Origin of the sequence: Bacillus cereus group sp. MYBK245-2 (assembly GCF_051916145.1) — a bacterium.
GTDB classification, from domain to species: Bacteria; Bacillota; Bacilli; order Bacillales; family Bacillaceae_G; genus Bacillus_A; species Bacillus_A pacificus.
This window is the reverse complement of the sequence record NZ_JBQAGB010000006.1, coordinates 115,344-171,935: the sequence shown is the minus strand read 5'-3', so window position 1 is coordinate 171,935 and position 56,592 is coordinate 115,344. Positions and strand designations below refer to the sequence as shown.

Genomic DNA, 56,592 nt, shown 5'->3' with positions numbered 1-56,592 from the left:
TTAAAGACGGTGTACCAAGATTCAATTCTGGGCTCATTTTAGAAATCACTTCTTTATTATGTAATATAATGCTCGTTTCTGCACCGCCCATTGGAGCGATTTCAATCCATCTCATTCCTTGCTTATTATCTTCTTCTGCAACTACATGAAACCCTACCTTTTCCGTCCAAAAATTGACTGCCTCATCTTGATTATTTACATATAACATAATTTGTCCAACTTTATGAATCATTGCATTTCCCCCTAATGATTTTTATATTCTATGTAGGTTTCTACAAATACTATCGTTATTCCTTTTGAGTTGGTATGTACTTCTTTGCAAAATTTATCGACTGACTCATCCCATCTAGTTCGTCAAAATAATCATTTCTTTCAATCATGTTATATCCGTCGAATCCAATTTCATCTAATACTTTGAAGAATATATCGAAATCCACTTCACCATTTCCTACTGCTACTTCTATATACTTACTTAAACTATCACTTTTCACTTCTTTACAATCTTTAATATGAGTTTGTACTATATAATCTTTTAATAGTAATAAACCTTCTTCCGGATTTTCATTTACATCACTTATTAAATTTGCTGGGTCAAAGTTAACAGCTAGTCCTTTCGAGTTTGCAGTTTCTAAAAATCGTTTTAATACTATTGCTTTTTCAGATCCCGTCTCAATAGCAAAGAATCCTCCAAATCTGAATGCTAATTCCCCTATTTCATTACAAACACGTATCATTTTATCATAGTACTCACTGTTTTCATCATCAGGGATTTTCCCAATATGGGCTGTTACTATGTTAGCTCCTAACCTTAACCCTTTATCAGTAATATATTTAAAACTCTCTATTGCACATTCAGCTTCAGTTCCTATCATTCCATTTTCTCCGAAGCTAATTGCTAATGAGGGGACTTGAATCTCATTAAAAGATAAGTTTTCTTTTAAAGTGTTCCATTGTACCTCTGAAATGTTAGCTAAGTTGAAAGTCGAATTCATAGCATATAATTGAATATATTCTCCCCCCCATTCTCTCGCCTTCTTTATTCCTTCGTTTACTTCAATATGTTTCGTATTTAAAAACATCCCTAATTTCCTATCCATATGTGTACCTTCTTTTTATTATTTCGTGTCAGTTTAATATTCGACTTTTTTTATATTATTTCCTTGTATAAACGAAATGAATAAACTAGCCTTTTATCAATACTCCCAGTAGAAGCATATATGATAGGTACATAAAAACACCACTACAATTCCCATTATCACTTGATTACAAACAAAAAAGACGTAACTACAAATAGTTACGCCTTCCACATTATTTATCTAGGCTTTTTCTTCCCAGTAAACGCTGGTTTCTTTTTCTTTGGTGCTTTCGGTTTCGTTTCTACAAATGATCCTTTGAACATTTCTTGCTTCGTAAATACGATACCTAGTTTTTTCGCAAATTGTAGTAATTTACGCTCTTCTTGCGGTGTTACAAGAGATACAACAGTTCCTTCTTTACCCATACGTCCAGTACGTCCTGAGCGGTGAATGTATTGGTCTACTGTGTCTGGTAATTCTAAGTGAATTACATGTGTTAAGTCGTCAATATCGATTCCACGTGCTGCAATATCAGTAGCAAGTAGAATTTCTAATTTCCCGCCGCGGAATGCACGCATCGTTGCTTCACGTTCTTGCTTACTTGCTTCTGCATGAAGAGCCGCTGCTTTCATTTTACGGAATTTCAATTTCTCAGTAATTTCATCTAAACGGAATGGATCGTTTAAGAAAGCAACTGCTTTTACATCGCCCATATGCATAATTCTTCTTACGTAATCATTTTTTTCGCGTCGCTCACAAATAATATACGTATGCTCAACTAAGCTTTTTGATTCTGCACGTGTTACACGTACTAATTGTGGTTCAACTGCTAAATCACGTGCCGCATCTTCTGCAGCTTTTGTCATTGTAGCCGAGAAAAATACTAATTGACGATCACGCATCGTAGATTTAATTACATCTTGCACTGCGCCCATCATTTTTTGCTTTACAATTTGATCAAACTCATCAAATACAATTGTTTTTACTTCATGCATTTTTAGCTTTTTCATACGAATTAATTCTAAAATACGTCCTGGTGAACCGACAATTACTCTTGGGTGTTTCTTTAATTTTTCAACTTGGCGCTTAATATCTGCACCACCAATTAAAGATGCACCTGAAATTTCAGTTCCTGCTGTAAACTTTTGAACCTCTTCATGAATTTGCATGACAAGTTCACGTGTTGGCGCTAAAACAACAACTTGTGGCTGTTTTACTTCAGGATTAATTTTATGTAAAAGGGGTAATAAGTACGCTAATGTTTTTCCTGTTCCAGTTGGAGATTCAGCTATAACGTCTTGTCCTTCTAAAATAGTTGGAATCGCTTGTTTTTGAATTTCAGTTAACTCTTTAAAACCAGCCTTCTCCCAAGCTTGTTGTAAAAATGGTTGCATATCTTTTATCATTTGTTTTTCTCCTTTATCTCTATTTTTGAAGAAAATGCTGTATTGTTCGCACCGTTTCTATCATGTGTGAAATAACAGCTATTAAATCATCAACATGGTCTTCTGTAATCGCTTTTTGAAATAGAACCTCTACCTTATTATGATATGAAATCGCTTGCTTATTATATTCGTATGAAACTTTCTGCATAATCATTCTTTCTTTTCCCCATATAGAACGCATTAATGTTTCAATTTCTTCGCATTTTACTTCTGGTTGTTCTAACGGGAATGAAAATGCTAGCTTCATCTCACAACCAGGTGTAAACTGAGGCACTTCTAGTATTTCACCAGACAAGTTCTTTGCATCCACAGATAATGAAAATGTTGCTTCTACTAACGGTTCAAACGGTTCTGTTAATTGAAATGAGATATGATATATACGACTTAATGAAGCAAGATCCATCATATCTTTTCGATCTGTTACAAGAATATCTCCATGTAGATCAAAATCATACACAGCACCTTCTACGATTACTTTTAAATTGTCAAAAGCAGTTGGATCAAACATAATTTCCTCCAAAAAACAGGCGCCTTTCGATGGAAAGGCGCCACTTGATGTATATATAGTTTACAGATAAACGAGATGAATTACAACCTTTTAGAATAAACCTACTGCTTTTCCATCTTCATTTACATCCATTTGAAGTGCTGCTGGTTGTTTTGGAAGACCTGGCATTGTTAACATTGTACCTGTTAACGCAACGATAAAGCCTGCACCGATAGATGGTTTTAACTCACGAATTGTAACGATAAAGTCAGATGGACGACCTAATTTTGTTGCATCGTCAGAAAGAGAGTATTGTGTTTTCGCCATACAAACTGGTAGGTTACTCCAACCTTCTCCTTCATATTGAGCTAATTGCTTACGTGCTTTCGGAGCAAATTCAATATCTTTTGCACCGTACACTTTTTGAGCAATTGTACGGATTTTTTCTTCTAATGGTAATTCTAACTCATAAAGTGGTGCGTAGTTGTTTTCGCCTTTTTCGATTTCTTTTAACACTTTTTCAGCAAGGTCAACTCCGCCTTGGCCACCTTTCTCCCAAACTTCTGTTAAGGATACTGCATAGCCACGCTCATTACACCATTCTTGTAAGTATGCAACTTCTGCATCTGTATCTGTAATGAATTTATTAATTGCAATTACGAAAGGCACACCGAAGCTTTGAATTGTTTCAACGTGCTTCTGCAAGTTTTCCATACCTTTTGCTAATGCATCTACATTTTCTTCTTTTAATTGATCTTTTGCTACGCCGCCATGCATTTTAAGCGCACGAATCGTCGCAACAATAACAACTGCTTCTGGTTTAATACCAGCTGCACGAGCTTTAATATCTAAAAACTTCTCTGCACCTAAATCAGCACCGAATCCAGCTTCTGTAATAACATAATCACCTAATTTTGCTGCCATTGTTGTAGCAATAACACTGTTACAACCGTGAGCGATATTCGCAAATGGTCCGCCGTGAATGATAGCTGGTGTATTTTCTAACGTTTGCACTAAGTTTGGCTTTAATGCATCTTTTAATAATAATGTTAACGCACCTTCTACACCCAAATCTTTAACCGTTACAGGTTGATTTGCAAAGTTATAAGCAACTACGATGCGCGATAGACGTGCTTTTAAATCTTGAATATCTGTCGCAAGGCAGAATACGGCCATAATTTCAGATGCTACTGTAATATCAAAACCGTCTTCACGTGGTACACCTTGAACCGGTCCACCAAGACCAATTACTACGTTACGAAGGGCACGATCATTTAAGTCAACACAGCGTTTCCAAACGATTTTACGCGTATCAATTCCAAGTGTATTTCCTTGTTGGATATGATTATCAATAAACGCTGCTAACGCATTATTGGCAGTTGTGATCGCATGGATATCCCCAGTAAAGTGAAGGTTAATGTCTTCCATTGGTACAACCTGTGAAAAACCACCACCTGCTGCTCCGCCTTTTAGTCCCATCGTTGGCCCGAGAGATGGTTCGCGAAGTGCAATTACTGTTTTCTTACCAATTTTATTAAAAGCTTGACCTAAACCAACTGTTACTGTTGATTTACCTTCTCCAGCTGGAGTTGGGTTAATCGCTGTTACTAAAACAACTTTACCGTCTTCCTCATTCTGTAAGCGCTTAAAAATATCAAGAGATAGCTTACCTTTATAATGCCCGTATGGCTCTAATTCATCTTCTAAAATATTTAAATCAGCTGCAATTTCTTGAATCTTCTTCATACTCGCTTCTTGTGCGATTTCAATGTCGGATTTAACTGTTGTAGTAGTTGTCATATACCCTAGTCCCCCTTTAATTGGTTCTGATGATATTGTATCAGTTTTTTGTATTTTCTGCACTTATTTACCTCCTAAAAATTCTTTCATTTCTTTATACGTTTTTTAACATAAATACCCATAAGAATGTTAACGATTGTTGTAACTCTGTAGGGAGTTGACCTAACATCTTCTCATTTACTCCGCGCTTATATACACCGATTCCATCTACAACTTCAAAACCTTGTTCTTTCGCTAACTGTTCAAATTCCCAAGGCATCATCGTATTACAAACAACGTCTTTGCCGTATAAACGAGGATAACTGTTCTCTCGCGGCTTTGCTGTCGGTCCTAAAATTGCAATACATGCATACCCATCGCTTTTTAAAACGCGCTTTATCTCATTTAATGCTTGTAATGGCTCCTCGGTCCATTCTAAAGAATTAATTGCCATAATTGATTCAAATTGTTCATTTTCGAACGGTAAGGAAGAAAGATCCCCTTTTATAAAGGATAAATCCGGTCCCTCTCCGCGTTCCTTCCCTTTTTGAATCATCACTTCTGATAAATCTACTCCAACTGCTTTATAGCCTGCGCGACTTAATTTATATGTACCGTATCCATCTCCACAACCAACGTCAAGCACCTTGGCTTCTTTCTTCACGTATTGTTCAAAAAATGGAATAATCGTACTCCTACTCCCGCTGTCCCACATCTCCTGACTATTTTGGTTCCAAAATTCTGCACTACTATCCCATTTTTTCTCTGCTGACTCATGCCAATTAAATCTTGTCATGCAATCCCCTACCTTTACGCTTTGTCACTCATTTCATTCTACATCATTTTCCAAAATTCCTGTTTTATCTTCCTTAGGAGATGTACATGCTAACGATGGAATCTTTATTCTCCAATTTTTGCTTTACTTGGGTTTAACTCATACTCATGTTCTTCTCTTTATGAAAGATACTATAGGTACACCCAATTGAAAGAGAGGGATGTACATGCGAAGAAAGAGAAATCATCATTTTAAAAGTGGTGAAAAAAACGAAGAGTATGCAGCTGAAATATCACCAGCTGGCATACCAATTAGACATAAGCGTAAAGAAATTGCAAATGAAATAGAAGGTACAAATACCGGTGCAATGATAGGTTATGTCGCTTTATTTCTTTCGCTTTTCTCAATTGCATTTTATCCAGTTACACTCGGTTCCCTTGCAATTTTAATTGGCTTATTAGCTGTCAATTTTGGAGCAAGAACACTTGGATATACAGCAATTGGTTTTGGTAGTTTTTCTGTTTTATTTACTTTACTTTATCCGCTTGCTTTGTCAGCGTTTTAAAAAAACACACCAAGTTATACTTGGTGTGTTCATTCGTGATACAACATAATATGACCGCATCCACAGCAATGTTTCGCTGTAATTTCTTGAAACACTGGATAATTTTCTTCATCCCTATGCTCAATAAACACCTTTTCAAAACGGTACATATTTGGCGCATATGCCCAGTCTTGTTTCGTACGTGCATATAATGTAGAAGAGAAAAACTCCTCACCGCCGCAAACAATACATGTGTTCTTCATCAATACCCCTCCTATGCTTGTCTTACTTCATCTATATGAACATAAGCATAAGAAAAAGACCTTCTATTACTAGAAAGTCTTCTCTGAAACAAAAAGAAATGTACCAAACATTCCTACTCCGCTATATTCTTTCGTAACACCAGCTTCAGTTTTAAATGTTTGCTTTACAGTCATAAAGAATACACCATTTCGTGCATCTGTACTTTCAAATTTTAGTTTTTCTTTTTTACCATCTACATTTTGTGTGCATTCAAAACTACTCTCATCACATTTCAATGCATACTTATCTTCCAGATACAATTTAAAATCTGATTCTTTCGGACAAGTTATAAGTAATATTGCCACGAGAATAATACTTACAATACCCACAATTGTATAATATTTCTTCATTTGTACTCCTTTCAAAAGACAAGAAAACTTGACTGCATGCGCCAAGTTTTCTTAGTCTACAACCCATTGCCACTCTTGTTCTTTCTTATCAAAAATAAGCCAACCAGTCTCTGTCGCTTCTTCTTTCAATTCATCGATATTATCTAGTACCTCATCCGTACTTTCATACGAACCCACTACATATACCGGAATTTCAAGACCCCTTCTTGACTCAATTTTCCCTGCCAGATCAATATAAAGACCATCTTCCATTAATGGAATAAGCCCCATAATCACTTCTTTTGAAATTGCTGGGAAAATTTTTGATTTTTGGAAGAAAGAAAAACGTTTCTTACCGAAAGCACCGAGTTTATAAGGAATGACTTTACTTAACATTCCTACAAAATCAGCAATTCTACGATAATACACTTTGTTGTACCATCCGTCATCATGTGAAAAATAAACAAATCTATTTTTCAATAACGGAAAGAACGTTCTTGCAAGTGGTTCTTTTTTGTGAGCCAAATATAAAAGTTCTGCAATTTCTTTTGGCTCTAGTTCATCTAAATCGCTTGCATCATCAAAATCTACCCAACAAAATTCATCAAATTCATCAATCTCTGCTTGAATTAACTTATGTATATTTTCTTCCTCAACATATTCAAATAAAGTATGATAATGAAAATCTGTCCATTCAAAATTATGCTTTAAAAGCAACACTTGATGAAGCGGTGAAGGGATGTTACTTGCAAACTCTTTAAACGTAATTCCTGATGTAATAAAACAATGACCTCGACGATTACCATTAATATATATCATATTCTTTACTTGGTCAGATCCTCCAGACAAAGCACCTAGCCACCTTCGTTTTATATGTTTCAATTCTATAGCATATTTTAACATGAAAAATTTTAGAAACATAGAAAAAACTTCAAAAACTATTTACAATTTCATGTGTTTTATTACATAGTGATTACAAGAAAAAACACCTGCTCGTAAGCAGGCGTTTTTAAAGGATTTCATCTGGGTTTTGAGGATGATGATTTCCCTCTTTCTTTTCATTTTTTTGGAACATCGATTGAATCTTATCAATTGTTTGTGGAGCTAATTCAATCATTTTCTCTGCTAAATGTGTCGCATTTTGTAAATGAAGAATATTTACTCCCTCTTTATTCACTACAAGAAATGCCACTGGTGTAATAGAAACACCACCCGCGCTACCGCCACCAAATGCAGGGTTACCGTTCGCTCTTTGTCCATCATTCGTTTGGAAATCAGAACCTCCTGCTCCAAACCCGAACGCTACTTTAGAAACCGTTAACACCACACCACCGTCAGCCGTTTGAACAGGCTCTCCAACAATCGTATTTACATCGACCATTTCTTTTAAATTTTCCATTGCTGCTTTCATTAACCCTTGAATTGGATGATCCACCGTTCATAACCTCCTTTGTCATATCTTTCCTAGTTTTTCCGAAAGTTTGTGAACTAAACATAAAATTTTATATTGCTTTCAAAAAAATTAAGTTGTAATATTTAGAAAAATAAAAAAGAGGTCGATTCGTTATGATGCGAAAATTAACAAAGAAAGATCATGAACAAGTATTCGCTTACCTAAAAGAAGAAGCAGCCCTTAACTTATTTATTATTGGAGATATTGAAGCTTTCGGTTATGATACAGATTTCCAAGAACTATGGGGAGTATTTAAAGAGAATGGGACATTAAAATCAATTTTGCTCCGCTTTCACGATTCATTTATACCATATAGTAAAGAAGAGTTTGTAGTAACTGACTATGAGGCACTTCTTTCCGCATATAAGCCGCTGAAACTCTCTGGTAAGTCAACTATTGTTGAACGATTTGAAACCGTTTCAAGTATACAACTAGGTACTAAAAATGAAATGTATTTTTGTGAATGTCTAGATGCCGACAACTTACCTAGTACGCCTGCCCAAGAAACCATTAAACTTGCCACACTAGATGATGTAGAGCGAATTATGCAATTACGAAGTAACATCGCTGAATTCCCAACTGCTAATGAATCAGAGAAAATATTAAGACAAGCTCTCGAAACAAATACAGGACGTACGTATTATATTGAAAAAGACGGTGCTATTATTGCATCCGCCTCTACATCTGCTGAAAATTCATTATCTGCTATGGTAATTGGCGTATGCACACATCCGAATTATCGCGGGAGCGGATATGCTTCGCTTATATTACAAAAAATGATTCGGGACTTTACGAATGAAGGCCGAACACTTTGTTTATTTTATAACAATCCAGCTGCTGGACGAATTTATAAACGATTAGGTTTTAAAGACATTGGAATGTGGACGATGTATCGATAATTAAAAGCCGATTTAAAATCGGCTTTTATACATATGGTGCTATTCCAGCTTCAAAAGCTTTCTTATCATTATTTAGTACGCCAAATAATGCTTCTTGAAGCGCAAATGTACTCTTATAAAAATCCATTCGCTCCTTTACTGCTTCTAAATTAGGATAATAGGCTTCAAATAGTTGTAAAAACTCTTCTCCATAACTAGCTAATATCCCAGCAAAATCATAAGCCGGATCTCCAATGCTCGCTCCACCAAAATCTATGACCCCTGAAATATTCTTTTTTGTTGCACTATATAAAATGTTTGTCATGCCAAAGTCCCCATGAACAAGACTAGGAGTAAAGTTAAAATGACTACTTTCATTTAAATATAACTCAAAGGATGTTGAGACCTCTTTTCTCGCTACATTTCTCATGAATGGATAAACATGTTCTTTTAATTGGCTATATAAACTATTTATTTCTGAATACATATCAGTACTATCACATTGCATAATACCTTCGAATGTAGATAATGGAATTTCATGCAACTCTTTTAAAAATCTCGCCAATGTGCACGCAAGTTTTTGTAATTGCTTTTCATCATTTATTTCCGTAAAAACATTTTTCCAAAACGGGTCTCCTTCAATCATCTCATAACCTGCAAATACTTTCCCTGGTACTTCATTTTGAAACCCTTGATAACTTGGCTTGGGAATTTGAAGCGTAATGAAGGGTCTTATTTTCTCTAGTAACTGTGTTTCTATTCGAAGTTTCTGAATACCTTTTTCATATTTCGGAAACCGGAATACTATATTATCATTTACAATTAACACATCATTATTTTGACCTATTTCATTTATATAAACAGAATTTATTTGTAATTCAGGATACAACCTTTGTAAATACACAACATACTCATTTTCTTTTCTCACTCTTTCTCTTCTCCCGTTTAAACTATTATTCTCACTTCAAAGTCATAATGACCTGTCTTTCAACAAAACCAAACTCTTCGTACATCTCTTTTGCAAAATTTCCAGCAAATACATTCAAACGAATTTCTGAATAATTCTTTTGTAATTCCTTAATACCAGCCTCCATTAACTTTCTTGACAATCCTTTCCCGCGGTACTCTGGAAAAACATATAATTCGTATATAAACCCTAGTTTTTCATGAGAAAAATAGTCCGTATTTTCCCCTATTAATATCCAACCCATTACAACGTTTTCTTCTTTAACGACTAAATAATACGCTCCCTTTTCTACAATCGGCCTTGTAATTTCAATCGCTTTCTCTGTATTTAAACGACAATTTCCCCTCGTACCTTCAAAAAGCGATTGAGCTGCATATTGTATTATTTCGTCCGTTTCTTCCCGATTTGCCTTTTCTATCATTTTTCACAACTCTCCTCTTTAATAGGCATTAATATCGCTCGTTCAAGATCCTCCGCTTCCATAACAATTGCCATTAATCCATGCTCTGTACTTGTCTCATGAAACTCACCCTTCTCCCAAAACACAGCTTGTCCCGCTTCCACCTTCACTTTTTCTTTATCTGTCCCGCATACATATCCTTCTCCGTCCACAATAAGAAGCAGTTGCGATACAACTGCTTCATGATATCCAATTATTCCATTCTCTTTTACATGCATAGCACCGATATGTATATTCCCTCGATGATTTACTATTTTCGACATTATGAAATTAGATTGAAATGCTGTGATTTGCTTTCCTACTTTTTCATTAAAATCAAAAATTTTCACTTCTAGTCCTCCTTATATGTATAAAACCATCCTTACTGTCTGCATCATATGCCCTTCAAAATCTTCTTCAAATTCCTCTAATTGTGCAAAACCTTTCGCTTCATAAAACCGCTTTCCTTTTTCATTCGCTGCTTCTACATGAATGTATAGTTTCCGAATTCCTTTTAATACCGTTAACCCTTTTTGTAATAAAGCACTTCCTATCCCTTTCCCCTGTTGATCTGGTAACAAATAAATTGCTCCTAATTCTGCTTCGTTTTGCAGTCTAACAGGTGAGAAATTTGCAAAGCCAATTACTTCTCCCTCTTCTTCTGCAACGAATAAATGTGTATTCTCAAGACGATATTTCATTTTTTCATCAGAATAAGCCTCGTCTAAAAAACTGTCTTGAGTCTCTCTCGGAATAATGCCTTCGTATGTATCATGCCAAGCTATTTTCGCTACTGATTGTACAGCATGAATATCTTCTTGCTTCATTTCTCTAATTACATATGTCATCTCGATGTCTCCATTCTCTTTAAATTATATTCTGCTAATATACTAGAAGAAATGGCAGAACCATTTTCATAATTCACCTTTATTAATTTTAATTTCTCAATTGAAGCTGTTGCAAAATCAAATTTTTCATAAATATATTCCATTACGCTTAAAAACTGATTTGTATGTAATCTATTTGCAATCGTACAATGCGGAACCCACTTTCCCGGTACGTAATATGAATTTGGGTTGTCATGAAAATTGTTAAAATAATCATGATAAGAATGATGTAATTTTAACAATGCATCAGTAACAGTCGGTGCTAGAAAGACTGTTCCGTTAGTAGGAAAAACTCCAACAGAAGGAAAAGTTACTGGGTCCGTATTTTCTTGCATAACTACAAACTCCCCTAATTTCTCCTTATACAAATGAACATTTAACTCATTATAATCAGCTAACGTAATATGAGGTTCTGCTCCGGCTAATTGATTTGTGCCAATGATATTTGTTAATTCATTTTGCAATTCTGTAATTTTATTAGTAAATACACGATCAAATGTAGCAATAATAGCGTACATATCCCTTCACCCCTTTGTTACACATAGCGCTTCCCATTCTTCACGAATCATTCCCATTCGAATAGAATCATAGTACGTTCCGTTATAATAACGGCATTTGCGCATTCTACCTTCTAAAGTCATTCCTATTTTCTCAGCTACTTTCATCATTCGTTCATTGCCAGACCAAGTCGTGAGCCCTACTCTACCAATCTCCATCTTCTCAAATAATAAATCTCGATATAACGTTAACGCTTCTGTACCGTAGCCACCATTCCAGTAAGCCGGATTATAAATAACAATTCCCATCTCCAACCAACGCGTCGGTTTATACTCCCAATAAAATCCGACCGTCCCTATAACTTGACCGTTATTTTCTATAATTAAATTGGATAGAGGTTCTTCTTTTAAACGAGTTTGCATCTTTTCCTTATAGGCTGAGTATTCTTGCATCGAAAACGGAAAATACGGTGCATCCCATTTTTTCCACTCTGGATTTTCTTCTTTAAACACGAGATTCCATAATGTTTTTATATCTGATTCTTCAATTGTACGAATTGTTACTCTATCCCCTTTTACGATTACGCTTTTCATAATTTCCTCCTACACTCCTCTTTATTTCATATATAATTATAATATTTTTTCTGAAAAATCAAAACAAATATCGTTTATTATATTGTATAATTTTGTTATAAGATACCAATTATTCATGTAGAAAGCTGGTGATTCAATGAATAATCGATTTAGTATCACTTTGTTTCTCACTATTATTACGACAAATATTATTCTCTATTTCTTCTTACCATCAAGTATTGTTACGAAATGGGACTTCAATGGAACGCCTACGTCAATGATGGATAAAAGCACTTTTGTTATCGTAAATATAATTATATGTTCCTTCTTATTCTTTTTATTTTTAGCTTTATCTAAAGCAGCGAGTAACGAGAAATTTCTCCATTGGATCGGCAACACAATGTTACTATTCTTATTTTTTGTTGATATTGTCATTGCCCTTATCGCCCTTGGCTTTTCACTTTCTCTTGATTATTTCATATTTTTAGCATTAGGGCTTTTATTTATATTAATAGGTTATTTCAGTTCCAAAATTGATACGACTAAATCAACCGTTTCATTGGAATGGAATGATAAGCACCTTGAAAAAAGAGCTTCAAATATTTGTAGTATTTCAATGATGATAGCAGGTATTTTCCTAGCGGGGCTTCCATTTATCGTTTCTGCTCCATATAGAGGTTATGCCATACTAGCGATTATTTTAGGAATGACGCTTTTCATTTTACCGAGTACGATTTATTTACTTATTAAAGATAGCAAGCAATCTACTTCTTAAAAAAAATAGGAGGTTACATCCCTCCTATTTCAGCTAAATATTTTCTTTTTCGTCTTTTCTATCTCAACTAAAATCCCTTTCTCTATCCAGCCTTCTACTCCATCTTTTTTAATTAAATCATAGCCTGAACAGCTACTATCAATAAGAGAAACAATGTCACCTTTTCTTACACTTATTTGCGCACAAGATATATCCGTTTTCACTGTGTATTCACCTGAATCAAGTTGCCTAATGTATTCATCTTTCACAGAAAGTAATGTATTCGTTTCCTTTTGCCTGCATATTGTGTAATCTTGCTTCTTCTCAATAGGCTCTATGTAATAATGTGGATAGGTAACCCCGCCCTGCATTGTTGCATCGGCATGAAAATCTGCTATTACTTCATACTCTGGAAAACAGTCTACATATGTATAAGAAAACTTATCACCTGTTGGTTTCCTCTGAATGATAAATGCATTTAATTGTCCTGCCTCTTTAATCGTATTTCCGCCGTCAATTGCAATAATCTTTTTTTCCTTATCAATAACAGGATTGTTAGATGGTGCCTTCTCTGAATAGTTTACAACAGGCCAATGTCCAACAACTACATACTTATTTACTTTATGTGATTGATTGAAAAACTCCGGCATTGCTATCGCATTTTTTCGTTCTGTTTCTTTCCAATCCTCTCTATCTTCAAGGCCAGCATGTACAAAAATATAATCTTCCGTTTCAATCGCTGTTGGTAATTCTGTTAGCCACTTTATTTCTTTTGAGAAATGGCTCATTAATTTTGTTTTCAATTCACGGATATCACTCTCTTCATGAACGTTAATATTCAATTGTGCTAGCCATTCATTAAAAATTGTATTTTTCCGCGTACACAAATAATTTATTAAAGCAGGATTTTCATTTACAAGCGCTTCAACTATAACTTCACAATTCCCTTCAACAACATGAACATTTGAATTGTTCTTTACAAGATTCATGACATAGTTTACGACGCCAATACTATTTCTTCCTTTCTCACAAAGATCACCATTAATAATTAAATAATCCTCATCGTTAAAATTAACTTTATATAATAGTTCCTTAAAAAGATCTAATTCTCCATGAATATCAGAAATAATGATGACTCTTACATCATTTGGTATAGATAATTCCTTTATTTTTTCCAAGTTTAAACGCTCCTAACATTCTCTAAATTCAAGATTCTATTTTTAATTTCTAATATTCGACAAATCATATTGCTAGACCTGTTCCTAGCTCAAATCTGAAAAAGAAAATAGGTTCCATATATTTGTACATATGGAACCTACTTAATATTATAACGCTTTATAAAAAGAATAGCTTACCTTATTAAAGCCCTCTCTTTCATAAAAACGATGTGCATCAATTCTTGGAAACGCAGATGTAAGAACGATAGAACTGCATCCTTTTTCTTCCCCCCATTTTTCTACATATGACAGCAGAACCTTACCATACCCTTTTGATCTGTGAGCTTCCGCAGTTACAAGGTCATACACAAAAACATGTTTCTCATTATAAAAATTCGTACAAATCGCTACACCAGCTAGACTAACAACTTCATTCTCTTCGTTACGTAGCGAAAATAGTTTGTAATTTTCTTCTTTCATTTTTTGAAATAAAGAACTTGCCTCTTCTCTTGAAATTTTCGTTCTTAATTGTTGTAATACGGGAAATACATCGTGTAAATCTGCTTCTGTTACTACTGCTTTAACATTCATTATGATTCGCCCCTTGCTATTTATAAAATTTTCTAAATGTTATATCATCATTATAGAAAGCGACTGCCCTTAGTTTAAGTGACAGTTCTATTCTTTTTTATAAGGCCAGTATAAAAAGGAGCGTCTACAAATGGATCTGAATATTCCTTTAGTGTTACAAAGTAAAATACCTATTTACTTACAAATTTACAAATATATGAAACGCGAAATCTCTCATGGATCACTATGTGCTGGTACACGCCTTCCTTCTCACAGAAATTTAGCTATGCAGCTTAATGTGAGCCGTATTACAGTTGAATCCGCTTATCAACAATTACTAGCTGAAGGTTATGTAGAAAGCAAACCGAAACGCGGGATTTTTGTTGCGGAAGTAGATATTGATATCATTCAAAAGAAACAACAAATTGCGTCAAACAGTGCTAACAATAAAGAAAAAGAACAATATGATTATGATTGTAGTCAAGGACTTATTGATCAAAAAGCTTTTCCCATAACAAACTGGAAAAGAGCATTACACGAAACTTTATTTCAGTATGAAAATGAATTATTTGCCAAAGAGGATCCACAAGGTGAGCTCGTTCTACGAGAACATATTTCAAAATATTTATATCATGCTCGCGGGGTACATTCTTCACCCGATCAAATTATTATTGGAGCAGGTACGCAGCCTCTTCTTTGGCTACTCCTTCAACTACTTGGTTCAAAAAAAGAATACGGAATTGAAAACCCTGGATTTCACCGTATACCTGCTATGATTCAAAGTTCTGGACTTCCTGTTCACCCTATCCCTTTAGATGATAAAGGAATTCATATTTCTGCTTTACGTGAATCGGGTTCCAATGTGGCATATGTCACTCCATCTCACCAATTTCCACTCGGAATCATTATGCCGTTATCTAGAAGACTCGAGTTATTAAAATGGGCGAATGATTGTAAAGGGTATATTATTGAAGATGATTATGATGGAGAATTTCGCTATATTGGAAAACCTATTCCTTCTTTACAAGGACTAGATTCAAATGAACGTGTTATTTATATGGGAACTTTTTCGAAATCTTTTTTACCTTCTTTACGAATGGGATATATCGTTTTACCACCTCATCTGCTAAAAACCTATAAAGAACTTGGTGGCATGTATAAACAAACGGTTTCTACAATGCAACAACTTACCTTTGCTACCTTTATTCAAAGTGGGGATTGGGAACGTCATATTAACCGAAGTCGTACGTTATATAAAAGAAAGCATATTTCTTTAATTAAATCTATTACAAACGAGATGGGGAATAACGTGCATATACTCGGTGAACAATCTGGACTTCATATTGTACTTCACGTTCATAATGGTATGAACGAACAAGAACTTATTCATGCAGCTGCAAAACAACGTATTAAGTTATACCCTCTCTCGACATACGATTCTGTTCATAATTTGAGGGAGGAGTCATATGTATTACTCGGTTTTGGTAGTATTCCAGAGAATCGTATCGAAACCGTTGTCCAATTATTGAAAAAGGCCTGGTTCCCCAAATAAGAATAGCTCCACGTAAGTATAACTTACGTGGAGCTATTTCATTCACTATTTTTCTGATCTCGCTGCCCTTCCCGGACGTTTGACACCAGTTGTTTCTGTTGAATAAGACGCTTCAATTATAGCAGTTGGATCTACAGAGAGAACGAGATCTTTCATTTTCGGATAAATGAAACGGTTTGTAATACAATAAATGATTCTCTTATGTTCTCCTAAAAAACCACCTTCTCCATGTAGATATGTAACGGATAATTGCAATTCTTTCATAAGTAGATCGCCTATTTCTTTATTTTTGCCAGAAATAATCATAACGCTCTTTCCTTGATTAATGCCATCTAATATGAAATCAATCATCTTCGTAACAATATAGAAAATTGCTAATGAGAACATCGCTTGTTCAATTGAAAACAAAATGGCAACAAAGATGAAAATAACTGCATTTACAGCAAGTAAAAATGTACTAATTGGCACTTTAAAATGCTTATTCATCCAAACAGCTAACATTTCTGATCCATCAATTGCTCCGCCCATTTTTACTACAATCCCTACACCAACACCAAATAGAACTCCTCCATAAAGAACAATTAACAATTCAGAAGTTGTAATTGCTGGAAATGGTTTTAAATAAATCAATCCGAGTGTTGTCACAACGTTTGCATAAGACGTACGGATAAAGAACTTCTTTCCCATTACTTTTGCAGTAAATAATAAAATCGGGATATTAATTCCTAAGAACACCCCATAAAGCGGTAACCCAGCAACTTTATTCGCCATAATAGCAATAGCCGTTACCCCGCCATCTACTAATCCGTTAGGTGCTAAAATAAGCTCCAATGAACCCGCTACAATAATCGAGCCAATTGTTAATAATATGTATTCAAATACTTTCTTCATTCATTACCCCCAAAACTTATATATTTTCTTAGTATTATTTTAACGTAATTTCAATGCTAATTCAAAGATATCAGTTTATATACACAAAAGTTTCACCTTTACAATGATTTTTTATGTAATTTATTTATAGAAACACACTTACATATTACAGTAAGTGTGCTCCAAACATTTATTTAAGTTTTGAGTATGAATTCATTTTCATTTTTAATATTTCATCAACTGCCCTATTATACCCACCAGCATTTCGAAGTGACTCTCCAACTTTACGACTATTTTCCTTAAACGTTCCATCATTCATCACTTTCTTTACAGACTCACGTAACAATTCAGAAGTTAATTCTTTACGATTAAGCCTTATTCCTGCCCCTACTTCATTCACTCGTTTCGCAACTAAAGGCTGATCTCCTGTTACCGGAATTACAACTAACGGGACACCGTAATATAGTGCTTCACTCGAACTATTCATGCCACCGTGTGTCACGAATACATCAGCATACTGTAATAGTTCTAATTGCGGCACATAATTATACAACTTAAAGTTATTCGGAATGTTTTCAAATTGACTTATATTTATCTTCTTACCAACAACTAATACGACTGTCGCTTCTACATCTTTAAACGCTTCAAAACATTTTTCATATAACTCAGGTTGTTCATTAAAAACTGTTCCCATAGAAATGAAAATCAATTTTTCATCTTTTAAATCTTCCATAGGAAAGCTACCTACTTCTTTTCGAGTAGCAATTGATGGGCCAACAAACTTATACGATTCATCGAATACATCTGAACGCGGCTGATATTCCTTTGAAGTATACACAATTGTAATATCACCAGGATGGTTCATAATATCATACATACTATTACATTTCATTCCATACTGTTTGTTCCATTTTTCCATTCCCGCTAAACAAGATTGATACAATGGATTCGTTTCATCTACTTCTCTTGATTCATGTTCATCGTTAAAAGTAATGTACTGATTAAAAGCAAACGTTGTACAAGAAGAAACACTAGGTAACTTTAAAACATTGGCTATAATACGTCCTACTGGAAAGTGATTATCATATATCAAATAATCGTACTTTTCCCCTTTTGTTTCTTCTACAATTTGAGTAACAATACGTTCTGATGCTTCCATCATATGAGACAGCATCGTCAAAGGACTCCCACCTTCATTTACTCGTTCCATAATATTAATTTGAGAGAGGAAATTCTCAAACACTCGGAATTGTGCACCCGTTGCTTCAATCTTCTTTCTATAATCTTCAATACAATACGAAACAACTGTCTCCCCTCGCCGAATTAACTCACTTACAATAGCTAAAGTCGGATTTATATGACCTTCTCCAGGGAAATTTATTACGAGTACGTTTGCCATCATATTCTCTCCTATCTAATATTATTAATAATTAATTATATTAATCAATTTAAAACTATTATAAAGGAATCTATTCTATTTCTTCACATTTTTCTCTTCATTTTATTATTGAGAAATATTTTTCATACCCTACTTTATACCCCTATTGAAAGTGTGCTTAGCTCTTCATTTACTGAAAAATATGAGATTTATATTTTGTATTTTTACAGATTTATCATCAAAAATTATTTTGACAATTCATACAAAAGTAGAAAAATATGATTTTCACACTGATTTCTCACCGTAAATTTATTTAAGTTCTATGTTGTCCCTATCATTATCCACTTCGTACACATTCTGTTATATAATGAATTTATCGAATTCACAGAAAAAGGAGTGTCTTCATGCTACAACAACTCTTCGCTTCACCTATTTTATCTGTTCAAGTTTTACACCCAGGTTATGAAGACCATGCAAGCGATGTGTTTCTCGTCCGAACAGAAGATACTGAAGTCATCGTTCGTTCTTCTAAAATGAATGAAGAACCAAATAATGATTTTTGGTGGGGATGCAAAAAACTATTTGGAATTGATCCAAGGAATGTCCATCATTTAGAAGCTTTACATACGTTGCTGCAAAAACATACGAATCTTCCCATCCCAACAATATTAGAAAAACATATTTTAAATGGCCGTGAATTCGTTGTGGTCGAAAAGTTAACAGGTAATACAGTTCAATCTTTTATCGGACAACCAGATTCTGTTTTAATCAGTCTCGGAAAAGGACTTGCAGAAATACATAAATGTAATGCTGATTATATAGGAAACCCATCATGTACTTTCCAAGTTCCACTAGAAGAATTTAAGTCTCACATATTAAAAGTCAGTAAAGAACTTGTAAATAGGTTTTATTCTGATAATGCGAGCATCCGTAATTCATTTCCTGCTTTTGAATCACAGCTTTCTTCCTTGCCAACACCAAAGGAATCTACGCTCGTTTTAATTGATATGGACCCTACTCAGTTTTTATCAGATGGTACAACTATTACAGGTTTAGTAGATACAGAAGCTTACGCAGTTGCTCCTCGAGAGTTTGATTTTATCGGACTAGAATATGTACTTACCGAAAAAGAAGCTCATGCCTTTAAAAGTGGTTACGAAACAATTATGCCAATTCCTCAACTTGAAAAGTGTAGACAGCCTTACCGTTATTTATACCGACTGTTATCTGTTCAAGGAAGTGTGGAATTAGAAAAATGGTTAAGTCATCCATCCTATTTTTAAATACGAATGTGGGGGATTATGAAATGAATATTGAACGAAAGAAATCTTTAACAACGGACGAAATTCAGCAAATGAAAGCTTTAGCTCATATTTGCTGGCAACACGATCGAATTGATTATTCGTCAGATTTACATGTAAACTTTTTAACTGCTCGTAATAAAGAAGAGATAAATGATTTTCTATTTTATGACGATACAAAATTAGTCGGTGTATTAAGTATGTATGACTTTGAAAGACCGACAAAACTGGAGTTAATAGGTTTTGTTCATCCAAACTATAGGAAACAACATATAGGTACTACTCTTTTACAAACCGCAATGAAAGAAATACGATTAAGGGAGGCAGACGAAGCTCTTCTTATTATGAATGGGGATTCTGCTTCTGGGAAAGCATTTGCAATACATATGAAGCTGCCTTATTTATATAGTGAATATGGTATGGAGTTCAAAGCAAATGAAGCGCAAAAAAGAACGAAGAATGCTATACAACTTACTCTAGCATCTTCAAAATCACTCCTTGACCTTATTGAAATTTCTAGTAAAGCTTTTGGAGATTCAGTAGAAAATACCTCTATATGGCTACAAAAAATGATGAATTCACCTTCTCATCAAGTTTACAGTGCTCTTATCGATGAAAAAGTGATAGGAACGATTACAGTTTCGAAGCAAGAGCAATCTACTATACTATCAGGATTTGCCGTTCATCCTTCCTATCAAGGTAAAGGATACGGAAAAGATATTCTTAGTTATATGGTACATACCCTTATTACAGAAGGAGCTTCAACAATTGAATTAGACGTGGAAACAAAAAACATCAATGCTTTACAACTATATACACAAAGTGGTTTTGAAATGAAAACGAAGCATGACTATTATAGTGTAATGAATTTTGAGGTGAATGCATGTGTCTAAAAAACTAATGTATTCTGATTATGATATTTTCGCATCCATTTATAATAAGCATTGGGGGCATTATGCTGAACACTCCTATCTACTTTTGGAAAAACTTGTTTTACAATATGCACCACCACATTCTCATATTTTAGATCTTTGCTGCGGGACTGGTCACCTTACTAAGAAATTAATTGATAATACTTTTGTAGTAACTGGTATAGATGGTTCTGCCCAAATGATTGAATACGCACGTCAAAACGCGCCAAACGCAACCTTTATCGTCGATGATGCTCGCTATTTCAACATAAATGAGCAATTTCAATATGTTATCTCTACTGGCGATAGTTTAAACCATATTTTAAAATTAGATGAATTAAAACGTGTTTTTCGTAATGTTTATTCCGTATTACATAACGAAGGTACATTCGTATTTGATATGAATATGGAGAAAGGGTTTCTTGAAAATTGGATTGCTTCGTTTCATATTTCAGCGGATGAATATGTTTGTACGATTGATTCTACATATGATGATGAAAATAAAAAAGCAGAAATGAACTTTATACTATTTCAGCATGACATAGATCATAATTGGACAAGAAGTGACTTTTCTTTTGAGGAAGCTTGTTATTCAAATGAAGAAATAATTTCTTCACTAGAATCCGTAGGTTTTAAAAACATTCAAACACACGGTACAAATAGAGCGTTTTTCATTTGTCAAAAATAAAAAAACTGAATCATATCGATTCAGTTTTTTCTTAGTATATTTACAATAGCAGTCGTTTCATTATTTTCTTTATATACACGTGGAATTCTTCTGTCTAACATACATGTAACTTCATAGTTAATTGTACCTAACATATCCGCTATTTCTTCTACTGCGATGTTTTCTTCGCCTTGTTTACCGTAGAATACTACTTCGTCTCCCACTTGTACTGGCATTGCTTTTGAAACGTCTAACATAAGCTGATCCATACAAACACGACCAATAACAGGTACTCGAACTCCATTTATTAATGCATACCCTTTATTAGATAACTGACGGTTATAGCCATCAGCATAACCAATCGGTACAGTGGCAATCCATTCTTCACCAGTCGTTACATACGTATTCCCATAACTTACACCGCGATTTTTCTTCGCATGCTTAATATGGGCTACTTTTGATTTTAACGACAACGCAGGCTGCAGAGAAACAACTGAATGATCTACCTCTTTTGAAGGATACATTCCATAAATCCCAATACCTACACGAACCATATTTTGAAATGTATTGCTAAGTTCCATTGAACCTGCACTATTTGAACTATGAATATATGGAATATGAATCCCTAATTCTTTTGCTGCATTGACAGCTTTCTCAAATAAACTTGTTTGCATATTCGTATATGATTTATCGATTTCATCTGCCGTAGAGTAATGTGTAAACATTCCTACTACCTCCACATACTCCATACGTTTTAATTCTTCTAAAAATGGTTTAACCTCTTCTTCTTGTAAACCGATACGACTCATCCCTGTATCAATTTTCACTTGAATTTGCGCTTTCTTTTGAAGACGGTTTGCGATTTCATTTATACCTTGTAAATCTTCACTTCTATAAACAGTCATCATAACGTCATATTGAATTGCTTCTTCCGCAGCTGCTACTGACGTATAGCCTAAAATTAAAATCGGCACGTTAATTCCTGCTTCTCTTAACTCTATCGCTTCATCTACAAACGCAACTGCAAGCTGATTTATTCCAGCTTCAATAGCAGCTTTCGCAACTTCAACTGCCCCATGACCATACCCATTCGCTTTTACAGCAGCCATCATTGCAATATTTTCATCATTCACTCGTTTTTTAAATTCTTTTACATTATGTTTTACTGCATTTAAGTCAACTTCAACAATTGTATCTCTTCCATATTTCAAACTCATTGGTCTAACTCCTAACTCAATAATTGCATTCCATTCTATTTCACGTTTCATATGACCTTTTACAATATAATACTTTTCAATATGCTAGTCAAACTACTAGAATTTTCGGAATTTTGAGTATGATATAATACCCTCAAGAAACTATTATATACGGAGAAGAGGAGAATTACAATGTTTGTACAATCTGCATTACACCAACTACAAGTTGCTGTTGATACTTCTATTCAAATGCTTAACCGATATAAAGAAGACGAATTAAAAATACAACCAATTCACTCGAAGCGATCATTATTTGAAATGTGTGCACATTTTTCTCTTATTTGCCATGCTGATTTACTCATTTTAAATGGTATTACAGAAAAAGAGCTACATACTTTCTATAAAGAACAAACACCCGAAACAATTGCGCAAATGCAAAAAACGATGATACAGGGCTACGATTTACTTTCTAAAACTTTTTTATCTTATTCCAATGAACAATTAGCAGAAATTAAGACTGCTTATTGGGGTATTTCTTATTCACGCTTTGAATGGTTGCTGGAAATTGTTACACACTTTTATCATCATCGTGGACAAGTTCATATTTTACTATGTGAGCATATAAAAGATCCTAACATACCTTTATTTCAATAAAGGTATGTTAGACGATATGAAACTTCTCTAAGGCAAATAAAATACCACCTTCACTCGCCTTCTTTGTAACGAAATCAGCTCTTGTTTTTAACTCTTCTCCAGCATTCCCCATCGCAATACCTAATTCTACATACTGCAACATCTCAATATCATTTCTACCGTCGCCGAAAGCAATGGCTTCTGATTTGCAAATGTTTAGGTGTTCTAATACCTTTTGAATTGCAGTTACCTTTGATACTTTATTATCTTCCAACACATTCATAACGTAACCGTGAAAACGTTCAAACGTAAGTACTGGATATCTTTCAAGAAATTTTTGAGCTTCTATTTCATCTGCATACAGACATAAACAATAGATTTCTTCTGACAAATCTCTGCTTTTTTCTGGATACTTCTCTAAATTCAACGTCTCGCTAAGCGCTTGCATTACACGCTCATTATCCGAGGCTATTCCGTTCATTGCAAAATCCTCGGTAAAATAAGAAATACCGTGACCATGTAATTTTGCAAACTCTGAGATATCATGTACGATTTCACTTGAAAGTACTGACTTATGTATAACTGATTCCCCACACTTGATATGTGCACCATTTGCAGAAATAAACGTATTTATGCCTAGTTTCTTAAATTGCGAACATAAGCTATATGGTCTCCCTGTTGTAACAACTACGTGAATCCCTTTTTCTATTAATCTTTGTATTGCTTCTTTTGTGCTCTCATGCATACTTCTATCAATTTCGCTTAAAAGCGTACCGTCAACATCAAAAAATACTACTTTGTACATAGATCTTTACATCCCGTCCAAATGATTCGTATCATTAATGAAATGTACTGTTTTTTGTTCGCCATCCATTTCAATTAAGCTTATTCCCGTATCTCCCATTTTAAAATAATAGTCCATTGAAATGGGCATTTTGAAAAAAGCACGTAATAGACTATTTATTACACCACCATGTGCAACAATTGCAATTCGGTCATATGTATTCTCTGTCACGATTTTAGAAAAGATTCCTTCTATTCTCATTCTAAATTCAATAAATGATTCCCCGTTTTCAAAACGATCATGAAGGAACTTTGGCTCTGGGTATTTCTTTGCTTCTTCAAACGAAAGACCTGCTTGCACTCCATTATTAAACTCCATTAATTCCTCTTCTAATTGAATTGGGCATCCAATTCCTTCTGCTAACATTTCACCTGTTTCGCGAGCCCGTTTTAATGTACTTGCCCAAATGAAATCTGGCGGGAAATCTGCTTTCACTTTCTGTACAAGCCTTTGCACTTGCTGTCTTCCCTTTTCTGTCAATTCAAAATCAGCTCGTCCTTCATGTACGTTTAAGATATCAGCTTCTGATTCTCCGTGGCGTATTAGTAGTATTTGCATGTTTCTTCACTCCCCTTTTCTCCTTAAAACCAAGAATAAATTTTAACATATTATTAAAAATTTTCAAAACAATAAAAGCAACCCCCATTCATAAGAGAATGAAAATTGCTTTTATTACTAACTAAATTTCTTTTAAACACTCTTTAGACTTTCCTCCTACTCCCCAATGCGAACTTGGGATTTCATTCACTAAAACACGGACTCGTCCAACATCTACATCCAAATTTTTCGCGACTACTTCTGTAACATCAAATATTAGATTTTGAATTTGCTCTTGCTTTCTACCTTCTATTATTTGAATTTGTATAATGGGCATTTTTATCTCTCGCTTTACTATTTATTCACAAAACATCGCTACACTTCCCAAATCATCAAATTGTGCAATGATAGAATCTCCAGATTTAAATGCAATCGCTTCAGACAATGCTCCACTTAATACAATATCACCTTTTTTTAATCCTTCATTTTGTAAACCAAGTTTATTTACCGCCCAAGCGATTGCCTCTGCTGGATGTCCCAGCACAGCTGCTCCTGTCCCAGTCGTAGCAATCTTACCGTTCTTTGACATAACCATTCCTACATTTGCTAAATCTATATTCTTAACATCAATCCATTTGCTTCCTAACAAAAATTTTGAAGAGGAACAATTATCTGCTATTACATCAGGTAATGTAAATTTAAAATTCAAATATCTACTATCAATCACCTCTAAAGCTGGCGCAACATATTTTGTTGCCTTTAATACATCATCAGCTGTCACATTCGTTCCCTGTAAATCCTCACCTATTAAAAAAGCAATCTCTGGCTCTACTTTCGGATGAATCAACGTTTCATATTGCAATGGCTCCCATTCGAATACAAGCATATCGTGCAACAAATATCCGTAAATCGCTTCATCAATCCCCATCATTTGTTGTTTTGCCTTACTCGTTAATCCAAGTTTCACACCAACTCTTTTAGAACCTTCGCTCATTTTTTGTTCAATTAAACGTTTTTGCAGTTTATAAGCATCCTCTACTGTTAAATCAGGATGCTTATCCGTTACTTTTACTACTTCTTTTCTTTCCTTTTCAGCTTGAAGTAAATAGTCAATAATTTCTAAATCTGCCCCTTTCACTAAAGCCATATGTTACACCTCCATTTTTATCTTTGCTAATTCTGCAGCTACATCTAAAATCATATCCTCTTGTCCTCCAACTACTTTTCTTTTCCCCAGTTCTATTAAAATATCACGTGTGTCTACCTTAAAGCGTTGTGCCGCCCTTTCAGCATGTAATAAAAAGCTAGAGTATACCCCTGCATATCCCATTACTAGACTACTTTTTTGAATTTCTTGTGGTACTGGTAATAAAGGGGCAACTATCTCCTCTGCGATATCCATCATCTTATATAAATCTATATCTAGCTTATATCCCATACGATCCAAAACAGCGAGCAATACTTCTGTTTGGGCATTTCCAGCTCCTGCGCCAAGACATCGTACACTTCCATCAATACGTGTCGCTCCTTCTTCAATTGCAGTAATTGTATTTGCTACTGCAACCGAAAGATTATTATGACCATGGAAACCAATTTCAATATTTAAAGATTGACGCAAAGCACGGATACGTTCACGTACTTCATGAGGCAATAAAGCTCCTGCAGAATCTGTTACATAAACTGCTTCTGCACCATAACTTTCCATAAGCTTTGCTTGTTCTACTAACTTTTCAACCGATGCAGAATGTGCCATCATTAAAAAACCGCACACTTCCATACCTAACTCACGCGCAAATTGAATATGCTGAGCGGAAACATCCGCTTCTGTTACATGTGTTGCTACACGAACTAGTTTCGCACCAATATTTGCAGCTTGCTTTAATTCATGAATCGTTCCAATACCAGGAATTAACAAGACAACTATTTGAGCTTGCTTACACTCATCTACCGCAGCTTCAATGAGCTTCATTTCATTAACTAATGACTTCCCATATTGTAAAGTAGAGCCACCTAAACCATCTCCATGGCTCACTTCGATATAATGCATACCTGCCTCATCTAATGCCCTTGTTACAGATCGAACTTGCTCTTCTGTAAATTGATGTTTCATTACATGACTTCCATCACGTAAACAAACTTCCGTTATTCTCACTGGTCTTTCACTATTTCGCCTCATTCATTACACCTCTTTTCTTCTCTGAAATGATTTGCGTTGCAAATTCTTCACCTACTTTTAATGCTGCAGCTGTCATAATATCTAAATTACCGGCATAAGGAGGAAAATAATCTCCAGCTCCTTCAACTTCTAAAAATACAGTTACACGATTCCCATCAAACATTGGTTCTTGTTTCAAAGAGTAAGCAGGAACATACGTCCTAACCCGTTCTACCATTTTATGAATTGCTTCATAGATAGAAACCTCATCCATATCCTTAACTTCACAATAAATCGTATCTCTCATTAATATAGGTGGCTCTGCAGGGTTTAATATAATTATCGCCTTCCCCTTATCAGCCCCACCAACTTCTTCAATTCCACGCTTTGTCGTAATTGTAAATTCATCAATATTTGCTCTTGTACCTGGACCTGCACTTAAACTGGAAATTGTAGCAACGATTTCTGCATATGTAACATTCGCCACCTCATTAATAGCATGAACAATCGGGATTGTTGCTTGTCCCCCGCACGTAATCATATTAACGTTTTTCTTATCTAAAAAATTATTATTTCGAATAGCAGGACAAACAAATGGCCCATATGCAGCCGGTGTTAAGTCAATTACTATTTTTTCAAGCTCTTCTAACGTTTTCGCATGATAACTATGTGCTTTAGCTGAAGTTGCATCAAATACAATATCAGCTAAACTCGGATTATCAATAATTGCTTGTATTCCATTATCAAAAACCTCATATCCAGCTTCTTTCGCTCTCTTTAAACCATCCGATTCGGAATCTATTCCAATCATGGCATTTAGCTCTATAACTTTACTATTTTTTAATTTATACATTAAATCCGTACCAATATTACCTGATCCAATTATAGCCGCCTTTACTTTCTTCACATCTATCCCCCCTTTTCTCAACATTTTAACCTATATGAATGTAACTGAAACCGAGCCTAGTGAACCGAAGTCAGCTTGAATGCTATCTTTACTATTCACTGAGACTGCGCCAGATAACGCCCCTGGTAAAATTAACTCTCCTGCTTTTAATTCAATATTAAATTCATGTAGTTTATTAACTAGCCAAGCAATAGCTTGTGCAGGATGCCCTAATGCAGCAGCACCAGCCCCCGTGGCAATTAAACTATTATTTTTATAAAGTGTCATTCCAGTTGTACGTAAATCTACTTTATCGATGCTAGAAAATCTGTTCCCAATTACAACTTTTGCTGACGAGCCATTATCCGCTACTGTATCGACCAATTTTATTTTCCAATCGGAAATACGACTATCAATTATTTCAAGTGTAGGTACAACATACTTCGTTGCCATCAGTACATCAATATATGTAATATTAGGCCCTTTTAAATCTTTCTCTAAAACAAATCCTATTTCTGCTTCTATTTTCGGAGATACAAAAGAACTTATTGCGATTGTACTTCCATTTTCTATTTTCATGTCATCTAACAAATGTCCATAATCTGGTTCATTTACCCCAAGCATCTGCTGCATCGCAACACTCGTAAGTCCAACTTTCTTTCCGATTACATAACGCCCTTTCTCCAACTTTCTTTCTACTACTTCAAGTTGAATATTATATGCATCCTCAATAGATAAATTAGCATATCTCTCAGTAAAAGGAGGTATTCCTACACGTGAATCTTCAGCCTTTAATAGTTCATTAGCTAATTCTTTAATTAACAATTGCTCTCACCTCATTTTTAAAAATTTATATATATGTCCAATCCACTACATTGTAACTAGCCCCCACCCATCGACTTATTTTCATAAACATTAAATGAGGGCTCTTTGTAATTAAGTTAAAATATTATCCTTATAATTTCATCGTTACCGTTTTAGCTTCCGTATAAAATTCGAAACTATGACGCCCACCTTCTCTACCAATTCCACTTGCCTTCGAACCTCCAAATGGCGTACGTAAATCTCGGACATACCAGCAATTAATCCATAGTAAGCCTGAATCAATTTGTGAAACCACTCGTTGTGCTCGTCTAAGATTATTTGTCCAAACAACTCCAGCTAGTCCATAAATGGAATCATTCGCAATGCGAATTGCATCCTCCTCCGTTTTAAATGGAATAACAACTAGAACTGGACCAAATATCTCTTCCTGCGCTACACGCATACTGTTATCAACATCATATAGAATAGTAGGTTCATAAAAGTTTCCTTCTACTAGACTCTCTACTCTTTTTCCACCATAGGCTAATTTTGCCCCTTCTGAAGTTCCTATTTCTACATAACGATTAACTGTTTCTAAATGAGATTTTGATACAAGCGCTCCCATATCTGTCTCTTCAGAAAGAGGATCTCCAACTTTTATTCTTTTTACAGCCTCTACAAATTTCTCTAAAAACTGTTCATATACACTTTCTTGCACTAGTAATCTTGAACCAGCTAAACAAATTTCTCCTTGATTCCGATAAATAGCTTCAATTGAGCCTTGTACTGCTTCATCTAAATCCGCATCTTCAAATACGATATTCGCTGATTTACCTCCTAGTTCTAATGAAACAGGTATTAAGTTCTCTGATGCATTACGCATAATTGTCTTGCCTGTATTACTTTCTCCAACAAATGAAATTCTTCTAACAGCTGGATGTGTTGTCATTTTTGTCCCAACAGTATTTCCCGGACCTGTAATAATATTAAGTACACCTGGTGGTAGTCCTGCATCATTTGCAATTTCACCAAGCATAATTGCACTTAATGGAGTATAAGAGGCCGGTTTGACAACAACAGTATTACCAGAAGCAAGTGCCGCTGATGCTTTCCATGTCATTTGCATAAATGGCAAATTCCAAGGAATGATTAAACTTGTCACTCCCGCAGGAGCATACTTTGCATATGACATAAAATTATGTTTGTCATAGTGCTCGTGCACCATATATTTAGCCATTTCAGCAAAGAAGCGAAAATTATGAGCCGAACGTGGTATATCGAATCCTTTACTTTCTTTAATTGGCTTTCCCACATCCAGAGTTTCTATATAAGCTAGCTCATCCACTCTTTCCATAATCAAATCCGACATTTTGCATAAAATATTTGATCGCTCTTCCACAGGCATTTTACTCCAAATGCCGCTTTTAAATGTGCGTTCTGCCACATCAATTGCTCTTTTGGTGTCCTCTTCATTTGCCTTTGCAATAGATGCAAGCTTTCTATTCGTTGCTGGATTGAACGTATCAAACGTTTCACCACATACAGAATCCACATACTGTCCATCAATAAACAATTTCGCATCTTTCACTTTCAGTTTGTCCGCTAATAATTCTTTGTTCACCTTCTTTACCTCCTACTCCTCAATTTCTAAAACCATCTCAATTTCAATTGTTGTATTATTAGGTAACTGAGCCATACCGACTGCTGAACGAGCATGTTTCCCCTTTTCTCCAAATATATCTACTAATACATCCGATGCACCGTTCATTACTTTTGGCTGATTAATAAAGTCTTCCGTACTATTTACAAAACCAAGTATTTTTACAATTCGTTTTACCTTATTTAAATCACCTAGTTCATTTCTCACAACACTTAACAAATTCAACATCGATTGCCTTGCCGCTTTATACCCTTCATCAATTGAAATATCTTTTCCTAATTTCCCGTGATACTCATCTACACCTTGTCCAGCAGTAAATAATAAGTTACCTACTCTTACACAACTAACATAATTTCCAACTGCCGGGCGAATAGCTGGTAGTGTAATTCCCAACTCACTTAGTTTATCCTCAGGTGTTTGTACTCTCTGCATATGCTACACCTCGTTTTTTTATATCAATATTTAAAAATTCCGCAGCATTTCCCCCAAGCATTGCTGCTTTTTGTTCCTCTGATAAACTGGCTGTTTCATCAATCACTTTACCCGGATCAACTTCTCGCAATAAAAACGGATAATCTGAACCCATGAAAATTTTTTCATGTCCAAATCTTTCAATCATATATTTCAAATTAATAGGATCATAATTTAAAGAATCAAAATAAAATTTCTTTGCATAATAACTAGGAGGATGCGTAGTCAATCGTAAATGCGGCCATACTTTCCAGCCTTGATCTAACCTTGGCAAAATATATGGGAAAGAGCCGCCGCCATGCGCAAAACAAACCTTTAGCAGTGGAAACTTCTCCATTATTCCACTCCATACTAATGTAGCTGCCGCAAGTGCCGTTTCACTCGGCATCCCAACTGTATACATAAAATTATGATGTGGCATTCTATCACGCCCTAATGTTTCCCATGGATGAATAAAAATCGGAACTTGCCATTTTTCAGCCATTCGAAAAAATTCAATAAACGATGGGTCATCTAAATTTTTACCATTTACGTTTGTGCCAATTTCAATACCGTGTAAATGTAATTCCGTTATACAACGCTCCATTTCACGAATCGCAGTTTCTCCATCTTGCATCGGAACCGTTCCTAACCCTACAAAACGATCTGGATATGCTAAAACTGTTTCTGCAATAAAATCATTTTGAATACGTGCCATACTTTCGGCTTCCTCTGGTTTTGCCCAATACGAAAATGTAACAGGGATTGGTGATAGAACTTGAATATCAACACCTTCACGATCCATATCTTCAATTCTTTTCTTAGGACACCATACTTGGTCTGTCACGTCTCGAAAATTTTTACCTCCAACCATAATACTTGCACCACATGTACAAGTCCGATTTAATATCGGCCAACGACCGCCACCAAACTTCTCTTCAAAATCTGGAAAAGTTTCAGGAATAATATGTGTATGAAAATCTATTCGCACTTCCATTCCTCCACTTCCTCTGGCATAATATGACCGCAGTTTTTACACGCTCGAATTTCTTTATTTGAATTAAAACTATGAATTGCTTCTTTTACTTGTTTTTCAATATCACTTAATTGGACGCGTACACGATGCATTTCATGATTACACTCATCACAGAACCAAACGAAATCCTCAAGTTCTCCTTGGCTACGTTTTCTTTCAATTACGAGCCCATATGTGTTAGCAACGCGATGTGGTGAATGCGGTACCATAGCTGGGAGCATAAATACATCCCCTTCTTTTACTGTGACGACTTCCCGCTTCCCTTCTTCTGTAATACATTCCACATAACATTCACCTTTAATTTGATAGAAAAATTCATCTGAAGGATCTACGTGGAAATCACGTCTTCTATTTGGACCACCTAATATCATGGCGATAAACTCTGAATCTTGCCAAATAACTTTGTTATTTACTGGTGGTTTCAATAACTCCTTATTCTCATCAATCCATTTTAGTAAATTAAAAGATTGCAATGTTTTAGACATACTATTTCCTCCTTATAATTCCTTTTTATTTATATCGTTTTAAAAGACCAACCGAGTAAAGAACTAGACTTTTGCAAATCCCCATGATAGACATAATCTCTAATTCTCGTTGAAGATATTCGCTCACCTTCATCACAGCAAATATCTTTCACTATAGAAATATTGAAGTGCTCTCTTAGCAAATCTATATTGCCCTCCCGATTTTTTCCAAACTTAAAATCTTGGCCAACAAAAATTTCTACAGGGCTTAGTCTTTTTATATCTTGAATAAAACAACTCGCACTTTTTGTTATATAAGACCGATCAAACCGAATTACAATCACATGTTCAACACCAAGACTTTGAATACGTTTCACCTTCTCATCAATGGGTGTTAATACTTTCGCCCCTTGAAAGTATGAGCGTGGTGGTGGATCAAATGTATACACAACATTTGTTATCCTTAATACCTTTGCCTTCTCAACTGCATTTTTAATTACAGCTTGATGACCTTTATGCACACCATCAAATGCTCCAATTGAAACAATAGATTTCGTTAATTCAGGTATACACTGCTCATGTATATAAATGATACTCATCTCTTTTCTTCTAAAATTAAATTTCCAAATAACCAAATTCCTTGGAAATCAAATTTGCTGTATTCATCACACTTTGAATTATGATTTCACGATTACTTCCCTGCATATACGATATAGGTCCAACAATATTAAGCGCCGCAATAGTTCTCCCAGTATAAGATCGAATAGGAGCTGCAATTCCATATAGTCCATGCTCATTTTCGTTATCACTAATTGAATAACCTTGCTTACGAATTTTCTGTAACTCTGTTTGGAATTGTTTGACACATGTAATGGTATTGGGTGCTCGTCGTAAAAGCCCTTTTTCTGAAGTATATTCTAAAGGTGATGAATGAAATGAAAGCAGCACTTTCCCTGTGCTCGTACAATATGCAGGTTCTCTTGATCCAACATGTGTTGAAATTTGAACGGACTCCTTCGATGAAACTTTCAATATAAATACAACATCACCACGATCAAACATACCGATATGCACAGTACCGCTAAAATTTCTTACTAGCTCTTCAACAAGCGGAATTGCTCCACTATAAATCTCTTGCTGAAACATGACTTGATTTCCCCACTCTAACAACTTCCAACCTAATCTATATTTTCTTTGCTCATCTTGTATGAGCATTCCTTCTGCACACAACGTACGAACAAGATGGTGAACCGTACTTGCATTCATCTTTAGCTTTTCCGCTATTTCCGAATTACCTAGCACAGGCTCATCACTCGTGAAACAATTTAGAATTTTGCAAATTTTACTGATAGAAGCGATCAAATCATATACCTCCCCTATTCCAGTTACAGTTCTCAAGTTCTAGATATTGTTAAAATTATAAGAAGAATTACATCCTAACAGTAAAATTCTTTTTATCATCTATTGCTCCTTCCTCTTCCAAATAAAAATGTAAGCGCAAACATTTTTATTTAACTTAAGGCCCCTTCAGATGAACTCGATTGCAACGCATTGTTCACAAGTGAAAAAGTTTGTTGTTTTTTGTACGCATTATAAAACATTCCCATTTTACGCACCGGATCTCCAGAATAATAACGCTCATATTGTAATAATCGTTGCCCAAAAGCTTCACCGCATAAATCCCACGCTAATTTAAACAAGCGAACTCGTTCCTCAGAGGATACGCCTTCACGCCCGATATAATACTTTTGCATATCATCATGAATCTCGGGATTCATAAAATCAGCACCTGTCGGTGACATTAATAATCCACCAGCACCTATAGTTTGAATAATCTCAATAGCCCGCGGATACATTTTAGGTAATAAACTGCGGATCGTATCAAGCGGCAACCTCGCAGGAATAACTTCTCCATATGAATTCGTTTCATACTCATATTCAGCTACTTGCAGGAGAGCGCGTATCGTTTCGACATCTTGCATAAGCTCTGCTAACTGGTTTTGTACATTTAAAAACCCATCTACGCCAATCGAATCTGCTACTTTCATAGCTACTTCAGCTGCAAAAGATAGTTTTACTAACCCTCTTACTCCAGATTGATGGGCTGGTTGATGACCAATTCCGGTTTTAGGATACAATTGATTCCCAGCTTCCACACTTTGATAAATAAATACTTTATCCCACGGGATAAACACATTATGAAATACTAGTAATGCGTCCATTTCCTCAAACCTTGATGCAAGTGGATGATCAAATAAAGAACGTTTCCCATCTTGCATTGGCTCACGACATAAAATTCTTAGACCTGGTGCATCAATTGGAACTGCAAAAGAAATTGCATGACGTTCATCACCTGTTTTAAAGCTTGGATAGGAATATATTATTACCTCATCCGTAATCGGCGCCAGTGTCGCTAACATTTTAGCACCACTCACATACATCCCTTCCGCTGTTTCACTTACTACCCCTAAATGCATTGTTTCATCTTCTTGTTGATGGGAGGCCTTACTCCGATCATTTTGCGGATTAATAATTGCGTGTGTTAAAAACAAATCATTATCCCTTATATGTTTATAATAATTTTTTATATTCGCTCCCCATTCTGGATTAAACTTCTCAAAAAACCACGAATTACTTGCCATTGAAGTAACCGTTACATTTAAAAAATCAGGCGTTCTACCCATTAAACCATAAGTAGCTTTTGCCCATACTTCAAATAATTCACGGCGTGCCTTTAAGTCCTCATAATTTTTAGGAACTAAAAATGCATTTGATACTCTTTCCCCTGTCTCTTCGCATATATGAGTAATTTTATCTTGATATTCTGGATGGTGCTGCATATCATATAAATTCGCAATTTGTAAAATCGGTTCACGAAAAACATCTTCATTTACTACATCCGTTACTTTTCTCCCGCCAATCCAAATTTCAGGATTTCTTTTTCTCAATCCTTCAATATACTGTTCCCCTGTTCTAATGCCCATTCTTTTCCCTCCAATTTCCCATAATAATATACTAAAAAGTTTAGAAACACCATTAGATGACTGAATTTTCAATCATTATACCAATTTTATTTCTTACACATTCTCCTTGATTTCATATTATGAAATCTTAAAAATTTTTTAGCGAATATAAGTAAGGAACGGTTTCCCGTCCCTTACTCATTTAATTTATAAATTAAAACAATGATAAAAAATAAAAAGAGAAATGCCATCCCATTTCTCTTTTCACTCCTATTATTCTTTTGGTGTATCTGAAGAAGGTAATCTCTTCGCCTGTTTTTCTTTAAAAATTTCACCAATTGCCCCAAGAGTACCAAGTGTTTCAATTGCATTAGATGGAATAAAGACTTTATTTGCTGGCCCTTTCGCAACTTCAGCTAATGATTCAAATGATTTGTAAGCAAGTATACGCTCATCTAAATTTGCTTCACGAAGTAATTCAATTCGATTTTGTTCTGCTTTCGCAATTTCCTCAATCGCTCTTGCTTCCCCTTGCGCTTCTAATTCTTTTGCTTCTTTAATACCTTCCGCTTCTCGAATACGTGCTTCTTTATCCCCTTCAGCCATTAAGATTTTACTTTGCTTCTCCCCTTCAGCACGAAGGACTTTATCTTGTTTTGCAGCTTCAGCTTCTAAAATGATCGCACGTTTATTACGCTCTGCTTTCATTTGTTTTTCCATTGATGCTTGCACATCTTTCGGCGGATTAATATCGACAACTTCAACACGTTCAATGCGAACGCCCCATTTTTCTGTAGCTTCATCAAGTGCTAAGCGAATTTCTGTTGAAATTTTTTCACGACCAGATAACGTTTCATCCAGTTCCATTTTACCAATGATTTGACGCATCGTTGCTGAAGTAATGTTACGTACACCGTATTCATAGTTCGAAATACCATATGTCGCAAGTTCCGGTTCAACGACTTGATAGAAAATAATTGTATCAATTTCCACTTGTACATTATCTTTCGTAATTACCTTCTGCGGTGGTACATTCGTTTGTTGAATACGCAAGTCGTGATATACGCGAACGCGATCCACAATCGGAATTAATAAATTTAATCCCGGCTGCATAACACGCTGAAACTTACCAAATCTTTCAACGACTCCAACTTTTTGCTGTGGAATAATTTTGATTGTTAATGCGATAAATGTAACAACAATTAGTGCGAAAATAATCGTTAACGTTAATGCTACCATATTTATTCACTCTCCTTTTTTACTTGTAATATAGTACTATGCCTCTTTATAACAATAACTTTTTCTCCGGCATCAATTGGATCATCTGCAATAGCTGTCCAAGTATCTCCATCCACTTTCACAATGCCGTTCGCCTCGTTTGTAATCGCTTGCATAACAATCCCTTTTTTACCTGCAAGCATATCTACTGTATCAGTAAAACCTTTTGCTTCCCGAAAGTTTTTTGATATTCTTTTCGTAAAGAAAGTCAATGTTAAACTTACAATCGCACCAGCAACAACTTGTAACAGTAGTGCTTCAGGAACAAACAAAGCAATAAGACCTCCGACAACAGCTCCAATTCCAAGCCAAAGCATGTAAAATGTAATCGACAGCATTTCCGCAATAAATAAAATACCAGCTATTATAAACCAAATTACCCAAGCAGCCATATGCAACCCTCACTTTCTTTCTCATTTTCTATATGTATATGAAGAAAAGAATGGTTTATCCGCCCTTTCTCATACGTGGGCGCTTACTACGAGCTATTGTACATATTCACTGTTATAATGAGTATTATTAAAATACTATATTAATATATTCTTTATTATACATGAATTTCCCTTTCAAAAAGTGACAAAAAATTTAATTCTTTCAAAATTTATTTTTTAAATTATAATTATTATAACTACTTTCATATTTTCCCAGAAAGGTTGTGTGCTTATTGCAAAAACGTTCATTGACTTACTATTTAGGATCGAAAATATGCATTACTCTCGCTGACATCGTATACGTAATGATTATTACAACTCATATGTATATCACAACGAAATCAGCTACATTAACTGCTCTTTTTCCATTATTACAAGTTATAACTAATCTTATAGCAAATACATCTGCACCACTTATAATGAATCGTTTTCCATCTTATTCATTACTTTTTACACTGCAGTGGATAAAAACTGCTCTATTATTTTTATTAATGATATTATTCCCGATCCTTTCCACAAACATTGTAGTACTATTCATTTTCATTTTTTTCATTTCATTATGTAGTGGCTGGAGCGCTCCATTACTATACGGTATTCTTCCGCGCCTTACACCGAAAGAAAAATTAGTAAAAGTAAATAGCATTTTTTCCTTTTCCACACAAATTGCGCAAGCCGCTGCTTATTCATTTACAAGTGTTATTGTGCTTCTTATCGGTGCTTCTTCTACACTCATGATGAATAATATTTTGATGATTTTCGGATGTGTTGCACTACACTTTTCATTACGTTCCATACATACTGAACGAGTAATAGAGCCTTCTTCTTCAAAAGGTGATACTTTATTGGAAGGTTGGAAGCTCTTATTTCAAAACCCTTCTCTCCGTACTGTTACATGTATGGACTTAATTGAAACTTTTGCAGGGACGATATGGATCGGTGCTATTACGATGGCTTATGTAACAACTGTCCTTCATAAAGGAGAAGAATGGTGGGGATTTATTAATACAAGTTATTATGTTGGGACGTTAATTGGCGGTCTATTAGCGTGGAAAATGAGTACATACATTCAAAACAATTTAATACGCTCTATGGCGATAGGCTCACTTCTGTTTAGTATTCTTACATTTTTATATGGTATAACAAGTAGCGGATTTATTGCGCTGTTCCTATGCATTCTAATGGGCCCATGTTACCAAATTAGAGATATTTCTCAAACAACTGTTTTACAATCCAGCGTCGCTCCATCTTTATTATCAAAGATGTATACAGCTCACGGCGCTCTTCTCTCAACAGCTTCTGGCCTTTCTATGCTGAGTGTTGGTATTATTACCGATTTGTTCGGTGTTCGTACGATTTATATTCTCGCTTCAATCCTTATATTGTGCTCTGCTTGTTTATCATTTAACCTATTAAAATATGATAAGACAAAGCAAAAAAACATGTCACTTTAATGAACAAAATAAATAGGACAGGATTTCCTGCCCTATTTATTTATGATAAGTTAGGAGATTTCCGATGCTTTGTCGCTTGTTCAAAAGCGTATGCGAGTTTAATTAAAGTCCCCTCAGAAAAAGCAGTGCTTGCAAGCGTAATTCCAAATGGTCTCCCGTTATCCATATACCCCGCAGGTATTGCTATAGACGGATAACCTGCTTTCGCACATATAGTGGAGCCTATATAAGAAGGGAACAGAATTGCATCAAGATTATATTTTTCCATTGCAAAATCAATGCCTTGTTCTTGTGAAAAATATATATCTTCTAATCTTGCATTTAAATATTGTGGATTTCTTAACGTATTAGGAAAATCTTTTCTTCTTTCTAACTTAGTTTGTCCATATCTCAGAGCTCTTTCTGCTATGTTTTCATTAAACTCCATTAACTCTGAAATAGAATGTACTGGTATAGTAGAAGGCAATTTCGAAAGATAGTTATCTAAACTATGCTTTAATTCATAGAGCGATACACCCCAGCTCCATTCTCTATGAAAAGACGGAATATTAATATCCTCTACTACTGTCGCACCCTTACTACGTAATACTTCAATTGTTTCCTTAAACAATTTCTCATCATACTCACCAGATTCATAATAATCTTTTTGTGCGTTGTTATATACACCAATCTTTGTTCCATTTAAACCGTTAACATCCAGATACTTTGTATAATCATGTTCTGCTATCCCTTCACTTTTACGAGTAGCTACATCTCTCTCATCTATCCCAGTTAACCCCCCTAGTAAAATAGCGGCATCTGTTACTGTTCTAGCAAATGGGCCGGCTGTATCTTGCGAATATGTGAACGGAATAATACCTCTACGACTAATTAAACCGACAGTCGGTTTAATACCGACTACAGAGTTTTGAACAGCTGGACTCAAAATAGAACCATCTGTTTCTGTTCCAACTGATACTACTGTAAAGTTAGCAGCAACTGCTATGGCAGATCCTGTACTTGAGCCACCAACAAACATATCATCCTCACCCGTACCGTAAGGGTTTATTGTTTGCCCACCTCTCGCACTATATCCAGCCCACATTTCAAATGACATTGCATTTGCTAATTCTGTCATATTTGTTTTCCCTATTATCACTGCTCCTGCTTCTCGCAGCTTCGTAACGAGAAATGCATCTTCACTACTTATATTTTCTTCTAACGCAATCGTACCTGCACTTGTATGCATAGAGTCATTCGTTTCAATATTATCCTTAAGTAAAACCGGTATACCATGTAATGGACCTCTTATACCTTTAATCTTTCTTTCATAATCTAACGCTTCAGCAATAAAGATGGCATCTGGATTGATTTCTAAAATAGAATTAATTTCCGGTCCATCTTGATCATACTTTGCGATTCTATGAAGGTAATACATAACTAGTTCTTTTGAAGTTAACTTTCCATCTTCCATCGCTCTTTGTATATCATGAATTGTTAATTCTTTTTGTAGTAGTGTATTGAACTGAATCTCCATTTTCATTCTCCTTCTATAAACCTTTATTGATAGCATGTCTCTATTACTTTTTCATTTTCTCCGCTCCTCACATATACAACTACAATCCCTCTATAAGAATTCAACTTACCGATGTAAAAACCTTTTATTTCCTGAAAAATAAAAAAAGTCTGAAACGAATTAACTTCCGCTTCAGACTCTTTTATTATTTTACATATACCTCATCTAACAAATGTAAAAACTCACCTTGTTTCCCCGCTAATTCAGGGCATTTTGCAATATCAATCCATTCGTAGCAAAATACTAAGCCTTCATCTTCCTCACCGGCACTGACAATATGTTCCCAACTATCTTTTACATCTGTTAGTAATGTTACGTGGAAGAAATGACGTTTTTGATATTCCTTTTTTTCTTTCACATGTATGATGTAATCAGCTAGGAATCGTTCTATGCATAAATGACGTAACCCAGACTCTTCTTGTACTTCACGTAAAATCGCTGCTTCTAGCGTTTCCCCTTCGTCAACTGTTCCCCCTGGCACTTGTATACCAGCTTCAGGTATATCACGATGTTTAAAAACAAGCAGTTGCATAACTCCTTCTTTTTCTCTTGTCACATATGCGTGTACTTTTTTCTTATATAACACCGTCATAATCCTTCTCTCCCCTCAATTGTTCACTGCGCTACTTCTTCAAGTGTCAGTTGATTTTCATATAAATATGTAGCTTGTGGATTTCCCACATACCTCACGTGCCATGGTTCAAATCGATAGCCCGTAATCGATTCTTTCTCTTTTGTATATCGAATGACAAAACCAAATTTATGGGCATTTTCAGAAAGCCACTGCCCTTCTTTCGTTTCACCAAAAATTGTCTCTAACTGAAACCTAGCAGATTGTGATGTGATATCCATAGCTAGTCCAGTTTGATGTTCACTCGTTCCAGGAACTGCACTCGACATCGCTGTTTTTGCTTCTCCATCTTGTTTTTTATACATTGTATTTAACGCTTTTTGCCGATCAAAAGATCTAAATCCAGAGACTGCAAATAAGAAAACACGCTCCTTATCCGCTTGCTGAAACATTTCCTCAAGCGCACCGGCCGCCTCTTTTCTCATTTTTTTCTTTTCTTGATCACCTTCACTAGAGTAGCGCACTTTCGGAATAACTAAATCTGGCGGTCTATACCCATCTGGTAAACGCCTACTTTTATTCACAAGCACAAGCATTGAATTCGGATTACTAATTACCGCAATATCTCCATCCATATTCGCAATCGTTTCTTTCGCTTTCGGAAATATGTTATTTACATTCACCTCGCGCGCTTGCTTATCCTTATACATTTTATAATTGATTCCCGCTACTCCAACAATGAGTATCGCCGCTACGATACCAAGTAGTATCCATCTTTTTTTCATATAACGACCTCTTATTTTAATAATTTGGCCATTTCATACTCATCGATGTTCTCTCCATCGATAATAAGAGCAGCTCTTTTGACACCTTCCTTCTCAAATCCAGCTTTTTTATATAGTGCCTGAGCTCTTGTATTGTGGGCCATTACCGTTAATTCTAAACGCCATACATCATGTAATCTTGCCCACTTCTCGACCTCTTTAAACAATCTAGTCCCAATACCTTGCCCACTATACTCTTGCAAAATCCCAATTACAATACTTGCTACATGTCTCTTTCTTTGAATATGATTTCCATTCACTAAAATAAACCCTACTATTCTCTCTTCTTCAACTGCTACCAATATTGTTGCATATTTATTTTCTACAAAGCGCTGAATCATTTGCTCTTGTTGCTCGGCTGTGAATTTCCTTTCTCCTGGTTCATACAACATAAATTTTGTTTCTTCATCTAATTGCTTACTTAATTGCAAAAATGATGCTGCATCTTCTACTTTGATTTCCCTAATCACTTCAATCACCCTACCAATTTCATAATAAAAAGCTTTCCTTGTAAAAAGATTTTCTCTACTTTCCCGAAAATCCCTTTGTAAATCTCCCAGTATAATTTGACAAATTTCGATATTACTATAACATCGACAAATTATGTCTATTCTGTGACGCATCATTAATTACAAAAAAACGCAAGCATTACACTCACGTTTTTTCAGACTCTCGCATTCATTTCTGTTTCACTTTATCCATTCACTTTTTCTGCTTGCCAGAAATATTCACCAAACGCTTTAGCTAGCGCATCAATCGATCGATTTAGTTCTTCCTCTGTATTATCTACGCCACCAACTTCAATTAATATCGCTTGTCCTGACAAATCTTGATTGTAGACACCATTTCCTGTTTGAAATCCTTTTTGAATGACACCACGACTAACGCCTGGATATTTTTTACTAATCGTCTCATGTAAAGCCGTTGCTAATTGCAAGTTTTTTTCATAGTTTTTGTTACCTTTCCCTACTACAAACGCAAGCTTCGCATATGATTTATCACCGATTATTTTTGTCGTGACATTTTTCCGAGCACTATCACGATGTAAATCAAAGAAGTATTGTAATTCTTTATTGCCGGCCATTGCTTCTTGTACAATTTCCCGTGAGATTTTATAAGAACTATTACTATTTAACCCTTTACTAATCAACTTTTGACCAACATCAGTCTTGTCGTTAGTTGCTCCGATTCCTTCATTTGCTAATTGTTCACGAAATCGGTCGCCGACTATTGAAATATTCGTTACGGAACTTGTGGCTTTATTCGGATTTGGATCATTTGTTAAATTCAATAATGGCAAATAAGATTCCCAGCTATGCGAATGATAAATAAATGCAACTTGTCGTTTTCCTGTCGTTTGAGCTGGTTGCTTTTTCTCTTTATTCGTATCCGGCTTTTGAGCCTGTCCACCTTCTCCAGTCCGTTCTTTTACTACTTCTTCAAGTGGAACGCTCGACTCTATAGGCAAGTTAGAATAATTTGTTCCTTCCCCCGCAATAACAATTTCTGTATCGTACTTACCGAAACCAGGTAGCTCTTTGCCGACAAAACTGCGTACATCGTTAAAACGAATATTCGTAGCCATAGAAAAGAGAAACGAAGATATTGAAAAATCTTGATTTAAATTTCGATATTCCTGTGTAAAATAATGATTCTCTTTCCCAAGAACGTACATGTAACCATTCATTGATAACTCATTTAACCAATTATATAAATACGTTGACTTCGTCTCTTTCATAGAGGTTACCATCATACTAATAAGAAAAAAAGTCGCTAGTACTGTAGCAATAATAAATAATACTAACTTACGTACACTCGTGAATTTCACATAAAAAAAGCCTCGATTCATACTATCACCTCTCTATTTCAAGTTATGTACAAGCTCTAGAGAATAGACCGTCTAAATTCAGGCTATATTGTTAATGAGGTGAAATGAATTGAAACTACTAATAGGAACACTACCCGTTGTACTATCATTTATTTTTTATTGGCTTGCTAAGCATCCTACCATCCGTGTTGCGTTACATATTTCAGCATATCTAGCACTTTATGTACTCGGTACAATCATTTCTATTCATATATATGATGTTTTAATACAAGACTTAGTTTTTATGACAAGTATTCATGGGATTTTACTAAATCCATTTTTTCTTATATCAGGAGCGTATATAGGGATATACACTTTGTACCTACTTTTGTCCTACATTATTACAAATATAGAAAATGGAGCGTAATGAAATGCAACCACCGTTCATCTGTCATACATGCAAAAAAAGAATTACGCGAAAGAAAGATCTTATTACTACCACATGGTACTTCCGCTTTTATGTATTTCATAGTGATTGTTTTAAACGACAGCAAGTTTTTATCTCACGATTTATCCCTGTGAATACACTTATTAATTTCTTTCTTATTATATATGGGCTGATTGTTGGTAGCATTCTTATGACTGCAGAGCCATCTATCATTTGGCTTGTTTTCTTACTTCCAATTTTATATCGGTTTCTTTCCTATTATTATGTTGAACGCTTTTTCTCTAAATGAAAGTTAGACTTTCCTCTAGGAATACTTAAACATTCCCACTCATTTTCTTTTAACATTTTACCGATGTAAATCATTTGTCCAATATGCAAAGCATAATGAGAAATTTGTCTTTCAATTGCTTGCATGACAGTATGTGCTTCACCGCGAATATATACCGTCTGCAATAAATGTTCTGGCGTTAGCGCATTCATCGTTTTAAAAACATATTCCCAACCTTCATTCCATGCTGCGAGTACCTCTTTCTTAGAAGAATAACCACCTTCAAATTCAGCATCTCGGTTACGATCTATTTTTTCACCGTCAGATGTTAAAAAATCCGTCCATCTAGAACGCATATTACCGTGCAGATGCTTAATTATAATTGCTATGCTATTTGTTGCTTCATGAGAAGACCATTCAATCTGTTCATATGATAATTGTGAAAGCACCCGTTCCCCTTGTTTCTTTGTTGCTTCAAAATTCGAAATGGCACACTGTACGTATTCGCATCCAATATCCATGTTCCCCCGCCTTTACATTAACTAATTTTTGTTCCATTTGGTAATTCCATATTAGGCTGCAGTAATACAACATCACCCGCTTCAGGTACTCCTCCTAAAACAAGCACTTCTGATTTAAATCCAGCTACACGTTTTGGCGGGAAATTTACAACAGCAACGATTTGCTGACCGATTAAATCTTCTGGGTTATATCTCTTCGTAATTTGAGCACTTGACTGCTTCATTCCAAGCTCTCCAAAATCAATTTCTAGTTTAATCGCTGGAACTCTCGCTTCTTTAAATTCCTCTGCATGTGTTACAGTCCCAATCCGTAAATCCAAAGTTAAAAAATCTTCAAAATTAGCCATTTTATCACTCCTTTCATTTATTACTTAGACAAAACAAAAAAATCCCCTTTAAAAAAAGAAAGGCGCCTAAGCACCTTTCTTTTGTAGTTCACTTGATTCATTTGATTTATAGAAGAAGAAACCGAGGATCCCGCCAATACATGATGGGATTAACCATCCTATTCCTTCTTTATATAATGGTAACATTTGTAGTACGTTAGAAATCGCGTCAATTTTAATCTTCGCACTTTCTAAACCGTTAAAGAAACTAATTAACAACGCACCTAAAATAGCTCCAATATAAATGGTATTACGCTTCCCAATCCATTTATGGAAGTAAGAAAGTACAATTAATACGATTGCAACTGGATAAATGATCATTAATACTGGTAAAGTAACTGCGATTAATTGCGTTAAACCTAGGTTAGATACAATTAAACTAAATACACATACCATTGTTACAATCGTTTTATGCGAAAGTTTTGGGAATAAGTTTGTAAAGAAGCCAGCACAAGCTGATGTTAATCCAACAGAAGTTGTTAAACAAGCAAGTACAATAACAAGTCCTAATAAAATTTTACCACTTGTTCCATATAACTCATTTACAACATTCGTTAAAATAAGTCCACCATTCTCTGATACCCCAAGTGATGTACTTGTTGAACCAAGATAAGCAAGTGATAAATAGATTAACGTTAAACCAAGTACAGCGATAATACCTGATACTACTGTTATTTTTGCAATTTGATTACTCTCTTTTATTCCTTTAGAGCGGATAACTTGTACAACTACAATTCCAAATACAAGCGCACTAATTGCATCCATCGTTAAATATCCTTGAATAAATCCACCAAAGAAAGCATTTTCCTTGTATGCCTCTAGCGGTGCAGCTGGTTCTCCAATCGGATCAACAATTGCCTTTCCGACAATTACAGCAACAATTAATACTAACAATGGTGTAAGAAATTTCCCGAACCAATCCACTAATTTTGATGGATTTAAAGATAAATACCAAGTTATTCCGAAGAAAATTATAGTGAAAAGAAATAGCATGTACCATTCGGAAACTAATGCCTCTGATAAAAATGGCTTCATACCCATTTCAAATGAAACGGCTCCCGTACGCGGAATCGCGAAAAAAGGTCCAATCGCTAAATAACTAATCAATGGGAAAACAAACGCAAATATAGGGTGAACTCTAGAAGATAGCGCTTTCAAGTCCCCCTCTACAAACGCGACAGCTGTTACAGCTAATAGGGGTAATCCGACTCCCGTTACGAGGAATCCAATTGTAGCAACCCAAACATTCTCTCCAGCTTGTTGCCCTAAAACTGGTGGGAAAATTAAATTTCCTGCTCCTAAAAATAGTGCAAATAACATTAATCCAATTGCTACCGTATCACCTGGCCTTAAACGTCCCTTCATGCTTTTCATTTGCATAGCACTTTTTCATTGTTTATCTCTATTTTCACAATATGCTATGCATCCTCCTCTCTGTTCAAGCTGATAAAATATGCCCCTTACAAAGCAGTGTCTTTCTCCATAATTTCTCCAGTCCCCTTATTTTTACTCTAATTATTAATTTTTGATTTTTTTGAATTTTTAAATCATTAGAGTGGTATTGCGTGGAGTATAGTTGTCAGACCTCTTTGTTTTTATCACACATATAGTAACATATTTAGTTGAAAAATAAAAACATATTTTCAAATTGACTTTTTTGAAAATCAAAATTATCTACATTTTTTATTCTTTTGCACAAATATTGTTTCAGACTCACTTATTATCCTATCGTTATTTTCAAATAATTTTATACACGTAACATAACAAAAGCCATCCAACATAATTAGACGGCTTTTGCATATTATTCTATCGTTTCAACTTCACGTGGATTTTTCATCTCTTCCACATACACCACTCTAAATCCGTGATCTTCTAAATCTTTCAATAACGTCTCTAATTCACCATCGTTAAACTCTTCTCCTAATGTAAACATAATTCTACGAACTAATAAGGCATCGTTATCAAAAGTCATTAAACTTTGGATACCTGTATATTTTTTTAATACTGTCGATAATTTTTGAATAGCCCCATTATAATCTTGTGTCCCAATCATGACAGAATATTTACTAGAATGAACGCCCCAGGCATCTTCTAATAGCTCAAAAACCTTTTTATGCGTTAAAATCCCAAGAAAGACTCCTTTTTCATCAACTACTGATAAATAAGGTAATTTTTTTATTGTAAAAAATACTTTAAAGAACGAAGAATCTTCTCTGACATATCCTTCTTTATCGTTTAATAATCGTAATACATTTTCTTCCAGAGAACCTTTATATTCTAAAATATCTACTTTATATATATTCCCTAAATATTTCTCTTTTTTTTCATCTAAAACTGGTACACAACGATAACCAGTTTTATTTAAATGTTCTAGTGCTTCCCCTATCGTAATTGAACTTGAGCAAAATAAAACTTCCCTTTTCGGCACATAATTCCCTTTAATCCTCATAAACAGCCTCCTTATGTTAAAATACTTTCTGTGCCATAACTATATTATATTTTCAGAAAAAAATAAATGATTTATTTTATTTTTCTGAAAATTATTCATTTTCTTGTCATAATTTATTCACCTTTCATTCAATTCTATCCACTACAATACTAAACTTCTTTAAGAAAAATATATTGTAACTTACTCCGAAAAAAGCTAAAATAAGAATAAGAATTTTCTGAATATTCAAAGAGTAGGTGGTTACATGTCTTTATTGCGCTCACATATATATAAATTTATCGTTGGTGTTCTCATTATATTTATCATTAGTCCTATTCCAGCTTTATTCATTACACATAAATACTCATACATCACCGGCTTTATAAGCATTTTCCATAACTTCGCACAACTTTCTTCGATGACAATTCCAAAGATTGATTGGATGCACGAATCTATCTTTTTCTCAGCAAATCAGATGGTACATACTGCTAATCAATCAACACCGTTATTCCCTTACATGTGGGAAATATATTTTTTATCGATTGTTCGTTTTACCTTTACTCTTGCAATCGGATTCTTCATCAGCTTAGGGATTGGCCATTTATTTTTTAAAGCACCTCAATCGGTTAAAAAGTTCACTTCTTTATTAAGATGGATTCCTTATTCTTTATGTACTGTATTATTACAATGCGCAGTCTTATTACTACTCCTATACATCACAAAATTTATAAAGATTCCTTACTACTCATCTTTTATCATCGTTTGTAGTACTTCCATGATTATCGTTATGCAAGCAATAAAAAAATGGATTCCTTTCTTAAGTAATACAAATGAATATGAAATAAAACAAGCTTCTTTCCTTGTAGATACATTGTTTTTAGCGCTTACTTCGAATCATAAATCTATTTTAGGTTCCATTATTCTTTCATTCGTTTTTATGGAATGCGTTTTTCACGCAAGTGGACTATTGCAATTTATCGTTCAATTCGGCGGAAATGCACCTATTATTGTTACAATTAGCTTATTACTTTTGTATATCCCGTATTGTATACTCTCATTCCTTCAAACGCTATGGACGACAAACCACTTTAAACAACAATCATACGCTTTAACGAGAAGTATTCCAAAACCTTAATTTGAAATAACCCTCTAGAATCTGAAAGTAGAGGGTTATTCCTTTTGTATAGCGGACAAAATAACAGCAAATTCAAAAACCATTGCAGAAACATACCAATATTTACCCTTTTTCTTTGACTATTCTTTTCATTTGGATTTATTATAAAAGTATAACATAATTGCAGGAGGTGACATCTTTATTCCAAACGACGGAATAGAGAATACACTTGGACATATTAAATATTTTTCTCATCTTTATACTTATCCTTATTTCCGGCTTTTTCGTTGCATCAGAATTCGCTGTTGTAAAAGTACGAAAAAGTCGAATTGATCAGCTTGCAAATGAAGGAAATAAACAAGCCTTAGCTGCAAGAAGTGTCATATCCAATTTAGACGTTTATTTATCAGCTTGTCAGCTCGGGATTACAATTACTTCTTTAGGGCTTGGTTGGCTTGGTGAACCGACTGTGGAACATTTACTACGACCACTCTTTGAAAAAATTAATATTACTGGAACAATGGCAAATACTTTATCCTTTATTATTGCTTTTAGTGTGATTACATTTTTCCATGTTGTATTAGGTGAATTAGTTCCAAAGTCTTTTGCAATTCAAAAAGCAGAAGCAATCACACTTAAGTTTGCACGACCACTTATTTTATTTGATAAAATTATGTACCCGTTCATTTGGTTACTTAATAGTACTGCTATCTTTTTCACAAAACTACTCGGTTTAGAACCTGCGAAAGAAAATGAACTTGCCCATTCTGAAGAGGAACTACGACTCATTTTAGGTGAAAGTTTCAAAAGCGGCGAAATAAATCAAACCGAATATAAATATGTAAATAATATTTTTGAATTTGACGACCGAGTTGCGAAAGAAATTATGGTCCCTCGTACAGAAATGATTTGCTTATCTACTGAAAATACGTTAGAAGAAAATATGGATATCGTCGCAACTGAAAAGTATACACGCTACCCTATCATCGAAAAAGATAAAGATGATATTATCGGTATGATCAATACGAAAGAAGTATTTCATGATCAAACAAAAGGCATTCATAAGCCACTTGAATCTTACATACATCCAGTACTAACTGTATTTGAAACTGTTCCAATTCGCAAAACGTTAGTTCATCTACAAAAAAATCGCGTTCAGATGGCAATCGTTATGGATGAATATGGTGGTACTGCTGGACTTTTAACAATGGAAGATATTCTTGAAGAAATCATTGGGGAAATTCAAGATGAGTTTGATGCGGATGAATCACCTATGATTGAAAAGCGTACGCCTAAACTTACTGTTTTAGATGGAAAAGTACTTATTTCTGAAGTAAATGATATGTTTGGCTTACATATTGATGAGAGCGACTTAGATACAATCGGAGGCTGGCTATTATCGCAAGCCGTTGACGTAAATATTGAAGCTGGCTACTCCATCGAATATGCCGGTTTTCAATTTAAGGCATTAGAACTTGATGGACATCAAGTCAAAAAAATTGCTGTACATAAATTAGATATAAAAAAGGAGCTATAAAGTGACAGTATTATTAACAATCTGTATCATTGCCTGTTTCATTGTTTCATTTCTCGCCTTTATTTATCCTATCATTCCAGGCATCCTCGCTGTCTGGGCTGGATATTTCATTTACCATTTCGGTATAAATGGCGGAGAACTAACAACTTCCTTTTGGATTATTCAAGTCATTTTCACACTATTCATTTTCGTTGCTGATTTTATTGCAAATGGATATTTCTTAAAAAAATACGGAAGTTCTAAATGGGGAGAACGTGTCGGTATGATTTCTATCATCGTCGGATCTTTCTTTTTCCCACCATTCGGTTTAATTATCATACCGTTCTTATCCGTATTTATTACAGAACTCATGCATAAAAAAGCGCCAAAAGACGCCTTTCTAGTAGGAGTTGCTACTGTAGTTGGTTTTTTAAGCAGTACAGTAGCGAAAGCCATTCTCCAAATCATTATGATTATTATATTTGTATGTTATATCGTCTTTTAACCATCCCAATTTCGGGATGGTTTTTTAATAGGAAATACCTACTCGGCTATTCTCATATTTGTTTTCACTACACAGATTCCACGTAAATTGCGCTGTATCACCAACTGTTATTTTTGCTCCTCCTTCTGGTAATACATCTTTTTCAGTTCGATATATACCTGTCACATCACCGTCAATTAAATGCGTCGGACAAACGACCGTCCAGCATAAATTACTACTACTAAGTATCTTATATGCAGCTAAATGATCTTCTGCTGCTGTTGTCGACTTTCTCTTTGATTCCGTTGATTGAAAACGATATAAATTTAGATTTGTTCTTGCTTGTAAAATACCGGCTGTTCCTATTGTAATGATTTTACGAACTCCTTCTTCTTCCATTTTCTTTATAATTTGTGGCATACTCTTCGCTAACGTCCCATTTTGATCCGTTCCAAGTGCACTAATTACTATATCGCTTCCTTCTATCGCTTTCTTTATATCATTTTCATTTAATACATTACCTTCTATAACTCGTAATCTTTCATGATTTATTTCTACTCTACTTGAATCACGCGCTAATGCATTCACTTCTGCTGAATCTTTTAATGCTAATTTAATTATGTTTGAACCTACTCGCCCTGTTCCTCCCAATATACATACTTTCATTTGTTTTCCCCCTCTTTCATTCTTTCTCTATTTTTCAATAATCTCAATCAATTTACAACAAAAAAGCTTCCTCACATAAAAGAGAAAGCTCTATTATTACATTATTTCTTTTCTTTAGAATCCGTAGACTTCTCAGTTCCACTTGTTTCTTTATCCTTTTTATCCTCTTGTTGTGTTGTTGTATCGTCTTCTTTCTTCTTGTCCTCACCTTTACTACAACCTACCATTAATAAAGAACTTGCAAGCGCCATAGCAGTTAATGATTTAACCCATTTGTTCATTTGCGTTTCCTCCTTTTGATAGAATATGTACAATCCCATATTACTCTCTATTTTTAAAGGAAAGATTGAAAAATAGTAAATAAACGGTAAATATTTGTAAATTTTCTGATAATAGATATGTACATATAGTCATTTTTTCTCCACAAAAAGTAAAAAACTAAGGCGCCTATCTTTCCGCCTTAGTTTCTTATGCAAACTTCTCCTTTTCATATACATGTTTAATCTTATACTCTTTCTTCACGACATATTGCCATACACTATAGGCATAACGATTCATTTTCAGGAAGCAGTTTTCTAAAAACGAGCGAAATTCTGGATTTGCAACTTCAACTGCCACTTGAGCAAACTTTAACGCTAACCGTTTCAAATGCGAAATATAACAAGTTGCAATATAAATATCACCTGTATATTTACTATCAGTTTCCTTTTCCATTTCATGAAAATGAAATGAAATTGGTTCACAAGTTATATGCTGTACGTTCTCTCCTTCTTGAAAATTCACTTGTTCATTATATGCTTGCAACATATATGGTAAATGATGCTGTAATAGCTCCTTTAATTCTTCGTCTCTTACCTGTCCTGTATACTCCCCAACCTTATATATAAGCATATAACTATACCTCATCAATTCTTTCATACAATCCATGAAAGTGCCTCCCTACTTTTTGTCTATATGCTATAAATATGATGCTATAACATTTGCTATTCTTGCTAAAAACCAATCCCATTTACTAATTTTCTCAAAATCTTCTTCCGAAAATCTTTTTGATTTATGGAAGTCTTCTTTTAGTCGATCCCATACGTCAGCAACAACTGTTTTATCATATACGACACAATTAGATTCACAATTTAAATAAAAACTTCTATTATCAAAATTCGCTGTACCTATATCAACAATTTCTCCATCAATGATTGTTACTTTCCCATGAAAAAAACCATTCCGATATTGATAAATCTCCGCTCCAGCATGGTTCATCTCTCTCAAATACGGGTAGGCAGCTTGTTTTAACAATACTGCATCACTTTTAAATGGTACGAGAATTTTCACATTGACACCGCGGTTTAATGCACCTTTTAACTCTTTCATCATTTCTTTACTTGGTACAAAATATGGTGTAGCAATAATTAAAGACTTTTTAGCCTGCTTTAAAAGCGCTCCATATTTTTCCCATAACCCTTTTCCGTCTGAAAATAAATATTGATATTTTACATTCCCTATTGCAGGTAAACTTTCATGTACAGACATTTTTTCTCCCGTATCTTCTTTCCAGTCATCAGCGAATTTTCTTTCCATATCCGTGGCACCATTCCCCTTGACTCGTACATGATAATCACGCCATGGACCAAATTTCGGATCTTGTCCAAGGTATTCCTTTCCGATGTTAAAGCCGCCGATATATGATAATTTTCCGTCTATCGTAACAATTCGTCTATGATTTCGTTGATGCAACGAATAGAATATGTGTTTTAGTTTAGGCTTTTTACTAAACGTAAACTGGACACCATTGCTTTTTAGTTGACGAATTATCTTTTTCTTCAGCTTATATCCACCTATTCGATCGACTGACAATTTCACTTCTACTCCACTCGCTGCCTTTTTCTCAAGCAACTGCAAAAACTCTTTGCTTATTCCATCTTTACCTACAATATAAAAATGGATATATATGTATTTTTCCGCATTGCGTATATCCTCAAATAATTTTGTATATAATTCTTCACCGTTCGTATACAGTTGAAATTCACCCAATCGAACTTGTCCTAATTCATATTCACTAGCCATTTTTTTCCCCATTTCCACATCGATGTTCATCCAAATGAATACACCTATTACACAAAGGATTACAACGGAAAAGTGTTTCATGGATATTTTCCTTTCTCCACTTACTGTTATTTCTATATCTTCCCTTTTTTAATACAATATCATTCAAGAAAATATGTCATTGCATGATATATGTCCATATCAAACGATAGCTCATTTGCATATTGTATGTTGTATCTTAAAATAAAAGGAGGAAATAACAATGGGCTTCGCACATGGTAATGGATTCGCGCTATTAGTCGTATTATTTATCCTCTTAATCATCGTCGGTGCTGCTTGCTTCTGCTAAGTAGTTACAGTCATATGATATGTGGATGAAAAAACTATAAAAGCGGACACCTATTGTTAGGTGTCCGCTTTTCATATGAAAAACATTTCAGTCCGTTATAATACCTTTAACGACTTAATATTCAACTTAAAAAGTTAGTAATGTGGCTACTTTCTTACTCTCCGCCTTACGTATATGACGTTGTTCTGCACGCAATACCGCAATGCGATGTAATTCTTTCTCTTCTTCTGTTTCAGGAATTACTCGAGGAACTGGAACTGGATTGTTCTCCTTACTAAGTGCAACAAAAGTAACAAATGACGTTGCTGCGATGCGCTTCTCACCTGAAATTAAATCTTCTGCTACTACCTTCACAAATACTTCCATAGACGTTCTACCCGTCCAAATTACAAAGGATTCATAACTCACACAATCGGTAGAACGAACAGGATGTAAAAAATCTACCCAATCCATAGATGCTGTGACGCATTCTTTTCTTGCATGCCTCGTCGCTGAAATAGAAGCAACCATATCCATCTCGGCTAATATCTTTCCACCAAATAACGTATTATGATCATTTAAATCTGTTGGAAATACTCGGCTCGTTTTGAACACCCTTGATTCATTGGCTGTTTTCCCCTTTACTTCTGTCATTGTTATCACCCCTTTAATGATGTATCCCTAATATCTCAATAATCACTATACTAAATGAACTACACGTTTAATATTAACAACATTCAGAACTCTTAGTCCATAAAAAAGAACCGATGTTATCAATCGGCTCCTCTAAATACATATTGCTCTTTCGGTTGTTCAACTTTATTCCATTTCGTTACTTCTAAAACAGGAATGTTCGCATGGAATGGCTGATAAAATTCCGTTGATATTTCTCCTTCAACTTGAATCCAATCATCATTGGTCCATTCTACCCCTTCTGGCTTTTTCACTAACATACCATATACACCAGAATCCGCTACACAATGTATAATACCGAAACGGAATAAGAAATATTGTTCTTTTTTAGAAGAATCATCTTTGAAAACAAACCCTTTAAAAGATAATTTCTTCCCAGTAAACTCGCCAGGATAATTATAAATTGTTTCCATCCCTTTTAAGAAATCTTCATCTTTTAAAGCAATACTATCTTTCGTAACAAACTCTTTTTTCCCTTTTTCCATTACACCACGATATCCTTCTTTCCCGTAATAAATGCTCGTATCAGGTCTTAGAAATTGCCTTGTCATAAATGGATCTTTACTTTCCGCTTGTGCTACTGGAAAATGAAACCCTTTTGCCTTAACAATATCTGAATCTAACGTTGCAATCGGGAAAAATAAACCTGAGACTATCGGAAAACAAAACAATGTGTACGAAAATGCTTTTTTCCACCAAGTATTTTCATCTTTCGAATGATCATGCCCACAATGGCTATGATCACAACCACAATTATGCTGTTCTCTTTCTTTTTGATGTTCTTTTTGGAAAACGATTATAATTTGAACAACAGTTAAAAAACCTAATATAATAGCTGCTGTTTTTGATAAGTAGGCATACTTCATATTAATATACTTCGTAATATTACCTGAAATATGAAGCTGCGCGATTAAGATTGTAAAACCTAATAATATATATGCTCGAAACATAACCTACCACCCCATCGCATAAATGAGTAGTGAGCTTGCATAAACAACAAGTGTAACTGTAACTGTAACGACAATTACAAATTTTGTTTTAAATGTCGCAAGCATCATAAACATATTTTTAATATCCACCATCGGTCCATATACGAGGAACGCGACAAGTGATGCTGTTGAAAATGTACTTTGGAATGACGAAGCAATAAATGCATCTGCTTCTGAACAAAGTGATAAAATGTAAGCAAGTCCCATCATAACAGCTGGTGAAGAAAACGGACCTTGTCCTATAGCAAGAAGTGTTGAAGTTTGTACGAACGTTTGAACTGCTGCTGCAATTAACGCACCTAATACTAAATATTTCCCCATCGAGAAAAATTCCTCAACAGCATGCGTACATACATCCCACATTTTTTTACGTAATGGACGCTTATGATTCACTTCTGGGAAGTGATCATCTCGTAATTGATGTTCTTTAAACATAAATGATAATATAATTCCAACGATAATTGCTACGATAATCGCTACAATAGAACGATACCATACCATGTGCATACTACTTCCAAAGGCAACGTATGTTGCAAATAATACGACTGGATTAATGATTGGTCCAGTTAACATAAATGCAATCCCGGCATATGGCGGAACCCCTTTTCCGATTAATCGTCTTACAATCGGAACAATTCCACATTCACAGCCCGGAAACATCATCCCTAAAAAAGTAGCCATTAAAACAGACAGAAATCGGTTTTTCGGCATCCATTTTGCTACCATATCTTCTGTAACAAACATTTGAATGAATCCTGAAATAAATACACCAATGAGCACAAAAGGAAGTGCTTCGATCAATATGGAGATAAAGATTGTATTCATTTGCAGGAATGCTTTCGGTAATTGAAACAATTCCATGATGTATTTCCTCCAACTTTTCATTAACAATATGTAATTTTAACCCTATTTCATTAATTGAACAAGACTTATGCGAAATTCCCCTCTATCATATACATTACATTTCATAAGCTATATTCTATTCAAAACTTTCGATTTCATAGCAAAAAAGCTGCTCTAGCGCAGTTATATAACTATGCTATAGCAGCTTTCTTATCGTTAAAAGTAACGTTTCTTCCAAAAAACAAATGCTAATGTGAAAGATAGTGTTACACATATTATAAGTACAATTACAAAACCGTGCGCTTCCCCTTCAAACGGAACTTTTACGTTCATTCCAAAGAAACTAGAAACCATCGTTGGTAACGATAAAATGATTGTAATAGACGTTAACAGTTTCATAACACTATTTAAGTTATTTGATATAACGGAACTAAAAGTATTCATCATTCCACTTAAAATGTGACTATATATTTCCGCCATTTCAATAGCCTGTTTATTTTCAATTAATACATCTTCTAATAAATCTTGATCGTCTTCATACATTTTTAAAAATGTACTGTTACGCATTAACTTTTGAATTACGATTTTATTCGCCTTTAATGATGTTGTAAAGTAAACTAAACTTTTTTCAAGACCTAGCAATGTGAAAATCTCTTTATTTTTCATCGACTGATTTAATTGATGCTCTAAATCAATTGTTTTTCTGTTAATTTGCTTTAAGTATCTTAAAT

69 protein-coding genes (2 of these 69 running past the window's edge) are annotated in these 56,592 nt (G+C 34.8%); 15 read left to right on the top strand and 54 right to left on the bottom strand.

What is annotated here, in order from left to right; genetic code table 11:
- From ACTFRN_RS12975 to ACTFRN_RS12950, 6 genes are all read right to left on the bottom strand, one after another.
- Positions 1-232, bottom strand: the 5' portion of a protein-coding gene (locus tag ACTFRN_RS12975) for a VOC family protein (protein ID WP_000581469.1). Its footprint begins 152 nt before the window's first position; the window shows 232 of its 384 coding nt (coding positions 1-232); it begins with the start codon at positions 230-232; its stop codon lies beyond the left edge, outside the window.
- A gap of 55 nt (positions 233-287) precedes the next feature.
- On the bottom strand, positions 288-1,097 hold the full coding sequence (locus ACTFRN_RS12970) for a sugar phosphate isomerase/epimerase family protein (protein WP_049113293.1): 810 nt from the start codon (positions 1,095-1,097) through the stop codon (positions 288-290).
- A gap of 215 nt (positions 1,098-1,312) precedes the next feature.
- Positions 1,313-2,482 carry a DEAD/DEAH box helicase gene (locus tag ACTFRN_RS12965; protein ID WP_000588613.1) on the bottom strand — a complete coding sequence of 390 codons (1,170 nt, stop codon included), beginning with the start codon at positions 2,480-2,482 and terminating at the stop codon, positions 1,313-1,315.
- Between the two features lie 19 nt (positions 2,483-2,501).
- Entirely contained in the window at positions 2,502-3,029 is a 528-nt protein-coding gene (locus tag ACTFRN_RS12960) for a hypothetical protein (RefSeq protein ID WP_000460219.1), read from the bottom strand.
- 90 nt (positions 3,030-3,119) lie between these two features.
- Positions 3,120-4,808 (bottom strand): formate--tetrahydrofolate ligase, encoded by a 1,689-nt coding sequence (locus tag ACTFRN_RS12955; RefSeq protein ID WP_049113306.1) that lies wholly within the window; start codon positions 4,806-4,808, stop codon positions 3,120-3,122.
- A gap of 94 nt (positions 4,809-4,902) precedes the next feature.
- Positions 4,903-5,583, bottom strand: a complete 681-nt coding sequence (locus tag ACTFRN_RS12950) for a class I SAM-dependent methyltransferase (RefSeq protein ID WP_014893799.1) — start codon at positions 5,581-5,583, stop codon at positions 4,903-4,905.
- Positions 5,584-5,788: 205 nt separating this feature from the next.
- Here ACTFRN_RS12950 and ACTFRN_RS12945 point away from each other — a divergent pair, with 205 nt between their 5' ends.
- Positions 5,789-6,127 carry a hypothetical protein gene (locus tag ACTFRN_RS12945; protein WP_001253196.1) on the top strand — a complete coding sequence of 113 codons (339 nt, stop codon included), beginning with the start codon at positions 5,789-5,791 and terminating at the stop codon, positions 6,125-6,127.
- A gap of 29 nt (positions 6,128-6,156) precedes the next feature.
- Here ACTFRN_RS12945 and ACTFRN_RS12940 read toward each other — a convergent pair whose 3' ends face one another.
- The 4 genes from ACTFRN_RS12940 to ytfJ form a co-directional block, all read right to left on the bottom strand.
- Entirely contained in the window at positions 6,157-6,369 is a 213-nt protein-coding gene (locus ACTFRN_RS12940) for a hypothetical protein (protein ID WP_000798747.1), read from the bottom strand.
- A gap of 69 nt (positions 6,370-6,438) precedes the next feature.
- Complete coding sequence (locus ACTFRN_RS12935; RefSeq protein WP_000761181.1) at positions 6,439-6,759, bottom strand: hypothetical protein; 321 nt, start codon at positions 6,757-6,759, stop codon at positions 6,439-6,441.
- A 51-nt stretch (positions 6,760-6,810) separates the two neighbouring features.
- Positions 6,811-7,587: an oxalate:formate antiporter gene (locus ACTFRN_RS12930; RefSeq protein WP_000014090.1), complete on the bottom strand. Its 777-nt coding sequence runs from the start codon at positions 7,585-7,587 to the stop codon at positions 6,811-6,813.
- A 160-nt stretch (positions 7,588-7,747) separates the two neighbouring features.
- Positions 7,748-8,173 (bottom strand): GerW family sporulation protein, encoded by a 426-nt coding sequence (gene ytfJ, locus ACTFRN_RS12925; RefSeq protein WP_014893800.1) that lies wholly within the window; start codon positions 8,171-8,173, stop codon positions 7,748-7,750.
- 131 nt (positions 8,174-8,304) lie between these two features.
- Between ytfJ and ACTFRN_RS12920 the strand changes: the two genes are divergently transcribed.
- A complete protein-coding gene (locus ACTFRN_RS12920; RefSeq protein ID WP_049113953.1) occupies positions 8,305-9,090 on the top strand; it encodes a GNAT family N-acetyltransferase in 786 nt (261 codons plus the stop codon).
- A gap of 25 nt (positions 9,091-9,115) precedes the next feature.
- On the opposite strand, the gene ACTFRN_RS12915 is transcribed toward ACTFRN_RS12920, so the two are convergent.
- From ACTFRN_RS12915 to ACTFRN_RS12890, 6 genes are read right to left on the bottom strand one after another with little or no spacing between them, the layout of a single operon-like run.
- Positions 9,116-9,997, bottom strand: a complete 882-nt coding sequence (locus ACTFRN_RS12915) for a phosphotransferase family protein (RefSeq protein WP_014893801.1) — start codon at positions 9,995-9,997, stop codon at positions 9,116-9,118.
- Between the two features lie 31 nt (positions 9,998-10,028).
- Positions 10,029-10,457 (bottom strand): GNAT family N-acetyltransferase, encoded by a 429-nt coding sequence (locus ACTFRN_RS12910; protein WP_000570288.1) that lies wholly within the window; start codon positions 10,455-10,457, stop codon positions 10,029-10,031.
- The gene (locus tag ACTFRN_RS12905) at positions 10,454-10,825 is read right to left on the bottom strand and encodes a cupin (protein ID WP_074567853.1); all 372 of its coding nucleotides are present in this window, start codon (positions 10,823-10,825) and stop codon (positions 10,454-10,456) included. Before ACTFRN_RS12905 ends, ACTFRN_RS12910 begins: the two co-directional genes overlap by 4 nt.
- 12 nt (positions 10,826-10,837) lie before the next feature.
- Entirely contained in the window at positions 10,838-11,323 is a 486-nt protein-coding gene (locus ACTFRN_RS12900; protein ID WP_000222828.1) for a GNAT family N-acetyltransferase, read from the bottom strand.
- Entirely contained in the window at positions 11,320-11,880 is a 561-nt protein-coding gene (locus tag ACTFRN_RS12895; RefSeq protein ID WP_014893803.1) for a 2'-5' RNA ligase family protein, read from the bottom strand. Before ACTFRN_RS12895 ends, ACTFRN_RS12900 begins: the two co-directional genes overlap by 4 nt.
- A gap of 6 nt (positions 11,881-11,886) precedes the next feature.
- Positions 11,887-12,453 carry a GNAT family N-acetyltransferase gene (locus ACTFRN_RS12890; RefSeq protein ID WP_074567852.1) on the bottom strand — a complete coding sequence of 189 codons (567 nt, stop codon included), beginning with the start codon at positions 12,451-12,453 and terminating at the stop codon, positions 11,887-11,889.
- A gap of 136 nt (positions 12,454-12,589) precedes the next feature.
- Here ACTFRN_RS12890 and ACTFRN_RS12885 point away from each other — a divergent pair, with 136 nt between their 5' ends.
- The gene (locus ACTFRN_RS12885; RefSeq protein ID WP_074567851.1) at positions 12,590-13,207 is read left to right on the top strand and encodes a DUF1648 domain-containing protein; all 618 of its coding nucleotides are present in this window, start codon (positions 12,590-12,592) and stop codon (positions 13,205-13,207) included.
- A gap of 29 nt (positions 13,208-13,236) precedes the next feature.
- Here the strand turns inward: ACTFRN_RS12885 and ACTFRN_RS12880 are convergent, their stop codons facing one another.
- Positions 13,237-14,364 (bottom strand): metallophosphoesterase, encoded by a 1,128-nt coding sequence (locus ACTFRN_RS12880; RefSeq protein WP_049113945.1) that lies wholly within the window; start codon positions 14,362-14,364, stop codon positions 13,237-13,239.
- A gap of 147 nt (positions 14,365-14,511) precedes the next feature.
- Positions 14,512-14,934, bottom strand: a complete 423-nt coding sequence (locus ACTFRN_RS12875; protein WP_016717300.1) for a GNAT family N-acetyltransferase — start codon at positions 14,932-14,934, stop codon at positions 14,512-14,514.
- 130 nt (positions 14,935-15,064) lie between these two features.
- Here ACTFRN_RS12875 and pdxR point away from each other — a divergent pair, with 130 nt between their 5' ends.
- Positions 15,065-16,465 carry a MocR-like pyridoxine biosynthesis transcription factor PdxR gene (gene pdxR, locus ACTFRN_RS12870; protein ID WP_074567850.1) on the top strand — a complete coding sequence of 467 codons (1,401 nt, stop codon included), beginning with the start codon at positions 15,065-15,067 and terminating at the stop codon, positions 16,463-16,465.
- Between the two features lie 45 nt (positions 16,466-16,510).
- Here pdxR and ACTFRN_RS12865 read toward each other — a convergent pair whose 3' ends face one another.
- The gene (locus tag ACTFRN_RS12865) at positions 16,511-17,356 is read right to left on the bottom strand and encodes a YitT family protein (RefSeq protein WP_000755119.1); all 846 of its coding nucleotides are present in this window, start codon (positions 17,354-17,356) and stop codon (positions 16,511-16,513) included.
- A 169-nt stretch (positions 17,357-17,525) separates the two neighbouring features.
- The gene (locus ACTFRN_RS12860; RefSeq protein ID WP_074567849.1) at positions 17,526-18,734 is read right to left on the bottom strand and encodes a macrolide family glycosyltransferase; all 1,209 of its coding nucleotides are present in this window, start codon (positions 18,732-18,734) and stop codon (positions 17,526-17,528) included.
- 383 nt (positions 18,735-19,117) lie between these two features.
- Between ACTFRN_RS12860 and ACTFRN_RS12855 the strand changes: the two genes are divergently transcribed.
- From ACTFRN_RS12855 to ACTFRN_RS12845, 3 genes are read left to right on the top strand one after another with little or no spacing between them, the layout of a single operon-like run.
- On the top strand, positions 19,118-19,996 hold the full coding sequence (locus ACTFRN_RS12855) for a nitrate reductase (RefSeq protein WP_074567848.1): 879 nt from the start codon (positions 19,118-19,120) through the stop codon (positions 19,994-19,996).
- 23 nt (positions 19,997-20,019) lie between these two features.
- Complete coding sequence (locus ACTFRN_RS12850) at positions 20,020-20,907, top strand: GNAT family N-acetyltransferase (RefSeq protein WP_001019755.1); 888 nt, start codon at positions 20,020-20,022, stop codon at positions 20,905-20,907.
- The gene (locus tag ACTFRN_RS12845) at positions 20,900-21,613 is read left to right on the top strand and encodes a class I SAM-dependent methyltransferase (RefSeq protein ID WP_000038612.1); all 714 of its coding nucleotides are present in this window, start codon (positions 20,900-20,902) and stop codon (positions 21,611-21,613) included. The genes ACTFRN_RS12850 and ACTFRN_RS12845 overlap by 8 nt, the downstream gene beginning before the upstream one ends.
- A 20-nt stretch (positions 21,614-21,633) precedes the next feature.
- Here ACTFRN_RS12845 and alr read toward each other — a convergent pair whose 3' ends face one another.
- Complete coding sequence (gene alr / locus ACTFRN_RS12840; RefSeq protein ID WP_011040256.1) at positions 21,634-22,809, bottom strand: alanine racemase; 1,176 nt, start codon at positions 22,807-22,809, stop codon at positions 21,634-21,636.
- Positions 22,810-22,980: 171 nt separating this feature from the next.
- On the opposite strand from alr, the gene ACTFRN_RS12835 reads away from it, so the two are divergent.
- Positions 22,981-23,442, top strand: a complete 462-nt coding sequence (locus ACTFRN_RS12835) for a DinB family protein (RefSeq protein WP_000498026.1) — start codon at positions 22,981-22,983, stop codon at positions 23,440-23,442.
- 7 nt (positions 23,443-23,449) lie between these two features.
- On the opposite strand, the gene ACTFRN_RS12830 is transcribed toward ACTFRN_RS12835, so the two are convergent.
- From ACTFRN_RS12830 to ACTFRN_RS12755, 16 genes are all read right to left on the bottom strand, one after another.
- The gene (locus ACTFRN_RS12830) at positions 23,450-24,226 is read right to left on the bottom strand and encodes a Cof-type HAD-IIB family hydrolase (protein ID WP_074567846.1); all 777 of its coding nucleotides are present in this window, start codon (positions 24,224-24,226) and stop codon (positions 23,450-23,452) included.
- Positions 24,227-24,232: 6 nt separating this feature from the next.
- The gene (locus ACTFRN_RS12825; protein ID WP_001166461.1) at positions 24,233-24,823 is read right to left on the bottom strand and encodes a histidine phosphatase family protein; all 591 of its coding nucleotides are present in this window, start codon (positions 24,821-24,823) and stop codon (positions 24,233-24,235) included.
- Positions 24,824-24,944: 121 nt separating this feature from the next.
- Positions 24,945-25,145 carry a 4-oxalocrotonate tautomerase gene (locus ACTFRN_RS12820; RefSeq protein ID WP_254916606.1) on the bottom strand — a complete coding sequence of 67 codons (201 nt, stop codon included), beginning with the start codon at positions 25,143-25,145 and terminating at the stop codon, positions 24,945-24,947.
- A 15-nt stretch (positions 25,146-25,160) separates the two neighbouring features.
- Positions 25,161-25,949, bottom strand: coding sequence for a 2-keto-4-pentenoate hydratase (locus ACTFRN_RS12815; RefSeq protein ID WP_001229806.1), 789 nt, complete (start codon positions 25,947-25,949; stop codon positions 25,161-25,163).
- 3 nt (positions 25,950-25,952) lie between these two features.
- Positions 25,953-26,978 (bottom strand): 4-hydroxy-2-oxovalerate aldolase, encoded by a 1,026-nt coding sequence (dmpG, locus tag ACTFRN_RS12810; protein WP_001254090.1) that lies wholly within the window; start codon positions 26,976-26,978, stop codon positions 25,953-25,955.
- Positions 26,965-27,864 (bottom strand): acetaldehyde dehydrogenase (acetylating), encoded by a 900-nt coding sequence (locus ACTFRN_RS12805; RefSeq protein WP_074567845.1) that lies wholly within the window; start codon positions 27,862-27,864, stop codon positions 26,965-26,967. Before ACTFRN_RS12805 ends, dmpG begins: the two co-directional genes overlap by 14 nt.
- Positions 27,865-27,894: 30 nt before the next feature.
- Positions 27,895-28,668 (bottom strand): 2-keto-4-pentenoate hydratase, encoded by a 774-nt coding sequence (locus ACTFRN_RS12800; RefSeq protein WP_000905639.1) that lies wholly within the window; start codon positions 28,666-28,668, stop codon positions 27,895-27,897.
- A gap of 130 nt (positions 28,669-28,798) precedes the next feature.
- Entirely contained in the window at positions 28,799-30,268 is a 1,470-nt protein-coding gene (locus tag ACTFRN_RS12795; protein ID WP_074567844.1) for an aldehyde dehydrogenase, read from the bottom strand.
- A gap of 12 nt (positions 30,269-30,280) precedes the next feature.
- The gene (locus ACTFRN_RS12790; RefSeq protein WP_001190048.1) at positions 30,281-30,739 is read right to left on the bottom strand and encodes a RidA family protein; all 459 of its coding nucleotides are present in this window, start codon (positions 30,737-30,739) and stop codon (positions 30,281-30,283) included.
- Positions 30,717-31,754, bottom strand: a complete 1,038-nt coding sequence (locus ACTFRN_RS12785; RefSeq protein WP_000453802.1) for an amidohydrolase family protein — start codon at positions 31,752-31,754, stop codon at positions 30,717-30,719. Before ACTFRN_RS12785 ends, ACTFRN_RS12790 begins: the two co-directional genes overlap by 23 nt.
- Entirely contained in the window at positions 31,739-32,278 is a 540-nt protein-coding gene (gene nbaC, locus ACTFRN_RS12780; protein WP_000047733.1) for a 3-hydroxyanthranilate 3,4-dioxygenase, read from the bottom strand. Before nbaC ends, ACTFRN_RS12785 begins: the two co-directional genes overlap by 16 nt.
- 29 nt (positions 32,279-32,307) lie before the next feature.
- Complete coding sequence (locus ACTFRN_RS12775) at positions 32,308-32,856, bottom strand: FAD synthetase family protein (protein WP_000022933.1); 549 nt, start codon at positions 32,854-32,856, stop codon at positions 32,308-32,310.
- Positions 32,857-32,872: 16 nt separating this feature from the next.
- Complete coding sequence (locus ACTFRN_RS12770) at positions 32,873-33,619, bottom strand: IclR family transcriptional regulator (protein WP_000561972.1); 747 nt, start codon at positions 33,617-33,619, stop codon at positions 32,873-32,875.
- A gap of 149 nt (positions 33,620-33,768) precedes the next feature.
- A complete protein-coding gene (locus ACTFRN_RS12765) occupies positions 33,769-35,241 on the bottom strand; it encodes a 4-hydroxyphenylacetate 3-hydroxylase family protein (RefSeq protein WP_074567843.1) in 1,473 nt (490 codons plus the stop codon).
- Positions 35,242-35,493: 252 nt separating this feature from the next.
- Positions 35,494-36,459 carry an SPFH domain-containing protein gene (locus ACTFRN_RS12760; protein WP_014893804.1) on the bottom strand — a complete coding sequence of 322 codons (966 nt, stop codon included), beginning with the start codon at positions 36,457-36,459 and terminating at the stop codon, positions 35,494-35,496.
- Positions 36,460-36,461: 2 nt separating this feature from the next.
- A complete protein-coding gene (locus ACTFRN_RS12755) occupies positions 36,462-36,890 on the bottom strand; it encodes an NfeD family protein (RefSeq protein ID WP_000741991.1) in 429 nt (142 codons plus the stop codon).
- A gap of 263 nt (positions 36,891-37,153) precedes the next feature.
- Between ACTFRN_RS12755 and ACTFRN_RS12750 the strand changes: the two genes are divergently transcribed.
- Entirely contained in the window at positions 37,154-38,380 is a 1,227-nt protein-coding gene (locus tag ACTFRN_RS12750) for an MFS transporter (RefSeq protein ID WP_074567842.1), read from the top strand.
- A 40-nt stretch (positions 38,381-38,420) separates the two neighbouring features.
- Here the strand turns inward: ACTFRN_RS12750 and ACTFRN_RS12745 are convergent, their stop codons facing one another.
- The 5 genes from ACTFRN_RS12745 to spoIIP form a co-directional block, all read right to left on the bottom strand.
- Positions 38,421-39,896 (bottom strand): amidase family protein, encoded by a 1,476-nt coding sequence (locus tag ACTFRN_RS12745; RefSeq protein WP_074567841.1) that lies wholly within the window; start codon positions 39,894-39,896, stop codon positions 38,421-38,423.
- A 184-nt stretch (positions 39,897-40,080) separates the two neighbouring features.
- The gene (locus tag ACTFRN_RS12740) at positions 40,081-40,527 is read right to left on the bottom strand and encodes an NUDIX hydrolase (protein WP_000217585.1); all 447 of its coding nucleotides are present in this window, start codon (positions 40,525-40,527) and stop codon (positions 40,081-40,083) included.
- Positions 40,528-40,550: 23 nt separating this feature from the next.
- The gene (locus ACTFRN_RS12735) at positions 40,551-41,291 is read right to left on the bottom strand and encodes a M15 family metallopeptidase (protein WP_000747658.1); all 741 of its coding nucleotides are present in this window, start codon (positions 41,289-41,291) and stop codon (positions 40,551-40,553) included.
- A gap of 11 nt (positions 41,292-41,302) precedes the next feature.
- A complete protein-coding gene (locus tag ACTFRN_RS12730) occupies positions 41,303-41,800 on the bottom strand; it encodes a GNAT family N-acetyltransferase (RefSeq protein ID WP_000617584.1) in 498 nt (165 codons plus the stop codon).
- A gap of 224 nt (positions 41,801-42,024) precedes the next feature.
- Positions 42,025-43,179 carry a stage II sporulation protein SpoIIP gene (gene spoIIP / locus ACTFRN_RS12725; RefSeq protein WP_001079295.1) on the bottom strand — a complete coding sequence of 385 codons (1,155 nt, stop codon included), beginning with the start codon at positions 43,177-43,179 and terminating at the stop codon, positions 42,025-42,027.
- An 88-nt stretch (positions 43,180-43,267) separates the two neighbouring features.
- Here spoIIP and ACTFRN_RS12720 point away from each other — a divergent pair, with 88 nt between their 5' ends.
- Together ACTFRN_RS12720 and ACTFRN_RS12715 are read left to right on the top strand one after the other, a co-directional pair.
- Positions 43,268-43,564, top strand: coding sequence for a hypothetical protein (locus ACTFRN_RS12720; RefSeq protein WP_000770751.1), 297 nt, complete (start codon positions 43,268-43,270; stop codon positions 43,562-43,564).
- 4 nt (positions 43,565-43,568) lie between these two features.
- Entirely contained in the window at positions 43,569-43,874 is a 306-nt protein-coding gene (locus ACTFRN_RS12715) for a hypothetical protein (RefSeq protein WP_033677760.1), read from the top strand.
- On the opposite strand, the gene ACTFRN_RS12710 is transcribed toward ACTFRN_RS12715, so the two are convergent.
- The 4 genes from ACTFRN_RS12710 to cbpA all read right to left on the bottom strand — a co-directional run bounded on the left by ACTFRN_RS12710 (position 43,847) and on the right by cbpA (position 47,209).
- Complete coding sequence (locus tag ACTFRN_RS12710; protein WP_014893806.1) at positions 43,847-44,374, bottom strand: DUF1572 domain-containing protein; 528 nt, start codon at positions 44,372-44,374, stop codon at positions 43,847-43,849. The two genes, ACTFRN_RS12715 and ACTFRN_RS12710, sit on opposite strands and share 28 nt — an antisense overlap.
- A 17-nt stretch (positions 44,375-44,391) precedes the next feature.
- Positions 44,392-44,721, bottom strand: coding sequence for a chaperone CsaA (gene csaA, locus ACTFRN_RS12705; protein WP_001263033.1), 330 nt, complete (start codon positions 44,719-44,721; stop codon positions 44,392-44,394).
- Positions 44,722-44,787: 66 nt separating this feature from the next.
- Complete coding sequence (gene brnQ4 / locus ACTFRN_RS12700; RefSeq protein ID WP_073569329.1) at positions 44,788-46,125, bottom strand: branched-chain amino acid transport system II carrier protein BrnQ4; 1,338 nt, start codon at positions 46,123-46,125, stop codon at positions 44,788-44,790.
- Positions 46,126-46,561: 436 nt separating this feature from the next.
- Positions 46,562-47,209, bottom strand: a complete 648-nt coding sequence (cbpA, locus tag ACTFRN_RS12695) for a cyclic di-AMP binding protein CbpA (RefSeq protein ID WP_049113683.1) — start codon at positions 47,207-47,209, stop codon at positions 46,562-46,564.
- A gap of 244 nt (positions 47,210-47,453) precedes the next feature.
- On the opposite strand from cbpA, the gene ACTFRN_RS12690 reads away from it, so the two are divergent.
- The 3 genes from ACTFRN_RS12690 (at position 47,454) to ACTFRN_RS12680 (ending at position 50,323) form a co-directional block, all read left to right on the top strand.
- Positions 47,454-48,323 (top strand): hypothetical protein, encoded by an 870-nt coding sequence (locus tag ACTFRN_RS12690; RefSeq protein WP_000055298.1) that lies wholly within the window; start codon positions 47,454-47,456, stop codon positions 48,321-48,323.
- A gap of 208 nt (positions 48,324-48,531) precedes the next feature.
- Positions 48,532-49,839: a hemolysin family protein gene (locus ACTFRN_RS12685; RefSeq protein WP_000353720.1), complete on the top strand. Its 1,308-nt coding sequence runs from the start codon at positions 48,532-48,534 to the stop codon at positions 49,837-49,839.
- A gap of 1 nt (position 49,840) precedes the next feature.
- The gene (locus ACTFRN_RS12680; protein ID WP_000217327.1) at positions 49,841-50,323 is read left to right on the top strand and encodes a DUF456 domain-containing protein; all 483 of its coding nucleotides are present in this window, start codon (positions 49,841-49,843) and stop codon (positions 50,321-50,323) included.
- 24 nt (positions 50,324-50,347) lie between these two features.
- On the opposite strand, the gene ACTFRN_RS12675 is transcribed toward ACTFRN_RS12680, so the two are convergent.
- The 4 genes from ACTFRN_RS12675 to cls all read right to left on the bottom strand — a co-directional run bounded on the left by ACTFRN_RS12675 (position 50,348) and on the right by cls (position 53,110).
- Positions 50,348-50,968 carry an NAD(P)-dependent oxidoreductase gene (locus tag ACTFRN_RS12675; RefSeq protein WP_014893809.1) on the bottom strand — a complete coding sequence of 207 codons (621 nt, stop codon included), beginning with the start codon at positions 50,966-50,968 and terminating at the stop codon, positions 50,348-50,350.
- A 101-nt stretch (positions 50,969-51,069) separates the two neighbouring features.
- Positions 51,070-51,249 (bottom strand): hypothetical protein, encoded by a 180-nt coding sequence (locus ACTFRN_RS12670; protein WP_001045960.1) that lies wholly within the window; start codon positions 51,247-51,249, stop codon positions 51,070-51,072.
- A gap of 187 nt (positions 51,250-51,436) precedes the next feature.
- Positions 51,437-51,895 (bottom strand): spore coat protein, encoded by a 459-nt coding sequence (locus ACTFRN_RS12665; RefSeq protein WP_000340557.1) that lies wholly within the window; start codon positions 51,893-51,895, stop codon positions 51,437-51,439.
- 30 nt (positions 51,896-51,925) lie between these two features.
- Complete coding sequence (gene cls / locus ACTFRN_RS12660) at positions 51,926-53,110, bottom strand: cardiolipin synthase (protein WP_000680263.1); 1,185 nt, start codon at positions 53,108-53,110, stop codon at positions 51,926-51,928.
- Between the two features lie 160 nt (positions 53,111-53,270).
- On the opposite strand from cls, the gene ACTFRN_RS12655 reads away from it, so the two are divergent.
- Positions 53,271-53,357: a YjcZ family sporulation protein gene (locus tag ACTFRN_RS12655; protein ID WP_000505094.1), complete on the top strand. Its 87-nt coding sequence runs from the start codon at positions 53,271-53,273 to the stop codon at positions 53,355-53,357.
- Positions 53,358-53,483: 126 nt separating this feature from the next.
- Here the strand turns inward: ACTFRN_RS12655 and ACTFRN_RS12650 are convergent, their stop codons facing one another.
- From ACTFRN_RS12650 to ACTFRN_RS12635, 4 genes are all read right to left on the bottom strand, one after another.
- Positions 53,484-53,990, bottom strand: a complete 507-nt coding sequence (locus tag ACTFRN_RS12650) for an acyl-CoA thioesterase (RefSeq protein ID WP_000141171.1) — start codon at positions 53,988-53,990, stop codon at positions 53,484-53,486.
- Between the two features lie 119 nt (positions 53,991-54,109).
- Complete coding sequence (locus ACTFRN_RS12645; protein ID WP_000488036.1) at positions 54,110-54,979, bottom strand: TIGR03943 family putative permease subunit; 870 nt, start codon at positions 54,977-54,979, stop codon at positions 54,110-54,112.
- 3 nt (positions 54,980-54,982) lie between these two features.
- A complete protein-coding gene (locus tag ACTFRN_RS12640) occupies positions 54,983-55,879 on the bottom strand; it encodes a permease (protein ID WP_000418724.1) in 897 nt (298 codons plus the stop codon).
- A gap of 198 nt (positions 55,880-56,077) precedes the next feature.
- Positions 56,078-56,592, bottom strand: the 3' portion of a protein-coding gene (locus ACTFRN_RS12635) for a magnesium transporter CorA family protein (protein ID WP_000932390.1). Its footprint extends 427 nt past the window's final position; only the last 515 of its 942 coding nucleotides appear in the window; its start codon lies off the right edge, out of view; the stop codon is at positions 56,078-56,080.

Excerpts from the sequence above, each read along its gene's own strand:
- ACTFRN_RS12965 (WP_000588613.1), bottom strand. The coding sequence starts at position 2,482 with ATGATAAAAGATATGCAACCATTTTTACAACAAGCTTGGGAGAAGGCT.
- ACTFRN_RS12690 (WP_000055298.1), top strand. The coding sequence starts at position 47,454 with ATGTCTTTATTGCGCTCACATATATATAAATTTATCGTTGGTGTTCTC.
- ACTFRN_RS12890 (WP_074567852.1), bottom strand. The coding sequence starts at position 12,453 with ATGAAAAGCGTAATCGTAAAAGGGGATAGAGTAACAATTCGTACAATT.
- ACTFRN_RS12850 (WP_001019755.1), top strand. The coding sequence starts at position 20,020 with ATGAATATTGAACGAAAGAAATCTTTAACAACGGACGAAATTCAGCAA.
- ACTFRN_RS12875 (WP_016717300.1), bottom strand. The coding sequence starts at position 14,934 with ATGAATGTTAAAGCAGTAGTAACAGAAGCAGATTTACACGATGTATTT.
- ACTFRN_RS12755 (WP_000741991.1), bottom strand. The coding sequence starts at position 36,890 with ATGGCTGCTTGGGTAATTTGGTTTATAATAGCTGGTATTTTATTTATT.
- ACTFRN_RS12960 (WP_000460219.1), bottom strand. The coding sequence starts at position 3,029 with ATGTTTGATCCAACTGCTTTTGACAATTTAAAAGTAATCGTAGAAGGT.
- ACTFRN_RS12640 (WP_000418724.1), bottom strand. The coding sequence starts at position 55,879 with ATGGAATTGTTTCAATTACCGAAAGCATTCCTGCAAATGAATACAATC.
- ACTFRN_RS12735 (WP_000747658.1), bottom strand. The coding sequence starts at position 41,291 with ATGAAAAAAAGATGGATACTACTTGGTATCGTAGCGGCGATACTCATT.
- ACTFRN_RS12950 (WP_014893799.1), bottom strand. The coding sequence starts at position 5,583 with ATGACAAGATTTAATTGGCATGAGTCAGCAGAGAAAAAATGGGATAGT.
- ACTFRN_RS12670 (WP_001045960.1), bottom strand. The coding sequence starts at position 51,249 with ATGAACAAATGGGTTAAATCATTAACTGCTATGGCGCTTGCAAGTTCT.
- ACTFRN_RS12825 (WP_001166461.1), bottom strand. The coding sequence starts at position 24,823 with ATGCAAATACTACTAATACGCCACGGAGAATCAGAAGCTGATATCTTA.
- ACTFRN_RS12650 (WP_000141171.1), bottom strand. The coding sequence starts at position 53,990 with ATGACAGAAGTAAAGGGGAAAACAGCCAATGAATCAAGGGTGTTCAAA.
- ACTFRN_RS12665 (WP_000340557.1), bottom strand. The coding sequence starts at position 51,895 with ATGGATTGTATGAAAGAATTGATGAGGTATAGTTATATGCTTATATAT.
- ACTFRN_RS12940 (WP_000798747.1), bottom strand. The coding sequence starts at position 6,369 with ATGAAGAACACATGTATTGTTTGCGGCGGTGAGGAGTTTTTCTCTTCT.
- cls (WP_000680263.1), bottom strand. The coding sequence starts at position 53,110 with ATGAAACACTTTTCCGTTGTAATCCTTTGTGTAATAGGTGTATTCATT.
- ACTFRN_RS12900 (WP_000222828.1), bottom strand. The coding sequence starts at position 11,323 with ATGACATATGTAATTAGAGAAATGAAGCAAGAAGATATTCATGCTGTA.
- ACTFRN_RS12970 (WP_049113293.1), bottom strand. The coding sequence starts at position 1,097 with ATGGATAGGAAATTAGGGATGTTTTTAAATACGAAACATATTGAAGTA.
- ACTFRN_RS12740 (WP_000217585.1), bottom strand. The coding sequence starts at position 40,527 with ATGACGGTGTTATATAAGAAAAAAGTACACGCATATGTGACAAGAGAA.
- dmpG (WP_001254090.1), bottom strand. The coding sequence starts at position 26,978 with ATGAGGCGAAATAGTGAAAGACCAGTGAGAATAACGGAAGTTTGTTTA.
- ACTFRN_RS12835 (WP_000498026.1), top strand. The coding sequence starts at position 22,981 with ATGTTTGTACAATCTGCATTACACCAACTACAAGTTGCTGTTGATACT.
- ACTFRN_RS12910 (WP_000570288.1), bottom strand. The coding sequence starts at position 10,457 with ATGATAGAAAAGGCAAATCGGGAAGAAACGGACGAAATAATACAATAT.
- brnQ4 (WP_073569329.1), bottom strand. The coding sequence starts at position 46,125 with ATGAAGGGACGTTTAAGGCCAGGTGATACGGTAGCAATTGGATTAATG.
- ACTFRN_RS12655 (WP_000505094.1), top strand. The coding sequence starts at position 53,271 with ATGGGCTTCGCACATGGTAATGGATTCGCGCTATTAGTCGTATTATTT.
- ACTFRN_RS12775 (WP_000022933.1), bottom strand. The coding sequence starts at position 32,856 with ATGAGTATCATTTATATACATGAGCAGTGTATACCTGAATTAACGAAA.
- ACTFRN_RS12710 (WP_014893806.1), bottom strand. The coding sequence starts at position 44,374 with ATGGATATTGGATGCGAATACGTACAGTGTGCCATTTCGAATTTTGAA.
- ACTFRN_RS12785 (WP_000453802.1), bottom strand. The coding sequence starts at position 31,754 with ATGGAAGTGCGAATAGATTTTCATACACATATTATTCCTGAAACTTTT.
- pdxR (WP_074567850.1), top strand. The coding sequence starts at position 15,065 with ATGGATCTGAATATTCCTTTAGTGTTACAAAGTAAAATACCTATTTAC.
- ACTFRN_RS12945 (WP_001253196.1), top strand. The coding sequence starts at position 5,789 with ATGCGAAGAAAGAGAAATCATCATTTTAAAAGTGGTGAAAAAAACGAA.
- ACTFRN_RS12920 (WP_049113953.1), top strand. The coding sequence starts at position 8,305 with ATGATGCGAAAATTAACAAAGAAAGATCATGAACAAGTATTCGCTTAC.
- ACTFRN_RS12815 (WP_001229806.1), bottom strand. The coding sequence starts at position 25,949 with ATGGCTTTAGTGAAAGGGGCAGATTTAGAAATTATTGACTATTTACTT.
- ACTFRN_RS12955 (WP_049113306.1), bottom strand. The coding sequence starts at position 4,808 with ATGACAACTACTACAACAGTTAAATCCGACATTGAAATCGCACAAGAA.
- ACTFRN_RS12715 (WP_033677760.1), top strand. The coding sequence starts at position 43,569 with ATGCAACCACCGTTCATCTGTCATACATGCAAAAAAAGAATTACGCGA.
- ACTFRN_RS12645 (WP_000488036.1), bottom strand. The coding sequence starts at position 54,979 with ATGTTTCGAGCATATATATTATTAGGTTTTACAATCTTAATCGCGCAG.
- ACTFRN_RS12745 (WP_074567841.1), bottom strand. The coding sequence starts at position 39,896 with ATGGAGATTCAGTTCAATACACTACTACAAAAAGAATTAACAATTCAT.
- cbpA (WP_049113683.1), bottom strand. The coding sequence starts at position 47,209 with ATGAGGATTAAAGGGAATTATGTGCCGAAAAGGGAAGTTTTATTTTGC.
- ACTFRN_RS12790 (WP_001190048.1), bottom strand. The coding sequence starts at position 30,739 with ATGCAGAGAGTACAAACACCTGAGGATAAACTAAGTGAGTTGGGAATT.
- spoIIP (WP_001079295.1), bottom strand. The coding sequence starts at position 43,179 with ATGAATCGAGGCTTTTTTTATGTGAAATTCACGAGTGTACGTAAGTTA.
- ACTFRN_RS12935 (WP_000761181.1), bottom strand. The coding sequence starts at position 6,759 with ATGAAGAAATATTATACAATTGTGGGTATTGTAAGTATTATTCTCGTG.
- ACTFRN_RS12765 (WP_074567843.1), bottom strand. The coding sequence starts at position 35,241 with ATGGGCATTAGAACAGGGGAACAGTATATTGAAGGATTGAGAAAAAGA.
- ACTFRN_RS12830 (WP_074567846.1), bottom strand. The coding sequence starts at position 24,226 with ATGTACAAAGTAGTATTTTTTGATGTTGACGGTACGCTTTTAAGCGAA.
- csaA (WP_001263033.1), bottom strand. The coding sequence starts at position 44,721 with ATGGCTAATTTTGAAGATTTTTTAACTTTGGATTTACGGATTGGGACT.
- ACTFRN_RS12855 (WP_074567848.1), top strand. The coding sequence starts at position 19,118 with ATGCTACAACAACTCTTCGCTTCACCTATTTTATCTGTTCAAGTTTTA.
- ACTFRN_RS12895 (WP_014893803.1), bottom strand. The coding sequence starts at position 11,880 with ATGTACGCTATTATTGCTACATTTGATCGTGTATTTACTAATAAAATT.
- ACTFRN_RS12860 (WP_074567849.1), bottom strand. The coding sequence starts at position 18,734 with ATGGCAAACGTACTCGTAATAAATTTCCCTGGAGAAGGTCATATAAAT.
- ACTFRN_RS12885 (WP_074567851.1), top strand. The coding sequence starts at position 12,590 with ATGAATAATCGATTTAGTATCACTTTGTTTCTCACTATTATTACGACA.
- nbaC (WP_000047733.1), bottom strand. The coding sequence starts at position 32,278 with ATGTCTAAAACATTGCAATCTTTTAATTTACTAAAATGGATTGATGAG.
- ACTFRN_RS12760 (WP_014893804.1), bottom strand. The coding sequence starts at position 36,459 with ATGGTAGCATTAACGTTAACGATTATTTTCGCACTAATTGTTGTTACA.
- ACTFRN_RS12675 (WP_014893809.1), bottom strand. The coding sequence starts at position 50,968 with ATGAAAGTATGTATATTGGGAGGAACAGGGCGAGTAGGTTCAAACATA.
- ACTFRN_RS12865 (WP_000755119.1), bottom strand. The coding sequence starts at position 17,356 with ATGAAGAAAGTATTTGAATACATATTATTAACAATTGGCTCGATTATT.
- alr (WP_011040256.1), bottom strand. The coding sequence starts at position 22,809 with ATGAGTTTGAAATATGGAAGAGATACAATTGTTGAAGTTGACTTAAAT.